The sequence below is a fragment of the Aquimarina sp. RZ0 genome (assembly GCF_008370685.1).
Lineage (GTDB): Bacteria > Bacteroidota > Bacteroidia > Flavobacteriales > Flavobacteriaceae > Aquimarina.
Window position 1 is genome coordinate 1 of sequence record NZ_VTZU01000010.1, and the last position, 57,671, is coordinate 57,671.

Annotated in this window: 48 protein-coding genes; 27 read left to right on the forward strand and 21 right to left on the reverse strand. The window is 32.6% G+C overall.

Going from position 1 to position 57,671, the window contains the following annotated elements; translation table 11 throughout:
• Positions 1 to 457 precede the first annotated feature (457 nt).
• The 4 genes from F0000_RS05845 to F0000_RS05860 are packed head-to-tail and all read left to right on the forward strand — an operon-like array spanning position 458 to position 6,934.
• Complete coding sequence (locus F0000_RS05845) at positions 458 to 1,201, forward strand: hypothetical protein (RefSeq protein ID WP_149623781.1); 744 nt, start codon at positions 458 to 460, stop codon at positions 1,199 to 1,201.
• A 7-nt stretch (positions 1,202 to 1,208) separates the two neighbouring features.
• The gene (locus F0000_RS05850) at positions 1,209 to 3,971 is read left to right on the forward strand and encodes a carboxypeptidase-like regulatory domain-containing protein (protein ID WP_149623782.1); all 2,763 of its coding nucleotides are present in this window, start codon (positions 1,209 to 1,211) and stop codon (positions 3,969 to 3,971) included.
• A 24-nt stretch (positions 3,972 to 3,995) separates the two neighbouring features.
• A complete protein-coding gene (locus F0000_RS05855) occupies positions 3,996 to 5,171 on the forward strand; it encodes a DUF4249 domain-containing protein (protein WP_149623783.1) in 1,176 nt (391 codons plus the stop codon).
• 11 nt (positions 5,172 to 5,182) lie between these two features.
• Positions 5,183 to 6,934: a hypothetical protein gene (locus tag F0000_RS05860; RefSeq protein ID WP_149623784.1), complete on the forward strand. Its 1,752-nt coding sequence runs from the start codon at positions 5,183 to 5,185 to the stop codon at positions 6,932 to 6,934.
• A 46-nt stretch (positions 6,935 to 6,980) separates the two neighbouring features.
• Here F0000_RS05860 and F0000_RS05865 read toward each other — a convergent pair whose 3' ends face one another.
• The 5 genes from F0000_RS05865 to F0000_RS05885 are packed head-to-tail and all read right to left on the reverse strand — an operon-like array spanning position 6,981 to position 10,716.
• On the reverse strand, positions 6,981 to 7,859 hold the full coding sequence (locus F0000_RS05865) for a sulfate/molybdate ABC transporter ATP-binding protein (RefSeq protein WP_149623785.1): 879 nt from the start codon (positions 7,857 to 7,859) through the stop codon (positions 6,981 to 6,983).
• Positions 7,856 to 8,530 carry a molybdate ABC transporter permease subunit gene (gene modB / locus F0000_RS05870; RefSeq protein ID WP_223148873.1) on the reverse strand — a complete coding sequence of 225 codons (675 nt, stop codon included), beginning with the start codon at positions 8,528 to 8,530 and terminating at the stop codon, positions 7,856 to 7,858. Before modB ends, F0000_RS05865 begins: the two co-directional genes overlap by 4 nt.
• Positions 8,527 to 8,931, reverse strand: coding sequence for a molybdopterin-binding protein (locus tag F0000_RS05875; protein WP_149623786.1), 405 nt, complete (start codon positions 8,929 to 8,931; stop codon positions 8,527 to 8,529). The genes modB and F0000_RS05875 overlap by 4 nt, the downstream gene beginning before the upstream one ends.
• A complete protein-coding gene (gene modA, locus F0000_RS05880; protein WP_149623787.1) occupies positions 8,931 to 9,698 on the reverse strand; it encodes a molybdate ABC transporter substrate-binding protein in 768 nt (255 codons plus the stop codon). Before modA ends, F0000_RS05875 begins: the two co-directional genes overlap by 1 nt.
• Positions 9,699 to 9,720: 22 nt before the next feature.
• The gene (locus F0000_RS05885; protein WP_149623788.1) at positions 9,721 to 10,716 is read right to left on the reverse strand and encodes a hypothetical protein; all 996 of its coding nucleotides are present in this window, start codon (positions 10,714 to 10,716) and stop codon (positions 9,721 to 9,723) included.
• Between the two features lie 319 nt (positions 10,717 to 11,035).
• Between F0000_RS05885 and F0000_RS05890 the strand changes: the two genes are divergently transcribed.
• Both F0000_RS05890 and F0000_RS05895 read left to right on the forward strand, forming a co-directional pair.
• Entirely contained in the window at positions 11,036 to 12,904 is a 1,869-nt protein-coding gene (locus F0000_RS05890) for a tetratricopeptide repeat protein (RefSeq protein ID WP_188112025.1), read from the forward strand.
• Positions 12,882 to 13,535: a response regulator transcription factor gene (locus tag F0000_RS05895; RefSeq protein ID WP_149623790.1), complete on the forward strand. Its 654-nt coding sequence runs from the start codon at positions 12,882 to 12,884 to the stop codon at positions 13,533 to 13,535. The genes F0000_RS05890 and F0000_RS05895 overlap by 23 nt, the downstream gene beginning before the upstream one ends.
• Positions 13,536 to 13,686: 151 nt before the next feature.
• Here F0000_RS05895 and F0000_RS05900 read toward each other — a convergent pair whose 3' ends face one another.
• From F0000_RS05900 to F0000_RS05940, 9 genes are all read right to left on the reverse strand, one after another.
• Positions 13,687 to 14,553, reverse strand: a complete 867-nt coding sequence (locus F0000_RS05900; RefSeq protein WP_149623791.1) for a hypothetical protein — start codon at positions 14,551 to 14,553, stop codon at positions 13,687 to 13,689.
• 5 nt (positions 14,554 to 14,558) lie between these two features.
• Positions 14,559 to 16,997, reverse strand: coding sequence for a M23 family metallopeptidase (locus tag F0000_RS05905; RefSeq protein ID WP_223148874.1), 2,439 nt, complete (start codon positions 16,995 to 16,997; stop codon positions 14,559 to 14,561).
• A 292-nt stretch (positions 16,998 to 17,289) separates the two neighbouring features.
• The gene (locus F0000_RS05910) at positions 17,290 to 18,486 is read right to left on the reverse strand and encodes a DUF6402 family protein (RefSeq protein ID WP_149623792.1); all 1,197 of its coding nucleotides are present in this window, start codon (positions 18,484 to 18,486) and stop codon (positions 17,290 to 17,292) included.
• Between the two features lie 2 nt (positions 18,487 to 18,488).
• Positions 18,489 to 18,920 (reverse strand): DUF4280 domain-containing protein, encoded by a 432-nt coding sequence (locus tag F0000_RS05915; protein ID WP_149623793.1) that lies wholly within the window; start codon positions 18,918 to 18,920, stop codon positions 18,489 to 18,491.
• 12 nt (positions 18,921 to 18,932) lie between these two features.
• The gene (locus F0000_RS05920) at positions 18,933 to 19,790 is read right to left on the reverse strand and encodes a hypothetical protein (protein WP_149623794.1); all 858 of its coding nucleotides are present in this window, start codon (positions 19,788 to 19,790) and stop codon (positions 18,933 to 18,935) included.
• Positions 19,791 to 19,794: 4 nt separating this feature from the next.
• A complete protein-coding gene (locus F0000_RS05925; protein WP_149623795.1) occupies positions 19,795 to 21,585 on the reverse strand; it encodes a type VI secretion system Vgr family protein in 1,791 nt (596 codons plus the stop codon).
• Between the two features lie 58 nt (positions 21,586 to 21,643).
• Positions 21,644 to 22,960, reverse strand: a complete 1,317-nt coding sequence (locus tag F0000_RS05930) for a leucine-rich repeat domain-containing protein (protein WP_149623796.1) — start codon at positions 22,958 to 22,960, stop codon at positions 21,644 to 21,646.
• A 785-nt stretch (positions 22,961 to 23,745) separates the two neighbouring features.
• Entirely contained in the window at positions 23,746 to 24,069 is a 324-nt protein-coding gene (locus F0000_RS05935) for a hypothetical protein (RefSeq protein WP_149623797.1), read from the reverse strand.
• 17 nt (positions 24,070 to 24,086) lie between these two features.
• A complete protein-coding gene (locus tag F0000_RS05940; RefSeq protein ID WP_149623798.1) occupies positions 24,087 to 24,542 on the reverse strand; it encodes a DUF1572 family protein in 456 nt (151 codons plus the stop codon).
• A 597-nt stretch (positions 24,543 to 25,139) separates the two neighbouring features.
• Between F0000_RS05940 and F0000_RS05945 the strand changes: the two genes are divergently transcribed.
• Positions 25,140 to 25,475 carry a single-stranded DNA-binding protein gene (locus F0000_RS05945; protein ID WP_149623799.1) on the forward strand — a complete coding sequence of 112 codons (336 nt, stop codon included), beginning with the start codon at positions 25,140 to 25,142 and terminating at the stop codon, positions 25,473 to 25,475.
• 159 nt (positions 25,476 to 25,634) lie between these two features.
• On the opposite strand, the gene F0000_RS05950 is transcribed toward F0000_RS05945, so the two are convergent.
• Positions 25,635 to 27,629: an alkaline phosphatase family protein gene (locus tag F0000_RS05950; RefSeq protein WP_149623800.1), complete on the reverse strand. Its 1,995-nt coding sequence runs from the start codon at positions 27,627 to 27,629 to the stop codon at positions 25,635 to 25,637.
• A 415-nt stretch (positions 27,630 to 28,044) separates the two neighbouring features.
• Here F0000_RS05950 and F0000_RS05955 point away from each other — a divergent pair, with 415 nt between their 5' ends.
• The 12 genes from F0000_RS05955 to F0000_RS06010 all read left to right on the forward strand — a co-directional run bounded on the left by F0000_RS05955 (position 28,045) and on the right by F0000_RS06010 (position 42,238).
• Positions 28,045 to 28,707 carry a Crp/Fnr family transcriptional regulator gene (locus tag F0000_RS05955; protein ID WP_223148875.1) on the forward strand — a complete coding sequence of 221 codons (663 nt, stop codon included), beginning with the start codon at positions 28,045 to 28,047 and terminating at the stop codon, positions 28,705 to 28,707.
• 67 nt (positions 28,708 to 28,774) lie between these two features.
• A complete protein-coding gene (locus F0000_RS05960) occupies positions 28,775 to 29,437 on the forward strand; it encodes a DUF6796 family protein (RefSeq protein ID WP_149623801.1) in 663 nt (220 codons plus the stop codon).
• Complete coding sequence (locus tag F0000_RS05965) at positions 29,430 to 31,085, forward strand: CRTAC1 family protein (RefSeq protein WP_255452635.1); 1,656 nt, start codon at positions 29,430 to 29,432, stop codon at positions 31,083 to 31,085. Before F0000_RS05960 ends, F0000_RS05965 begins: the two co-directional genes overlap by 8 nt.
• Positions 31,082 to 31,462 carry a hypothetical protein gene (locus tag F0000_RS05970; RefSeq protein WP_149623802.1) on the forward strand — a complete coding sequence of 127 codons (381 nt, stop codon included), beginning with the start codon at positions 31,082 to 31,084 and terminating at the stop codon, positions 31,460 to 31,462. The genes F0000_RS05965 and F0000_RS05970 overlap by 4 nt, the downstream gene beginning before the upstream one ends.
• 19 nt (positions 31,463 to 31,481) lie before the next feature.
• Positions 31,482 to 35,018 (forward strand): metallophosphatase, encoded by a 3,537-nt coding sequence (locus F0000_RS05975; protein ID WP_149623803.1) that lies wholly within the window; start codon positions 31,482 to 31,484, stop codon positions 35,016 to 35,018.
• A 90-nt stretch (positions 35,019 to 35,108) separates the two neighbouring features.
• Positions 35,109 to 35,867, forward strand: coding sequence for a flavodoxin family protein (locus tag F0000_RS05980; RefSeq protein ID WP_149623804.1), 759 nt, complete (start codon positions 35,109 to 35,111; stop codon positions 35,865 to 35,867).
• 241 nt (positions 35,868 to 36,108) lie between these two features.
• Positions 36,109 to 36,861 carry a hypothetical protein gene (locus F0000_RS05985; RefSeq protein ID WP_149623805.1) on the forward strand — a complete coding sequence of 251 codons (753 nt, stop codon included), beginning with the start codon at positions 36,109 to 36,111 and terminating at the stop codon, positions 36,859 to 36,861.
• A 5-nt stretch (positions 36,862 to 36,866) separates the two neighbouring features.
• The gene (locus F0000_RS05990; RefSeq protein ID WP_149623806.1) at positions 36,867 to 37,250 is read left to right on the forward strand and encodes a DUF2721 domain-containing protein; all 384 of its coding nucleotides are present in this window, start codon (positions 36,867 to 36,869) and stop codon (positions 37,248 to 37,250) included.
• Positions 37,251 to 37,269: 19 nt separating this feature from the next.
• Positions 37,270 to 39,225 carry a thiamine pyrophosphate-dependent enzyme gene (locus tag F0000_RS05995; protein ID WP_149623807.1) on the forward strand — a complete coding sequence of 652 codons (1,956 nt, stop codon included), beginning with the start codon at positions 37,270 to 37,272 and terminating at the stop codon, positions 39,223 to 39,225.
• A gap of 162 nt (positions 39,226 to 39,387) precedes the next feature.
• Positions 39,388 to 40,038 carry a potassium channel family protein gene (locus F0000_RS06000; RefSeq protein ID WP_149623808.1) on the forward strand — a complete coding sequence of 217 codons (651 nt, stop codon included), beginning with the start codon at positions 39,388 to 39,390 and terminating at the stop codon, positions 40,036 to 40,038.
• A gap of 5 nt (positions 40,039 to 40,043) precedes the next feature.
• Positions 40,044 to 41,285 (forward strand): sodium:proton antiporter, encoded by a 1,242-nt coding sequence (locus F0000_RS06005; protein WP_149623809.1) that lies wholly within the window; start codon positions 40,044 to 40,046, stop codon positions 41,283 to 41,285.
• Between the two features lie 302 nt (positions 41,286 to 41,587).
• Positions 41,588 to 42,238: a Pycsar system effector family protein gene (locus tag F0000_RS06010; RefSeq protein WP_149623810.1), complete on the forward strand. Its 651-nt coding sequence runs from the start codon at positions 41,588 to 41,590 to the stop codon at positions 42,236 to 42,238.
• A 159-nt stretch (positions 42,239 to 42,397) separates the two neighbouring features.
• On the opposite strand, the gene F0000_RS06015 is transcribed toward F0000_RS06010, so the two are convergent.
• Complete coding sequence (locus F0000_RS06015; RefSeq protein ID WP_149623811.1) at positions 42,398 to 43,408, reverse strand: YafY family protein; 1,011 nt, start codon at positions 43,406 to 43,408, stop codon at positions 42,398 to 42,400.
• 106 nt (positions 43,409 to 43,514) lie between these two features.
• On the opposite strand from F0000_RS06015, the gene F0000_RS06020 reads away from it, so the two are divergent.
• From F0000_RS06020 to F0000_RS06045, 7 genes are all read left to right on the forward strand, one after another.
• Positions 43,515 to 43,718, forward strand: a complete 204-nt coding sequence (locus F0000_RS06020; protein ID WP_149623812.1) for a hypothetical protein — start codon at positions 43,515 to 43,517, stop codon at positions 43,716 to 43,718.
• Between the two features lie 686 nt (positions 43,719 to 44,404).
• Positions 44,405 to 44,554, forward strand: coding sequence for a hypothetical protein (locus F0000_RS27625; protein WP_188112026.1), 150 nt, complete (start codon positions 44,405 to 44,407; stop codon positions 44,552 to 44,554).
• A gap of 32 nt (positions 44,555 to 44,586) precedes the next feature.
• Positions 44,587 to 46,566, forward strand: coding sequence for an ATP-binding protein (locus F0000_RS06025; RefSeq protein ID WP_149623813.1), 1,980 nt, complete (start codon positions 44,587 to 44,589; stop codon positions 46,564 to 46,566).
• 12 nt (positions 46,567 to 46,578) lie between these two features.
• Positions 46,579 to 47,247 (forward strand): response regulator transcription factor, encoded by a 669-nt coding sequence (locus tag F0000_RS06030; RefSeq protein WP_149623814.1) that lies wholly within the window; start codon positions 46,579 to 46,581, stop codon positions 47,245 to 47,247.
• A gap of 276 nt (positions 47,248 to 47,523) precedes the next feature.
• Positions 47,524 to 48,111 (forward strand): RNA polymerase sigma factor, encoded by a 588-nt coding sequence (locus tag F0000_RS06035; protein ID WP_149623815.1) that lies wholly within the window; start codon positions 47,524 to 47,526, stop codon positions 48,109 to 48,111.
• Between the two features lie 733 nt (positions 48,112 to 48,844).
• Positions 48,845 to 50,233, forward strand: coding sequence for an RtcB family protein (locus tag F0000_RS06040; RefSeq protein ID WP_149623816.1), 1,389 nt, complete (start codon positions 48,845 to 48,847; stop codon positions 50,231 to 50,233).
• A complete protein-coding gene (locus F0000_RS06045) occupies positions 50,151 to 50,924 on the forward strand; it encodes a hypothetical protein (protein ID WP_149623817.1) in 774 nt (257 codons plus the stop codon). The genes F0000_RS06040 and F0000_RS06045 overlap by 83 nt, the downstream gene beginning before the upstream one ends.
• A 164-nt stretch (positions 50,925 to 51,088) precedes the next feature.
• Here F0000_RS06045 and F0000_RS06050 read toward each other — a convergent pair whose 3' ends face one another.
• The 4 genes from F0000_RS06050 to F0000_RS06065 all read right to left on the reverse strand — a co-directional run bounded on the left by F0000_RS06050 (position 51,089) and on the right by F0000_RS06065 (position 56,181).
• Positions 51,089 to 52,162, reverse strand: a complete 1,074-nt coding sequence (locus tag F0000_RS06050; protein WP_149623818.1) for a sulfite exporter TauE/SafE family protein — start codon at positions 52,160 to 52,162, stop codon at positions 51,089 to 51,091.
• A gap of 253 nt (positions 52,163 to 52,415) precedes the next feature.
• A complete protein-coding gene (locus F0000_RS06055; protein ID WP_149623819.1) occupies positions 52,416 to 53,954 on the reverse strand; it encodes an NAD(P)/FAD-dependent oxidoreductase in 1,539 nt (512 codons plus the stop codon).
• A 120-nt stretch (positions 53,955 to 54,074) separates the two neighbouring features.
• Positions 54,075 to 55,616 (reverse strand): NAD(P)/FAD-dependent oxidoreductase, encoded by a 1,542-nt coding sequence (locus tag F0000_RS06060; RefSeq protein ID WP_149623820.1) that lies wholly within the window; start codon positions 55,614 to 55,616, stop codon positions 54,075 to 54,077.
• Positions 55,617 to 55,638: 22 nt separating this feature from the next.
• Entirely contained in the window at positions 55,639 to 56,181 is a 543-nt protein-coding gene (locus F0000_RS06065) for a hypothetical protein (protein WP_149623821.1), read from the reverse strand.
• 692 nt (positions 56,182 to 56,873) lie between these two features.
• Between F0000_RS06065 and F0000_RS06070 the strand changes: the two genes are divergently transcribed.
• Entirely contained in the window at positions 56,874 to 57,074 is a 201-nt protein-coding gene (locus F0000_RS06070) for a hypothetical protein (RefSeq protein WP_149623822.1), read from the forward strand.
• A 225-nt stretch (positions 57,075 to 57,299) separates the two neighbouring features.
• On the opposite strand, the gene F0000_RS06075 is transcribed toward F0000_RS06070, so the two are convergent.
• Positions 57,300 to 57,497, reverse strand: a complete 198-nt coding sequence (locus F0000_RS06075; RefSeq protein ID WP_149623823.1) for an oligoendopeptidase F family protein — start codon at positions 57,495 to 57,497, stop codon at positions 57,300 to 57,302.
• Positions 57,498 to 57,671: the final 174 nt, after the last annotated feature.

Genomic DNA, 57,671 nt, shown 5'->3' on the forward strand with positions numbered 1-57,671 from the left:
GTGGGTGAATCGTTAAGAAAAGGAAAATTAAAAAACCAATAATAATAAAATTTAACTATAATTGCAGTATCTCTCAAAGTGGCACCATTTGACCGAAATAGGTGGCACGGTCACTCCGAAATAGCCACAAGTCATCTTCAGAAAAAACAGTTTTATAAAAAAATATAGCATATAAATACTTAAAATACAATTTATGAAATATCCACAAAAATAGTAAAACACCTAGTTTTCAGTCAACATATTAACACCTGAATTAAAATACTGGTTAACCACTGTTAAGGTATTGTTATTAAAAAAAGTAATTATTTAAAAGTTAGTGAAAATATTTACATTTGAGATCAATTGGGGGAAGATTTTTCGTAAAAAAACTTATAACATACAATTATATTAAAACAGATCTAGTTCATATTTCTATTCTTTTATTATTATACAAGAATCTTTCAATTAAATAATATTTATGAAAACAGAACATAATATTGGTTTCACTTTACTTTTCTTTTATATTTCAATTCTTCCCTTATCATATAGCCAAACTTCTCTACAAGAAAACACATATTATAATTCTTTTGATAAAATTATTGACAAGAAGAATACAAGCTTGTTTAACGGAGTACTTTATTTAAATAGATATAGAACGATCAATGAAAACCATCAATTTTTTAAGGGCTCAAAATTTAAAAATGGAGTTGTTTACTATGATAGTCAGGTATTTTTTGATGAACAAATACAATATGATGTATACAGCGATGACGTTTTAATCAAACTAAAGAGAAATTATGCAGAAGTTGTGCTAAAACTTATCAAAGAAAAAGTAGAAGGTTTTATCATAGATGACCATAGGTTCATAAAAATTAATCCTGATAAAGAATTAGAAAAAAGTATAGATGGCTTTCATGAGGTTTTATTAGAAACAGCTACTTTTTCACTATTCAAAAAGTACTTAAAGAATAGAGAAAGGAGAGCTCGAAATAGATTTGTATACTATGATTTTTTAGATAAACACCACTATGTAATCTACTATAACAACTCGTATCAGGTTATCAAAAGCAAAAGTGATCTCTCCAAAATTTTTCCAGAATTCAAAAAAGAGGTTGCTAATTTCTACAACTCCTCCAGAACGATAAAAAAATCAAATCCAGATTTATTTTATCAGTCATTGTTAAAAAAAATAGATCTGCTACTACTAAAAAAAAATAATTAATAACAATATGAAAAAACTCTATATATTATTTTTATTTATTAGTATCTCTTCTATATTCTCACAGGAACAAGCGCTAAAAGTATCTTTGTCATTTGAAAATTCAAGTATTAAAGATGTTTTAGATCAGATAGAGAATATTACAGAGTTTAGCGCCTTTTATGCTGACAACTGGTTTGATAACAGGAAAATAACAGGAAATTATATTGATACAGAGTTAGAGACTATTCTAATCGAAATTTTTAAAGATACTCTTATCAATTTTTTTATTACTGCTGATAAAAAAATTATTTTAACACAAAATAGTATTATTTACAATGAATTGCCTGCAGGCTTTTTTGGGAATTTAGAATCTAAAAAAGAAGATGGTACAATTAATCAGATAACAGAAATTAACCCTGTTTTTTACCAACAACAAAAAGTATCTAATAACACAGAAACTGTAAGAATTGGTAAAGAAAATAAAAACAACTCTCAGAAAACATTTAGGCTAAGTGGATATGCTAAAAATATGAGGACAGGAAGGCCTATTCCAAATATGGCAATAACCATCAAAAATACGGATATAGGCACTCAGACAAATAAAAATGGATTTTACGAGATCCAACTTAAAGCTGGAGAAAATATCTTAGAAACTAGTTCTTTGGGAATCAAAGAGACCAGAAAAAGAGTTATAATTTATAATAATGGACAATTAGATTTCACGCTAGATGAAAGCTTAGAATTATTAGATGAAGTTATCCTTAAAGCTGACATTGACAAAAATGTTAAAGAAACTATTAGTGGAGTAACTAACATTGATGTAGAAGAATCTAAAAACATCCCTTTAGTTTTGGGAGAAAGAGACGCCCTAAAAGTTGCAACAGCACTTCCTGGTATTTCTACAACAGGAGAAGGGTCAGCCGGGTTTAATGTAAGAGGAGGTAAAACAGACCAAAATTTGATTTTACTAGACGATGCCGTGATATATAACCCACAACACTTCTTTGGTATTTTTTCTGCATTAAATCCATTTGCTTTACAAAATATCGATATCTATAAAGGTAATATTCCATCAGAATACGGAGGTAGATTATCGTCTGTATTTGATATACAAACTAAAAATGGAGATAAGGATAAATTTTCCGGAGAAGCTTCTGTAGGTCCAATTACAGGAAATATTGTCTTAGAAACACCAATAGTTAGAGAAAAATCATCACTCCTTATAGGTGGTAGAGGCGCCTATGCTAATTGGCTTATAAGATCATTGGATGAAGAATCATTGCAAGATAGTGAAGCCTCATTTTATGATGTTATTGGTAAATATAATCATCAAATTAATGACAATAACAAAGTAAATGCCACGGCTTATTTTAGCCGAGATGATTTCAGTATCACCTCGGACTCATTATACATATACAGTAACAGGTCTTTATCATTAAAATGGGATCATAAATTTAATGACAAAAATAGAGGTAAACTTATTTTGGCGAACAGCAACTATCAATTTAATATAAAATTTGATGGAGATACGAATGACGACTTTGATTTAGGTTTTGGTGTAGATGAAACTGAGCTTAAACTGAAAATGGATTATCTGCATAGTAAAAAATTCAAATTTGAGTATGGCCTCTCGAGTAAATTATACACCCTGCAACCAGGTAGTATTGAACCTTTGAATAGTGAATCGATTGTAGATCCATTATTTATAGATAAAGAAAGAGGGCTAGAATCTGCCGCTTTTTTTTCAGGGAGATTTGATCTCAACAAGAACATATCTATAGATGCAGGGTTGAGATATTCATTGTATAATGCACTGGGAAAAAGTTCTCAAAAAGTATTTCAGGAAGGGCAACCCAGAAATGAAAGCACGGTCGTAGAAGTATTAGAATTTGACACTAATGAAATTATAGAAACATATAGTAATCCAGAGGTAAGACTGTCTCTAAGGTATCTTTTAGGCACAGATTTTTCTATAAAAGCAAGTTATAATAATACTGCTCAATATATCCATAGATTGTCAAATAATACTACCATATCCCCAATAGACACCTGGAAATTATCTGATCTAAATATTGCTCCCCAAAAAGCAACACAATACGCTCTTGGTTTTTATAAAAACTTAAATGATGACATCTATGAATTAAGTATTGAAAGTTTTTATAAGACCTCAACTAATATATTGGATTTTAAAACAGGAGCAGAAATATTACTTAATGAAAATATAGAAACAGAAGTGTTGCAAGGAGACGGTATGGCTTATGGTGTTGAACTCCTTTTAAAGAAAAATAAGGGACGGCTTAATGGGTGGCTTGGATATACATATTCTCGTTCTTTTCTCAAGCTAGATGGTGATTTTAATGAAGAGCGCGTTAACAATGGCGATTTTTTTCCTACTAATTTTGATAAACCACACGATTTTAGTATGGTTGCTAATTATAAATTTACCAAACGTTTTAGCTTATCTGCAAATTTTGTATATCAAACAGGAAGACCCGTTACTTTTCCTGTAGGGAGATTTAATTTTGGCGGATCAGAATTTGTTGTATTTAGTGATCGTAATAAATTTAGAATTCCGGATTTTTATCGACTTGATCTTGGTTTTAATATAGAAGGAAATCATAAAATCAAGAAGTTTGCACATAGTTTCTGGACTATTTCGATCTATAATGTATTAGGGAGAAATAATCCTTTTTCTGTATTTTTTGTAACAGAAAATGGAGAAATAAAAGCATTAAAAAGCTCTATTTTTTCCATACCAATTCCTTCTGTAACATATAATTTTAAATTTTAGTAAATAATAAAAATAAAATATGCTATGAAAATAAAAAGTATGCTACTTTTTTCTGCAATGAGCTTTATTGCCATAATGACTCATAGCTGTGTTGAACCTTTTGAGATAGAAACAGAAACCTTTGAGAGTATTTTAATAGTCGAAGGGGTGATTACAGATGAATTCAAGCAACAAGAAGTCTTAGTTTCCAAAACTTTTCGTATCGAAGAATCTACAATCAATGGAGAAAGCGATGCAGAAGTAAAAGTTGTAGATGATCAGCAAAATGAATACACTTTTCAGGAGACTGATCCTGGAAAGTATGTTTCTATTTTACCTTTTAGTGCAGAATCGGGTCGCAGTTATCAATTATTCATAAAGACTCGTGATGGTAATTCATATACTTCTGAATCTGGTACACTTCCTCAAAAAGCAATTATTGATAATGTCTATGCAGAGCGCATTATAAATGACAAAGGAGTAGACGGAATCTCTATATTTACAGATAGCTCCAGCCCTGAAGATGGCATATTATATTATAGGTATGAATATGAAGAAACATATCAAATAATTCCTCCTTTCTGGTCTGGTCTTGATTTAAATATCGTATCCGAAGATCCTCCAGAGGTTTCAGTTGTACCAAGAATACGAGAAGAACGGGTTTGTTATAAGACTGATTTGTCAAATGCTATTATTTTATCAAACACAGATAATCTTAGCGAAAACAGTATAATTAGATTCCCAGTTCGATTTATTGAGAAAGACAATCCTATTTTAAGAAGTCGGTATAGTATCCTGGTTAGGCAAATGACGCAATCGCGAGATGCACAAATTTTTTATGAAACACTTCGCGAATTTTCTGACCCAGAGAGCTTATTTTCACAGACGCAGCCGGGTTTTATATCTGGAAATATTTCTTCTACTGATAATCCCGAAGAAAAAATATTAGGCTATTTTGGTATTTCTTCTGTAGCCTCAAAAAGAGTATTCTTTAATTTTAGAGATTTATTCTCTAACGAAACCAGACCTCCTTTTTTTGTTAGCTGTAATCTTGTTGAGGTAGAGTTCTCTGACATAACTGCAATAATAGGCTTTATAAAAGCAAAATTAAAATTAGTAGCAGTAGACAACATAAATAGTTTATACATTATAGTCCCTCAAATTTGTGGGGATTGTAATGTATTGGGCAGTAATATTGTTCCTGATTTCTGGGAAGATTAAACATAAAATATATGATAAGAAATATTTTAATACACATCATCATTCTTAGTGTATTTCGGCTAGGAATCAGCCAACAATATGTAGTAAACCAGGAAGCTATAGAGATGCCAAAAGAAGATGTATATATTCATCACAACACTTCTTTACTATTTGCCGGAGAGTATATGTACTATACGTTTTACTGTACCAACTCTCAAACAAAAAATCTTAGTACCCTTAGTAAAATTGGATATATAGAACTGGTAAGTGAAGATAAAAAAATAGTGCTAAAGCAAAAAGTAAAATTAGAGCAGGGAGTAGGTCAAGGAGATTTTTTCCTTCCGATAGCAATAGAATCAGGAAATTACAAATTAATAGGATATACACAATGGATGAGAAATGGTGCCATTTCTTCTCTTTTTCAAAGCGATATCAGCATTATAAACCCATATCGCGGAAATCAAAAAAGAATTTTAAGTGATTCGGGTAAAACTGCTGTTAATAACCCTATAAAAATCAGTAATCCAACACATACGAATTCAAATACAATTTCTTTTGTTACTAATAAAAAAGATTACAAGAAACGAGAAAAAGTAGCGGTGCATATTAAAGGAGATGTTGATCTCTACAAACAAGGTCATTATTCAATTTCGGTTCGTAAGATTGATACTATCAACATCCCGGCTAGGTATTCGAGTAAGACTTATAACAGACTAAAATTAAACAAAACTAGTGATAAGAAATTAAAATCATCGGTTAACCATATCTTAATCCCAGAATTAAGAGGTGAGCTAATTTGTGGTGAGATTAGATCTACAATAGCTACTACCGCAATACATGATAAAAAAGTAGGAATCTCCATACCAGGACGAGAATATGAAATAAAGATCGTTTCTACAGACACTGACGGAAGTTTTTGTTTTACCCTTGATAAACAGTATCTAGGAGATACTGTCTTTATACAACTTATAGGTAATCCAGAAAAATATGATATTAGTTTAAAGGAAAAACAACCTATTAATTATGATGATCTGATGTTTCATAAATTTAGGATTACTCCAGCCATGAAAAAAATGATCTTAGATAGAAGTTTTTATAATCAGGTACAGAATGCATACTTCAGTCTGAAACCAGACACCTTAGTTACTCTTAAAAAAATTAAACCTTTTTATGGTGACCAAGTAACAGTTTTTAAACTAGATGATTACACGAGATTCCCAACAATTAAAGAAACTCTGGTAGAGGTTATTAATAATGCCTGGATTAAAAAACTTTCTGATGAAAATTCTATTTTTCAAGTGCGCTATAAATACCCTCCGTATAATGGTCCGGATCATCTGCCATTAGTCATCGTAGATGGTATAATTATACAAGATCATACTAAAATAATAGAATATGATGCGAGGAAAGTAAAAAAAATAACCCTCTCCAGAGATAAACACTTTCTTGGAGAACAAATTTTTGAAGGAATTTTAGATTTTGAAACAATAGATGGTGATTTTTATAAAACTTTGGATATCGATTATATAAAGAAATTTCAATTATCCAAGACACTCCCAAAAAAGAAATATTACAATCAGTATCATGGTCTCAATTCTAAAACAGATAAGACTCCAGATTTCAGACTTCAATTATTATGGGAACCTGATTTTAAAATAAATACTATTGAACCATCATTTGATTTTTTTACTTCAGATAATACAGGAACGTATGAAATTGTTATGGAAGGATATTCTAATACAGGACAACCTGTTTCACTAAGAGAACTAATTACTGTAAATTAAAATGATCCGCTAAATTAATAACTCTTTTATCTCATTTTTAACTACATTATCCTTCTACTTTCAGGAGTATGGGATTAAATGCTTTGGAAGCTACAATAACGGTGTCTCCAGTTTTTAAATCTAAGATTTCAGATTCCTGTGCAATTACTTTCACCACATTCTGACCGATAAGAATGGTTACTACATACACTACATCTTCTTTTTTAATTGTGATGATTTCTCCTGTAAACTGAAACTTGCCACTCACCTGATTATTCGTAAATATCGATATTGGATCTCCTTGTTTTACTATTTTACCGCCTTCCAGGCAATAGACTTTATCAGACATTTTTATGATCTCACTAATATCATGACTTACTAAAATGGTTGTCAGTTCATATTGATGATGTACTTTTATGATATAATCTTGTAGCTTGCTGCGCATATTGACATCTAGTGCAGAAAGTGGTTCATCCAATAATAGTAGTTCAGGTTTACGGACTAATGCTCTTGCCAGGGCTACTCGTTGTTGCTGACCTCCTGATAGCATTTCTGGTTTTCTATCTTGTAGCATTTCTAATTCTACAATATTGATTAACTCTTCAATAATACTTCTGTCTTGCCCTTTTTCTAACGCAAATTCCAGATTTTTTCTTACTGTCATATTTGGAAACAAAGCATAGTCCTGAAAAACATACCCTACTTTACGCTGCTGAGGACTGCGATGAACTTTTTCGTTAGTGTTTAACCATGTTTTATCATGAACTGAAATCCGTCCTTTATCTACATGCATTAGTCCTGCCAGCATTCTTAGTATAGATGTTTTTCCTGAGCCCGATACTCCATAGAGTGTTACTAACTGGCCTTTTTCAATATCTAATTGGATACTTAGCAGCATGCTTCCGTGTGCTGTATACAGGATTTTATGAATATCAATTGCTATCATTTCCAAAACTTTTTTAGATATCCACCATTTATCACATACACTGCTAAAAGCACTACAAATGTAATTCCGAACAAAATCAATGAATAGGTATTTGCATGACTATAATTGAGTGCTTCTACCTCATCATAAATGGCAATAGAAACTACTTTTGTTTTTTCAGGTATATTACCTCCTATCATCAAAACCACACCAAATTCTCCTACGGTATGGGCAAAAGCTAGTACAATTCCGGTAAGTAATGAAGGTTTTATATTTGGGAGTAAAACATTAAAAAGAGTTTCTACTTTTGATTTACCCAGTACATAGGAAGCTTCATAAAGTGATTTTGGAACACCAGACAAGCCTGATTGAATGGGATTCACCATAAAAGGCAAACTGTAGATAATTGACCCTATCACTAATCCTGAAAATGAAAATATAAGCCGTATCCCAAAATATTCCTGTAACCAACCTCCAAAAGCATTACCCGGACTAAAAGCCATTAATAAATAAAAACCTAAAACTGTTGGAGGCAATACGAGCGGCATACTTACCAAAGTCTCTATTACAGGTTTAATTTTTGATTTTGAAGTTGCTAACCAATATGCCAATGGAATTGAGATAATCAATAGTATAATAGTTGTTACCAAAGCTAATTTTGCTGTTAATATGATCGGGTTCCAATCTATCATTCTGCTATCATAATTTCATTACTTTTAATCATCACAACTACTTTTTGATGTAATTTCAGAATAAGACTTTCTAACGCCTCTGTAGAAATTACAGAAACGACAGCACCAATACTTGTTTCAATACTTACCTTGCTCACTATTATTCCTTTTTCAATACTATAGATAGTACCGCCTAAAATATTTTGTATACTAGTTTGAAAAGAAATTTCATTTTTTGCGATCATAACCTCTGTTTCCTTAAATAATATACGGATCGCGTTTCCTTTTTTAAGATACCCGACTGTTTCTGGGGTTTCTACCACGATTGTCTTTAGCGTAACATTTTCATTGATTGCTATAGCAATCAATGATAAACTACCGCTTACTTGTATATGAGAGATATGTCCGGAGAAGATATTCATTATTCTGACACTAAATATCCGAAATCTTTAAGTATTTCTTTAGCTTCTAATGAGAAAAGAAAATCATAAAATTGTTGTATCACTTTAAGGTCATTTTGCGTTCCTTTGATCATTACGACTCCCTGATTAATAGGGGCGTGTACATTTGTATCTATCTCGATCCATATCCCTTTATCTTTCATTCCGGATGATAACACTACTGATTTAGCAGTAAAACCAATTTGGGCAGACTTAGAACTAATAAATTGATTGGTTTGGGATATACTTTCTCCATACACTAATTTATCGTGGATGGTATCATATAATTTGTAATGTTTTAAAACCTCAACTGCTGCTTCTCCATAGGGTGCTGTTTTAGGATTTGCAACTGCAATATGCCGTATTTCATGGTTTCTAAGTATTTTGACTGTTGGTTGTATGTTTTCGTACAATGTCCATAGCACCAATTGCCCATATCCATATACCTCGGGCGGATGTACAGATAAATTATTCTTATATATATCATTAGGGTATTTCATATTAGCAGCAACAAAAATATCATAAGGTGCTCCTTCTTTTATCTGTGCAGTTAATTTACCAGACGAACTAATTACTAATTTGCAGTGTATTCCAGTCTGTTCTGTAAATATTTTAGAAATTTCCTCTATGGCATATTGCATATTGGCTGCAGTGGCGATCACAACAGTTTTATGTTTTTTCTCTTTACACGCAAAACATAGTATTGCAAAACTAATTATTAACCAGTGAATAGGTCTACGACACTTCATGCATTCAAGTTTTCTTTACTAATCATTTAGTAAGGTAATGTGTTTCCAGTTTTTTAAAAATATCGGTCATCCTAAATATTTCTTTTTTTCCATTTATAGTATACGTGATTGATTCTTCATTAATCATTAATGAATCGATATCATCTTTTTCCATCATATCATAATTTACTAACTTCAATCTTCCTGCAATACCCGTTTCAATATTAATAACATATAGATTATGCGTTATATCGGGCATTAAACGTTGTTCTAGTATTATATACGTACTTATTAGTTTTATATGCTTAATAGATTCCCATCTTAATTTCTGTGGCGCTCCAGTTAAATCTACATCACTTATAAAAATCCATTTATGGCTGTCTTCTTTTTTAGCAATCACTCCATGAGAAGTTTTATAAATTTCATATAGATCATTTGTTGCAACCAACTGCAAGCTATCGTTAGCTATACTTCTATAATGATTATGCGCATAATAAATCAATACTCCCTTAGCTGTTTTCTTAAGACTATTAGTACTATTATTTAAAGCGGTAAGTGTATCTCCCGTAATCGTTATATAATAGACATCAGGCAGTGTTATTTTATTAGTATTCCATTGTATTTTTGGATGTATGATAAGATCAAAAAAAGAGTCTTTTTTTAGGGTTTTATGAGAATGCATTCCCTGTAATATCCAATCCAATGATGGATCAGGAAAAGGTTTCTCTACAGGAAGTAATTCTTTTTTCATTACTTCCAGGAAAGAAATATTTTCTTTTTTGTTTAAAGACTCCGGAAACACTATAGTACTCTTTATTGCACAATAACAGCCATATGAATCCATTTTGAAAACTTCATTACTTCTCCCATTAGTCAACGTAACAAACTTACCTCCAAACGAACTGCCACCATCATAATATGAGCGAATAGTATCCTCAATTCCATCTGTATTCACATCCCTGATAGTAACCGAAAGATCACGCTGTCCAACTACCTGAAAATAAATACAACATATTAGCACCAAAGGGATGTTCTTCATTCTTTATCGGTTTGTGTATGTTTGTAAAAATAGAAAAAAGACTTTTCTTTAGTACTCATTGATATTTAAGATTCTCAAAATTCCCTCATTGATATACATAGTTCACATTTACAAGCAAGTAGGAATGCTTCTTTATAGTGGATTCGTATAAACTGAGACAGAAACTTAAGAATATTTTAACTTCAATTTCACAAATATTATTGATTTTATATAACATACTATTCTTACCATAATCCGTACTTTAGCCTTGAACGACCAATTTAGTGTATTTACAATGTATATATCCTACCTCAAAAGAACATATATTTTATTTATCTATTTGAGTATTTCTCTTTGCATCGGGCAAGAAGTAAGTATCCGGATGAACAATGCTATTGACTCTATGACCAGCAACCCGGATTATACCTACAAAATTTTAACATCAATTGCCAACAACAACAAAAATCCTGATTCTATTATAGCAAGAGCTCGACTTAATCTGGGAAATTATTTTAATACTATTGGTGTAGTTGATTCTTCTATGTACTATACCAGAGCTGCATTAATTCATCTAAGAAGTAAAAGGCATATGGCAAAAGCATATCGTACGCTTGGATCTTGTTTTAGAAGAAGTGGTCAGATGGACAATGCGATTGAAATATTATATAAAGGGCTCAAAATTTCTGAAGAAATTGGGTATAAAGAGATGATTTCTATTATAAAATCAGATTTGGGAATCTTATATATAAACAAAAAAGAATATGACAAAGCGATACAATTTTTGCAGGAAAGCATTGAAAGCGCAGAAAACCAACAAGCAGTTTATGGCAATTATTCTAATATAGGAACTTTATATTTTTTTAAAGGAGATCTGGATAATGCAGAAAAGTATTTTATAAAGGCACTGGAACTTGTACCAGACGAAAAAGATCCTAAAACTTCTGCAACACTAACCTTGAACATAGGATCTATTTTATTCGAAAAGAAAGAATACAAAAAAGCAGGTCTATATTTTGATAAAAGCAAAGAGATTGCTGATCGTTACGGTTTTAAAGACAAGAGCCTGACAGCAATTACGAATAAGGCAGAAGTAATAGATAAATTTGGAGATACTCAAAAGGCTATCGCAATGCTTAGCGCTAGTTTAGTTCTTGCCAAAGAAATATCTAATCTTAAAATACAAAAAGATATTTATGAAAACCTGACAAATTATTATACCAAAATTAATAAGCATCAATCTGCAAATAAGGCCTTGACTCAATTTCATATATTAAAAGACTCAATGACAAATGCTCGACAAAAAAAAGAGGTTACAGAACTAGAAGTCAAGTATGAAACGGCTCAAAAAGAGAAAGAAATTTTACTATTAAAAGAAGATCAACTAGTCAAAGAAAATGAAATTAAAAGACAACATTTACTAAAAAAATCATTTGTGATTGGTTTTATTAGTATCCTCATTCCTATTATTGGATTATTATTGGTGTACTACCAAAAACTACAGGTAAAAATCAAATACAATGCTCAGAAAGAAGAAATGGATAACCAAAAATTCACTTCTTTCCTTAAAGAGCAGGAATTAAAGCTCGCCAATATGTATGTAATTGCTCAAAATGAAGAACGTAGCAGAATCGCCAGAGAATTGCACGACAGTATCGGAGGTAATCTTGCTGCCGTAAGATTACAGCTGCTTTCTCAAAAAGATAAAAAACAGGATACGATCATCGAGCAATTGAATGATACCTACGAGCAAGTACGGGAGATATCGCACGACCTCATCCCAAAAAAAATCAGCCAGACCGCATTTACCAGTTATATAAATGATTATCTCAAAACATTAGAAAAATCAACAGAACCCGATATTACATTTATTCCTCATCCCATAGAAGACATAAACACTATTAACGATCATCAGAAAGTTGAAATTTTTAAGATCATACAAGAATTAATGACTAATACCCTAAAACATGCAAAAGCCAAAGTTATTGAAATATGCCTAAATGTTTATAATGACAGTATCGAAATTCTCTTTGAAGATGATGGCATTGGTTTTGACAAAAAGAAAGAAAACAGCGGTATTGGATTACAAAACATACAAAAACGACTTGCACTACTCGAAGCCAATATGGATATTGATTCTGCTATTAACAGAGGAACAGCCATACGAATTAAAATACCTATGACACCTAATGACAAAGCAAGCCAAATATAAAATAGTTGTGGCAGATGACCATAAAATGTTTCTTGATGGTTTATTGAGTATCATATCCCACGAATCTGATTATGAGATTGAATATACCGCTAACAATGGATTAGATCTAAAAAAGTACCTAGATATAAACCAGAATGATAATATTGATCTGGCCATACTAGATATTAATATGCCCGAAATGGACGGTATAGAACTCAATTTATATATCAAAAAAAAACATCCTACTATAAAAACACTTATTGTGAGTATGTTGTCCGAACCTCAGAAAATTTTTGAACTTACCAGAGATGGCGTAAACGGATATATCCCAAAAAATGCCAGAAAAGAAGAACTTTTATTAGCAATCAAAACTATTTATAGCGGAGATAATTACTTTTCTGAAAGCATCAAAGAAGCCTACACCAAAAGTGTATTTAATCAACCTGCAAGCACTACCATATCACTCACAAAAAGAGAAAAAGAAATCTTACAGCTAATTGCCAAAGAGTATACAACACAAGAGATTGCTGACGCACTATTTTTAAGCAAATACACCATAGAAGGCTATCGCACCAGCTTGATTTCTAAACTCAATGTAAAAAATGTGGTGGGTCTGGCTAAATATGCTATTAAATTAGGGTTGGTGGAGTAGAAAAAGTGTAAAATAAAACCGTTGATTCGAGGCTGATTACATGATATTTAGGGAAGATATACAGTACCCAACTCATCTATTATGGAATTACTTGATATATGATGTTACATCCCTACTAACTCAGAACTGATCATTTTCTGATTTTGGTTATTTATCCATCAAAATCCCCACAGTCATATGATTTGAACTTATCAGGTTGTGATGTAAATACCTTTTTTAAATTGTTTCCTATATATTCTGTAGGAAGTTCACCTTCTATTTCTAATTCATATATTGGGAGATCTTTAATTTTAGTGAAAGTAAAATTTAAAGAAAGAGTTGTGGTTACAGTTATTTTTCTAGCACTACTTTCAGTGGTAACAATTTTATATTTATATGAATGCTCTAAATTATGTGGAATTTTACCAGTATCACAATAGTTAAATGCAATAATCTCCATTCGTTTTTTATCTATATAGAATGAAGGTGCATCACAATAACATGTAGTTGAAAAATCTAATCCATATTTTTGATATGGATTACTAATAGTATCACTAATAATAGATAAACCTACTAGTTTTGAACCTATTATCTCTTCAAAACTAGCTGTATTTTTCGAAATTACTTCAGAATAATTTATCTCTTTGCTTTTGATTAAATCACTATAATTTTTCTTAATTTCTAGATATATATTATCTTCTTTATTGAGAGATTCATAATTACCATCTATCTCATTTTGAATTGATTTTATTTTAGAGTTTTCTACATTTATTGTAATTTGTTGTTCTGAAGATTCATGTTGCTTATCATTCATATAGGATATAACTTCAAAGAATATATTTACCTTAGATTTACTTTTTACAATATTCTTTTCTATATATGTTACCGCACATCCCGAACCACAACTTATAACAAATGATTTTTTATCAGAAGATATATTCTCATAATGATCAGCTTCTTTTACTTGATTAATAGTATTCTTACAACCCAGAAATGCAAAGTTTAAAACGAGTAAAAAAAATAAAAACTTTTTATTCATAATTTTTAATTATTGATATTTGCTTTTGATTCAATTAATAAAGCTTTGATTTCGTCTGGACTAATATGAGCTCTGTTACCTCCAATACCAGCATAGTATGATTGTCCATTTGTAGATATACCTTCTTTTAATCGCCTTCCTACTTCTACTCCAATAGCGGCCCATTCTTGAGCGCATGCATACATTGCGTCTTCAACAGAACCATCACTTTCTAAAAAGTTAATTATTGGTTTTCTATTTGGTTTTACATCAATTAAATATTCATTAAACAATCTATCTTGCATAGCTTCATCGTATTTCTCGTTTACATTTAGCCCTAACATTCTAACACCTTCAATTAATGTTTCTGGTACAATCTGATAACGTCCAGTCGCAAATAATATCGAAGTATCACTTTGTAAAGCCATTACCTCGGCTATTGTCATATCAACAATTATAAATCCTCTAACCATTGGATAATCGTTTTTACCTCTTCTTCTATTGCAAAGGTTATAATTATTTTGAGATTCTTTTAATGCGATTCTATTACCAAAAGGACTATGCGCCCAGTCGTTAAAAGCTGTTCCTTCTTCAAAAGTATTCCTATACCCTTCTTTTAAAATTGTTAAAGGGTCTATTAAATCTGTCCTTCTTTGAAATTTCCCTCCACCTGCTAACGGTATGGTAAGGTCATAACCTTGCTCTCCTGAATATAGTTCAAAATGTAGCATAAATCTAGTAATACTTGTTAGATCTCCTGTTTTTCCTAAAACCTGACTCTGTACAACACTGTCACCTGTTTTGTAATTATTATTTACATCAGGATCTAATTCTCCATATCTAACAATAAATTTTCTGCCATCAGGTATTTCATGCAGTATGGTAATTTGCCAAGTGCCTTCATAAAAATACGCTACCCTTAAAACTTCGCCTACTGCTATAGCAACCACATTTTCAAAAGGATCGGTCTCTAAATCTCTAGCAGCGTGTTGTCGAGTATCACTTCTTCTTACATCATAGTTTGTTTGATTTTTCCTATCGGCAGCCCAATAGTGTCTTTTGTTAGGTCCTTCAATATCGTTAAGAGGTTTCACTAATAAAGGAAATATAATGTCCTTATTTTTCCCAATCCTAAAATATGCCTTATCATCTTTATTTAAAAACTTACCATGATGACATTGTTCATCACCATTTGCAGAAGCTTTTAACCATAAAAATTCTGTTTTAGGAGTAGACACCAAATCTTCTGGTCTTGCTTTTGGTCTTATACTTGTTAATGGAGCTGTCGGTCCAGGAGTATCAGGAAATGATAATGGAACTGAAGGGTTAACTAGAAGATCATTGTTTATTATATTTCGATTTTCTAAACCAAAAGTGAGTTGAGTCTCTGGAGAATCTTGGCTGTTTTGGTTTCTTGATCCAGTGTCTCCTTTTTCGATTTCTTCTACACTTTCGTATTCTGTTTCTTCATCTTCTTCCTTTGGTTTTTTACCAGCTAAAATATCTTGCCATTTTTGTAAATCTTCATCTGATTTTGGGCGTAATCGTATCTTTATTTTAGCGATTCCATCTTCGACGTTTGCTTTTAGTTCTGTACTTTCATTTCCTTTAGCCTGTCCTTCCTGTTCTTCTTCATTCTCCGTTTCCTCTGTAATTTCTAAAACTGGTAATGGAGCATCAACTCCTACTAATAATTCTTCTTTTTCCTGAATGGTTATGGTGACTTCTTTTTCGTCTAGATTGGTGGTTTTGGCTATAACAAAAACCTCACCTCCTAATGGAGCGCTTGGTATTTTGTTATAATCTTCTTCCATTTCGTATACATGAAATGTAATAGGGGACCCTTTTATATCTACATCATCGTCGTGATCTCCATCCTCATTGCCATCTGTTCCTCCAGAGTATGAATCGTACTGCAAAGCGGCTTCAATAATACTTTTTTTAGCAAAAACATGTCTTGGGTTTAGTTCTTTTGATACGATTTCTAAAATATCCTGCGCAACCTTCTCTTTTTTTTCCTTTGTACCTGTGTCTTGACTATTTTTGAAGTAATATGTATATGGACTTTCTTTAGCTATTTTATTTCCTCTAGGTTCATACTTCTTTTCAGCAAAATAGACTTCATTGATACCATCTTCTTTAGCATCGTTTGCAGGTGTCGCAGGTGAATCTAAATCAGCTTGATCAGGAACCACTTCACCAGAAGCATTTTCATCTACACCTTCTACAGGAATGAGATCTTCAGTAGTACTTTGCGTATCTGTTGGTGATTCAGTAGCATTCGTATCTAAATCATTTGGTCTTGCCTGTGGTCGAATGTCATCTGTAGACCCTTCATTTGGATGAGAAACAGGTTCCAGATCGGGTACAGAGTCCGTTGGATTAGAGACACTCGTATTAGTAAGTAATCCAATACTCACTGCTGTCACTGCGACGACTGCTACTACTATTAAAATTAATCCCATGGTTTATTGTTTTTATTTTTTACGTATAACAATCAAACGAATTATTGGTAAGATCAATAAAATTAAATTTTGTAAAATAAACTTTGTCATTCTCTAATTGCCAATCTACCTTAAAATCTGTCAGAACAAATTCGCGTACATTAAATAACCCTCATTGTAGGAGAATCTTTCTATTTTCATCTTTATCCTTATGCATTTTTGCCTTCCTATAGGCTGGTTTACTACTCAATGAAAATGGTGTCTTATAGTTTTTTGTTATTTATAACTCTTGCTTTAGACACTGTTTTAATTTTCATAATTGAAATTCTATATCAACAGATTCAGTATGTATCGTAGAATATAAGAAATAGTTATACCCCATATTATGAGCATCTCTATAGTCCCTATAGGTTTTATTAACTACTCGATAGTATTGATTTCTAACAACAGCAGTTCGCTTAGCCTCTATAGTATTAGGATCTACAATCTTCCAGAATCCTAAAGGTTGGGAAGCTTCAGTGGCATCTTTATCAATAAAATCCCATTTATCTTTTATATAAAAACCCAATTGTTTTACGTGAACAGTTATAGAATTTCCTGATGTAAAGAGTTCTCCTGTAGCCAGTACGTGGTAGTTAAAATTGGCTAATGAAGCTATAAAATCATCTAATCCATCTGTCAAATAATGAAATCCTATATCCGTAACAACTCCAACACCTTCGCCTCCAAAAGGCTTGCTAATACTATAATATTTCTCGAAATCAGGCATCAACTGATTATTATATGTTACAATATTTTTACCCATCACTCCAAAACTCACAGTAGAGTTGTTAGAAGTGGGTAATGTAACCAGACCATTGACTACCATCTTTCTAATTTCTTTTCTTACATTATCTTTGGTAGCATTATCTGTCCAGGCATTAAGCTTATTTTGTACACGAGTATTGAGGTCTGTGAACTCCTTTTGCGCTTGTTCCGATTCCTTCATAATCCAATCCCAAGATAGTATATCAATCTTAGGATCTACATCTTTCACATCTACATTATTACCTTCTGTAAACCATATTCTTTGAAGCTTTTCTCCATTGGTATGCCCAAGGATATTTAATAGTCTAGGCATATATCTTATAAAATGTACTTCTAAGATATCGGCTACTTCATTTTCTTCTCCATTAATCACCACAAAAAAGGAAAATTCTAATATCGTAGGGAGCGTTTTATATACAGACGGATCACTACCTGATTGTGCCTGACGTCCTTGACCTGATGTATCGTTTCCTTTAAAAAAGGCTCGTTTAGCCGCTTCATTATAAAAGGCATAATCGATTATAATATACCAGTTATTTACTCCTTCTACTAAGGGATATTCTCTCGAAGTGAATACGTGTTTCTTTTCTCCTCCATTTGTTTTATCAGTGGCATATACATTCATCGTATAACTTTCTGCTGTGATACCTTCTTCTGGTGTAAACTCTATAGTAGCTCTATCATTTTCGAATTCTAATATCATAATTAAATTACTAATTTTGACGAAACTAAAGATTGAGATATAGCACTATCGGGAGCAATTCCATCAATATCTGTTGCTTCTATAGTGTCTGGTTCTGATTTCTGGATATGATCTTTTATCTTAATTGTCGCGCCACCATAACTACATTTTATGGTAGAACATTCTAGCAATGCTTTATCTCCTTGTATTAAAATTTCTCCTGTATTGATCCATTTTATAGGTGCTATAACGGCTTTACACGGTATTTTTTGTTTAGGGCTTTTGATACATTTACCACTAAATTTTAAATTAACTTTTCCTTTGTCTTTAATATTTGCCCACGTTTTATCTTGCAACTTTATCGAATTAGAAGTAACCTTTAGTTTACCTATCGGTTTGGTACATAAAGGACATTCAATCTTTGCTCCATTGCAAACATATTTTTTTCCACTCATACCGTTTATTTTTTATGCTTCTTGGGTTAATCGATAATTCTGATTCTTTTTATAATCAGTACCATATGTTGTTACAACATCTAGTACAACGGCATCAAATATTCCTGTTTTTTTATCATATCTATAAGTTCCTTTATAGTTTTCCAATTTAATTCCATTAGGATCTAAAATGTTTTTCCTTTTAAATAGATTCTGAATTTTTGTGGCATATTGCTGTTCTTGATCCAAAGTTCCAAAAACATTAAGTATTGTTTTTTCTTCTCCTTCATTCTCCAGCAGCACTTTTTCTCGTATGGCTAATGGCAACTGATATACCATATTGCTTAACAAACGCTCTCTATCTTTAGTAAACTCAGCATCACTACTATGAGTTCCATACATCTCATTAAACAGTAATCCATATAATCGATATTGTAAACAATCAGAAAGTAGCTTATTATGATTTTGTATTTTCCTCTCTATACCCAATAGATATCGTTCTATTGCTTGTCCAGTATATTTTTGCTTTAATTTAGGTTTTAATACACTCCACTTATTTAGAATCTCTTGATGGTTTAGAATTTCTATCAATTCTCCCCGCCAATTCATTCTAAATTGTACCGTATCCATAATCCCATAAACTTCTTGAAGTAAGTCTTCTTGTTTTTTAAGAACCGAATCTAATTTTATGTTTATATGCTTTGTAACAATTTTTAAAGTAAAAAACATAGGATTATAAGGTAAAACCTCTACTTGTATTTCTTTCTCGAGTGTCTGTTGTTGCACTTGGCTGTAGCATAATACCTCAGAAAATATTTTTTGATGATATGTAACTTTTCCAAAAGTGGGAATTATCCCTAACGTTGTTTGATTTTCTACAAATGTAATCATTGAGCTATCCTTTACTTATTTTAACGTCAGCATTTCCTTGCAGTGTCGATATGCCTTTTGCGTGCATGGTCAAATCTCCTGCAACAGAAAGTAAACTAGTACTTCCTGCAGTCTGGGTGTAGGCCAAACTTACATTGACTGATTTTGTTTGTGAGGCGAACTCTATACTATTACTTGTGTTTACTGTATGGTTTTTACCAATTCGTTCACTTTTATCTTTTCCTACATTAATATCTAAATTTTCATCTACATTAATTTCCATATTTTTAGAATTCAAGGTCATTTTTTCTAGCGCAGTAATTGTAATATTATTATTAGCCGTATCAATATGGATAAGGTTTTCATGCTTATCTTTTATCGTTATAAATTCTTCTTTATCCGTATCATTTAACTCAATCGTATGGCCACTTCTGGTTCTTATTGCCTTTACATTATTTTTATCCGTTTTCCAGCTTTCTGGTTTTGCATTTCCGTGATACAGAGCTCCCAAAACAAAGGGTCTTTCTACATTACCTCCTTCAAAAGCTACTAATACTTCTTCTCCTATTTCTGGTATAAAATGAAATCCTTTGTCTCCTCCAGAATGTGGTGTCATTACTCGAAGCCAGGGAGTATGCTCTCCTAATTGTTTTTGCCAATGGAACTGTACTTTGATACGACTCATACCATCAGGGTCTATATTATCTGTAACGGTTGCAATTTGTGAATCACTTTTAGCGTGTCTGAGAATATTGGTTTTTGGATATATATCCTGCGCAATGGAAACTCCTTCAAAATTATTAATATAACGCCCATTTTCTGTGGCATCATGGGTAACTTTTGTAATTCTCACTTTATACGCTCCTTCACCACTTTGTATTTTGATAATACTCCCCAGATTGACTCCTGGATTATCACTCTTGCCTCGAATTATAACTTGTTTTACTTCTTCTGCCTTCTTTTGCTGTGTTACCAATATTTCCAGGCGTTGTTTTATCTGCGGGTCATTATACGTATTGAGAAATACGTTGGTCTTATGCGGATACATCTGTTCGCTTTTCTGAGATGCTAAACCATTATATCCATTAATACCGCTATTTATTTCTGAAGTGATCGTTTCGTGCTGTTCATTGGTGAGATAATCATTGGTAAAAAAACCATACCTATTGGATAATGGTTTTATATGTCTGGAAAACTCCTGTAAATCCAGACCATAGGTAAGTGTCACTTCTTCTGTTTTTGTCGGTTTCCCAAAGATCAGATTTTCTCCATCATAATAGAACCATTCTCCATATTGAGCTGCCAATCTACTTGCGTATTGAAAACTACTTTCTCCATTTTGCACACAATAATGAAGTGTATTGGTAAACTTGGCATCTATAATGGTAGCCAGTTTGGCTCTATCATAGCGTTGAAAGGTTTTAGTAATAATCGTTGAGAGATCAAGATCGCTATAAGAGGCAAAGTGTGGCCCATCATCTGTGAGGATGGAGCTACTTTTTGCCTTGATACTGATCAAATCTCCGTGCTGATGCAGAAAACCTCTGCTACTTGAAATTTCTGTAACAACACCTTTAAATTTAAGATCTTTATATACGTTCAAAACATCTATCGATGCTATTGTCAATAGGATTGTTTCTCCCAGATATTCATTGCTGGTATCACCTGCAACTGTCGTTATATCCTCTAATACATCTCTTCTGCAAACTAATTCAATAGTATGGTGGGCATCAATTTCCTGATGTAATGTTAATTTTTTGAATGCCTGTATAGAAACGCCCCTTATAAATAGTTGGATAGTTGATTGAAGTGCCATATAAATTATATTTTATAACTGATTTGTACTATTCTATTTACTCTTTCCTATATACAGCTTATAACCCGCAGGTGACATGTTCGTCTATCAATATTTCTGTACCAGTATTCGCCAGATCGCAAACGGCATTGGGGATAGTTACAAAAGTGTTTTCTTTGATATCCAATGTTTTGAGATGAATCAGATTACTTATCTTAGTGGGAATTTGCTCAATAGTATTTATATTCAGAAATAAAAATTCCAGCATAAATACATCGCTAATACTTTCGTTGATTTCTGTTAAGTTATTCCGGGATAGCTGTAGCCTTTTTAGTTTCGTAAGTTTACGAATATCTGACGGAATGACACTTATATTAGCATTGTACATATCCAATCTGGTGAGTGACTCTAAGCCTAATATCGGATCAGAGATTTCTCCAATTGGATTACCGGATAATCCTAATGATGTGAGTTGAGATAACTTTACAATTTCTGAAGGAACCTTAGTTAATTTAATATTATTAAGGAATAACGAATTTAATTGTGTGAGTTCAAATAACTCAATGGGAACTGTTCTTAATGAATTGTTAGACACATTTAATTCTCTGAGTGCTTTCAACTTATTGATATCAGAAGGTATTTCTCTTAACAAATTTGTATGCATCTTGAGATTTATTAATTTCTTAAGACTAAAAAACTCTTCGGGAATGGTTTCTATTTGATTTTCTCCAAGATTCAGTGTTCTTAAATTATTTGATAAATCCTCAATCTCAACAGGAATTTTGGTAATCATATTTTTTTCCAGAAACATGGTTCTCAAGTAAAATAAGTCACAAATTTCCGGAGGTAAAACTGTTAATCCTTTTTCGGCAAGTTCTAGTGCTACTACTTTATTGTCTACAACTATAACACCATCCCAGGTTGCAATATCTTCATTCTCTATATTCCAGCCCAAAGTATTGTCTGGATTTTGTTCAAAAAAGGTGCTTAAAACTTCTCGTGGCGAACTGGCAATTACCCTGACTTTTACGGTATAGTCTGCTATAGAACCATCTTCTGCTACAATACTGTAGATGATAGGTGCAGAAAAATCTAATGAAACCTCTATATCCTGAACAATTGATGCAGTCTGAGAAACTATAATTTCTGGTTTTAGTGTCGTGACTTTGGTTCCGTTGGGAAGTACAACAGAAATTACCTTTGTTTCTTCATCTATATTCGCAGTAATATTGCTATCCAACTGGTCATTTTCTTCTTCAAGAAATTTGAATTCCAGAATCTGTTTCTCATTATTTAATAGTGTAATGTCTGATCTGTCAATTTCTTTGGTGCAAGAAACTAAGAATATACAGCAAATAAAAAGTACTACACCTTTGTGTGATGTTAAGCCCTTCATAGGTATTGGTTTTAAGAGTTCTACTAAATCAGTTATAAAACGTGTGATAAAAAAAAATAAACTTGATTTTATAAGCTCAAGGGATAAAATTTCAGAATAACTACTACCACATTTTATGACCTGGAGGTTGTAAAAAACTAATTATATAGCTATCACTTTTTATGATTGAATCAATATTATATAATTATAAACTCATCCGGAGTACTACTTTTGCTTCTAAAATGTAAATGTTGCTCTCCGTTTTTGATTGATTTTTTTTAACTATAGTTATGCTATAAAAGCCAAACCTTTTAGCCTAAAATTATTACCCTTAATAAGTTTTCTACCATTTCAGTTTTTAGAATTGATAGTATCTACAATTTTTTCCTTACTTTTTACCAAAACTATAAAATAAGACACTTGCTTACACCCATGCTTTCTATCAAAATCAACCCCTGAAAACCACTGTTTTTATTCTTTATATATGCACTCTAACCCTACAAGAAACTTAAACCGCATCTCTAAAAAGGCATTCCAGTAGTCTTAAAAAATAAAGTATCGTTTTAGTATTAATATAATTTTATATCAGAAGAAGAAAACTTATGCAGATGAAGAAGTATGCAAACAAAAAAGCGAATTTCAGGCTAGATCATACATGTTATAACACATAAAATGTATGACTGGGTATCAGCATTCTTTCTTTGCTATAATTATGAGGTCATTTGCAGAAGCATCAGGTTGATCTGGAAAGTGTATTTTATCTATACTGATACTTTTTACGGATACTCACGTAATAGATCTTTCAATTATTTTGGATCCAGAGTCATCACATACTCATAACTTTCATCAAGATATGTAGCTAGTGCATCCAGATCTTCCCACATACGTTCCGGGATCAAAACATATCCTTTCATAACGGCTCCATAAGATCTATAGATAGAGGAGTCAAATTCTTTAATGTATTTTTCTTGTATTTCTTTAGAAAATCGAATCCCGATCTCACAATTCTTATTAAATAATGAAAACATATACCCATTTGCAGATGTATAAGGCATTGTTTTGCCCTTTCTCTGAAATCTGGGACATTTATCAATCAATGCATCATAAATCTTTAATTTTTCGTTCCACATAGTATTCTGTTTTAATTTTAGACATCCAATAACCTTCTATGATAATTTATTTGTCCAAGATGATACGTAAGATGTGTGGTCAGATGTACTAAAAAAAGTGCTGTACTAGGTTTTTTATCCAGCAACATTCTCGGATATTCTTTTTGCAAATCATCTCTTGTCAATAAATTTAATGAATTTTCTACAACCAGTATAGTCTCATCAATCATAGATAGCAGTTTTGATACTGGAACATTTTTTAACGCGAATTCCTGATCTCTTTCTCTTACATACCCTGTTTTACCAAATTCTGCACCGATATATGTATTGAGATTACCTATAAGATGTAAGCAAAGATTTCCTGCAGAATTGCTAACCTGATCAGTTACTAACCATAAATTCTTTTCTTTTGTATATGAGCTTATCTCAAGCTTTAGTTTTTGTAGATCTCTATTCAATATGGTTTTTAATATTTCTATGATGGAATCATTCATTGCTTGCTATCTTTTTTAGTTATTAATTGAACAAATTTATTTGTTAATCACTGATGCTTTTGAGTTTTTTAAGCTAAAAACTCATTTATGGTAATATTTATATACTTCAACAAATTTAGTACAGAAGAGAGAAGTATATCTAAATGAGTTTTTTGCAAACAAATGATCTTTACTACATTTTTATAATAGAACTCATCTTGAGTACTGCTTTGACCTACAAAATAGATATAGAGTCTTTATTTTTTTTAAAGCTGAAATATCAAAATCAATATAGAAAAAATTCCTGATACTATCTTTTATCATTTCTCCTCAGTGAATTTTATTCAGAATCAGCGTATAAAAAACATCATTTAAACGACTACAAACGATTACAACCGAAAATAAACACTTCCTAACCGAGTGTTATTTTAGTCGTTTGATATGTTTGCTCCGTCGAAACCTAATACCAATTCTGATCTGAATGTCCTTATAAGAAAACAACAGTTCAGTATAGTCTGAGTTACCGTTAACTTTCATTTTGAAAGATCAGGTTAATCCAAATTGGAAATGGTATAAAAACTCGATAGTATCCATTGTTTAACACGATAAATTAAAAGTATGAACACGCTAAAAAACAAAGTACAGTTGATTGGAAACCTAGGACAAGAACCTGAAATTGTAAATTTAGATTCAGGTAGAAAATTGGCTAAATTCTCTATCGCAACTAATGACTATTATTACAACAAAGCCGGTGATAAAATCACAGATACGCAATGGCATAATATTGTAGCCTGGGGGAAAACTGCAGAAATCATTGAAAAATATGTTAATAAAGGTCAGGAAGTAGCTATCGAAGGAAAGCTTACTTCTCGCAGTTATGATGATAGTGAAGGTATCAAAAGATATATTACCGAAATAGTTTGTAATGAATTCCTAATGCTGGGAAGTAAATAACAATAACCGATTTTGTTAGTTATTGTATATGAATACGCGAATCCAAACAAAAAAAGTATACAAAAATTAGGGTAGTGTTTCTACCCTAATTTTACTATTATGTATAAAAGGATTTGAAAAAACTTAAACCACTTCTTATTCAAAAAAAACGGCTTCTGTTTATCGCGTATGGATAATCTTTTTACTTTGTTTAATAATACCTCCTGTAGAATTTTCTGTAATAAACTCTACAATGTACATCCCTTCTGTAAGGTTATCTGCTTCAAAAGGAAGCAAATACCTTCCTGCTTTACATTTTTTATTAATTAACATAGTAACCAGTGTAGCTTGTGCATTGTAGATAGCAACTGTGACATGTTGTTCTTTAGGAATAGAAAAGCCGATAGTTGTACTATCTGTAAAAGGATTTGGAAAGTTACCCCACAATAAAGGTTCTACACTTTTTCCTGAAGTTATAGAGTTTATATCTTCTTTCTTGCTATTATTAGTAGAAAGATTATCCTCTTTTCCTTCTTCTTTATCAGCAATTGGCACTGTTATTTTCGGGAACTCCTCTGTGTATGATATCACAAGCCTTGGAGGCATAAATCCCTCACTGCTATAAAAATCCCAGCCATTTCCCCCATCTGGTAAAATAGCCCAACCATGATTTACCTGTCCTTCTACCCAGGCTTGCACACCAGTTGTCACATCAATCGACAGTATTCCTTTTTTTGCATCTGATATACGTTTGTCTGGCTGGGTCTTTGCCTCTTGGTCATTTGCAGAAATCCCATTCCCCAAACTATCCCATGACTCATTTTCATCCCATGATGTAAGCATACGATGAAAACTCCCACCATTACCATCATTCACAACACGTAATTGTAGCGTCGCATTTTCTATAAAAATATTCGGCGGTATCTGCCCCATTCCCATACCGATTAGATTCTCAAATCGTAAAAGCGTTTGGTTATCCCTCCCACTCCACCACGGATCTGCATCATCAACCAATAGTTCTGTTTCTGAACCATAACTATTAGAGCTTTCATGACGCCTCACATAGGTATCCACAGTACCCTGATACCCATTAAGTCCTTGCTGAAATATAACAATCTTATTGTCTTCTGGCTGGTTAACTTTTAAAGATTGATCTACATTATAAAATGATCCGGGAACCGAAGGCAATCCCAATAAACTCAGCGTAAGGTTTGCTACTTCTCCATATCTAATAGGCAATAATGACACATCATCGGTAGGCTGCTCACTTCCAGGATCGTTTCGTACATCAGTATTAAGAGCATAAAGATCTGCTCCTGCTTCAATTCCTGGTCCCCAAACATAAAAAGGTATGGTATAATTATCCGGATCAAACAAATTACCGTGATTCTTTTTCCCTTTTTCGCCACCGTGATCTGCAGTCAATATAATAGCTGTACGATTCGCCAAACCAGGAGTTGATTCAATGGTTTGAAAAAACTGACCTATCAATGCATCAATTTCTGCTACTTTTTGTGCATATTCTGAAGATATGTCTAATTCCCATCCAGTAGCATGACCTTCTCCATCAGGATAGCGAAAATGAAAAAATGCATATTCATACTGTTTGGCTTCATAATCACGAATAAAAGCAGTAGTCAATACATTCATATTTCCATTATTAACATAGGTATCAATTTTATCACGTCCATTGTCAATGCCTGTAATATCTCCAGCACCTGAATCTGAATCATAGGAATTTTCAAAAAGAACAAACTTACCTTTTCCAGCATAAAGTGCTGTAGAAAACCCGTGATCATGTACTACATCAAATACAGAAGAAATGTATTTACCGGTATGCAAAGTAAATGGTCCCGGATCGCTATTCCACCAGAATCCATGCCCATGATCACCAAATACAGGGCGACCCGTGATATGACTTGTATGACCGGGAATAGTAGATGTGTTTAAAACATCAGTTCGAGCATTATCAGTCCACGCACCTTCGGTACGAAATCGAAAGAAATTAGGAGCTTTCTCTGCCCCCAGTGAAGTAAGTACATCTGGTCTTAGCCCATCTACACTAATGTGCAGTACATGATCAACTTGCGGCACCCTTGTATTAAATTGCGCTATTACCTGGATAGTAATCAAGAGAAAGCCTGATAAAATTAGTTGTTTTGTAAAGATTTGCATTTTTTTAGGTTTTAATTAATGATATTTGAATTTGATCTAATCAAAGAAAAATAACCAAATCATGGTTTTTAAAAAATTAGCGTTATTTTTTTGTATTGATAGTGTTAAGTATCAGAGCTTATCTTGACTAGTTCGAAAAGTTTAGTTTTTGTGCTATAATAAAATAGTTTTTTTATAAAGATCGCAGCGACGTATAAGAAAATCAACAAGTGTGGTATATACACCAAGAATTTTACAGTCCAAAAGCATTCTTCAAGAAGGTATTATCGAAACCAATTTTACTTTTTATTTTACTTTTTTACACATACAAAAATATCCAGGTGTCGCCTGAAGTAACTTCTCAAAATTTACTTCACTTTAGTAGTATTAAAAATCATTACATTTAACACGATTTTACTAATAAACACTTTATCAATTGAATACATACACTAAATATTGGTTTCTGGAAGGCTTTAACCTCTTTAGTAAATTAGGGAGAATTACAATGATGCACATGTGCGAAATTCTGGAAATGGATAATATAGATAAAGGAACTTCTATAGAATTACTAAAAAATGATAAAAAGAGTATTTTCTTTTTAAAAAAAGGAACGGTCAAAATTATAGATACCTATAGCAATCATGTCAAATATATTGTAAAGAAAGGAAACATTTTTGGCGAGCTGTCCTTATACAATGAACAAGATTCATTACAAGAGCAGGCCATTGCGCTCGAAGACTGCGTAATTTGTTATATAGAAGCTGACAGAATGGATCGTATAATGCAAAAGCATACTTCTTTAAAGAATGGAGTATTAAAAATATACGGTACCAGAATCAAAAAACTAGAACGAAGATTACAAGATTTATTATACAAAGATAGCCATACCAGAATCAAAGAATTTATTATCGATTACATCAACGAATTTGGAGAAGAAAAGGATACAAAAATTGTTGCTAAAAATTTACTATCGCACAAGGACATTGCGAATCTAACTAATACATCCAGACAAACAGTTAATAATGTAATGAGTACACTAAGAAAAAATAATATCATCGATTACACATCTCAGCATATCTTAATTTCTAAAAAAAAATGAACTTAATAATGTTTGAAAGTTCTACTAAATTTTTTCGTCGAATGGTAAAACAACCAAGAACTTACTAATGAATACAACCAAAATCTTAGGATTTATAGGTCTACTGGCATCGATTCTTGTAGGCTTAGGAGAATATTTCTTACACTATTCTGCCCATATTTTAGGGAATTCAGAAAATTACGAATTCTTTAAATTTGTTCCACAAGAACATTTAACAATTGGACATTTTTTAGCCGTCGTAGGGCTACCTTGCTATTTTGCCGGTTATCTTCACATCTATCAAATGCTTAGACCAGGTAATGAAACGTTAGCTCGTATTACACTGGGGATAGGATTTATTGCTTTTGCAGTTGGAGGAATCTGGATAGGTTCAAGAGCTTCTATAGGGAATATTATACATCTAAAAGAATCCATGGATACAACTGCGTATCAAAACCTTTTGGATCATTACACCAACCATATGGAAATATTGGTTCAAGCACTAAGAATTGTTATTGCATTACTATCAGTTGTATTTGTGATTGCAATTCTAAAAGGAGGAACTTATTATAAAAAGTGGATGGCTATTTTTAATCCAATCATTATTCTTTTATTCGTTTTCTCTACACTCTTTTGGGCAAAACCTTTAAGCAAACATCTAGCTCCAATTGCCATGAATGTTACACATTTTATTCTTTTTACCCTTTCATTATATCAACTGAACAAAAATTACAAACCAACTCATGATTAAAAAAATTCTAAAAATAGCAGGAATCCTTATACTACTTTTATTAATACTAGTTTTAGGTTTTTTCTGGAGAGACGCTGTTTCTGACAAGTATGATATATCCATAGATGCAAAACTTATCCCAAAGTTCGATCAGGTAGCTCTTGATTTTATTCACCAATATAATGGAGAAAAATCATTACCAATTGCGCCTTCTGCGTTGATTGATATCAATAATGATAATATAGATGAAGTATTTTTTGGAGGAGGAATGAATCAGGAAGATGCAATCTTTGCATATCGAGATCATAAATTTGTAAATATATCATCAGAAACTAACCTCCCTAAAAAAGGCATTACTACGACAACGGTTGGCGCAGTTTCAGCAGATTTTGACAATAATGGATATACTGACCTATTAGTAAGCAGAGAAGACGGATTACATCTATATTATAACACTAATGGCAAATTTACTGCTAAAATTATCAATACCCCTGTAAATGAAAAATCAAATCCCGCGGGTATCACAGTAGGTGATATCGATAAAGATGGAGATTTAGATATTTTTCTGGCGACCTACCTGAAAAAAGAACTTATGGAAGGGCAAACAATTTTTGAAGATTACAATTACGGATCTACTAGTGAGCTATTGCTTAACAATGGTGATAGTACATTTAAAAGTATTACAAAACAGGCTGGGCTCGATTATGTACACAATACATTTCAGGGAGTCTTAGTGGATATCGATAATGATTCCTGGTTAGATCTTGTAGTGGTTCACGATACTGGTGAAGCCCGAACTTATAAAAATAATGGAGATCTTACTTTTACGATGAAAGAGAATCCTCTGACCAAAAAATTTGCCTATCCAATGGGGCTGGCTGTAGGTGACTATAATAATGATGGATTCGTAGATTTTATGTTTTCTAATACAGGAAGTACTTTGCCTAGATTTCTTGCAAAAGGCGATATCAAGGATGCTACCAGATTTAATGAAAAGTGGATACTCTTTAAAAACGAAGGGGATTTCAAATTTACGGATGCGGCCGCAGAAGCCAAAATTGCAGATTATGAGTTTTCCTGGGGCTGTACCTTTGCTGATATGAATAATGATGGTTTACAGGACTTGATGGTGGCAGAAAATTATGTGGATCTGGCTCCAAATAAATTATTCAGGCTACCTAGCAGGTTTTTAATCCAGAAAGAAGATCACACTTTTGTACCAACAGAAAAGCAAAGTGGTGTGGTCAATCCTCATTTTGGTATCACATCCTTAGTAAGTGATTTTAACCAGGATGGATATCTCGATATGATCTGGACTAATATAGATACGCCTTCATTAGCCTATATAAGTCAGGGAGGTACTAATAACTATGTTCAGGTAGACATAAAAGATAATGCAGCATCTCAGGGTGCAAAAGTGACTGTAGAAACCGCTTCCAAAAAACTTACAGATTGGTTAGTTTCAGGAGAAGGATTAGCAAGTGATCAAACTGCATTATTAAATTTTGGATTAGGCAAAGAAACTTCTATTAAGAAAATCACGGTTAATTATGCGAATGGTACTGTTTTCGAATTAGAAAATCCCGCTATCAATAGTGTAGTGCATATTACTAAAGAAAGAGAATTACAGCAGGTAATGGCTGATACATTATCAACCGTAGAAGAATGAGAAGGATACTTTCTATTCTTCTCACGGTATTATTTATAATTGGGATTTTAGGAGCTGGAAGTTTAGTAATAAAAGAAATACAAACAGCCAATGGATGTCCTAAAGTATTAGGGATTCCAGCCTGTGCTATTATTTTAGTCTGTTTTATAATTCCATTAATTACACACCTTTTGGGAAAATACAATAGATGGTATTTCTTTTTTACAGGCTTGGCAACTTTGATTGCAACAATGGCATCAATCCTGCAATTTATAGGGAATGGTGAATGCCCTAAAACTGGGAATGGAACTCCCATGTGTTATTATTCGTTATTACTTTTTACAGGGCTTATAGTATTAAAAATATATCAACTGAGGGTCAATTCATCAGAAAACTGATAATATTAAAACACACATCATGCAAATCAAATTAACCAATAGTATTTACTATCTATTAGGTGTATTTTTTTGGACTAGTATCACATTCGGGCAAGAAATAGAAACTTCTATTTTTGTGACAGGAAATACAGGAAATAGTAATGATTATACGATCTTGCAACAGCTGATTGCGGATTCCAAAAATGTAGATAATTCTACACTGCTTCTAGTAGGTAACACTGTTCCAAAAAAAGGATTTCAACTTTCTGCAGAAAAAGGAATCGCGCACCAACTTACAGTTTTATCCGATTATGATAAGCATACTGTTTTTATTCCAGGAAAAAATGAATGGGCAAAAAAAGGTCGTAAAGGAGTTCGCGAATTAGAAAAATATATTCAGAAAAATAGTAAATCAAAATTTTATCCGGATAAAGGATGCCCTATCAAAAAGAAGGATATAAGTGATAATGTAGTATTAATTACACTAGATTCACAATGGTATCTAGAGAATTGGGATCATCAGATTTACCTCAATGAAGAGTGTGATATCAAAAACAGGAGTCTTTTCTTTCTTGAATTTACAAGCCTTCTCAAAAAGGCTCAGGACAAAATTAAGGTAATAGCAATACACCATCCTGTTTTTACCAACACTAAACAAGGTTTTTTTGCAAATGTATCAGGAACCTCATCTCAAGATTTTCAAAACAAACAATACCGAATCTTAAGAAATAAAATTATAACCATTGCAAGACAACAAGAAAATGTAATTTTCCTTTCCGGGAAAGATGAAAACCTTCAATACATTAATAAATATGGTATCCCACAGATTATTAGTGGAGCTAGTAATACTACTAAAAAATCTAAAAAAGCTTCAGAAGGAGATTTTGTAAGTACCAAAAATGGATATGCCAGACTGGATATCCACAAAGATGGCAAGGCTATCGTACATTTTTATAGTATTGATAATAAAACCAAAACAACTATTTTTTCTGCCACTGCATTACAAGGGATTCCTGAAAAAATTGAATATACTTTTAAACCGGCAGATAGTTTTTCTACCCTACAAAGTGCATCTGTATACGCTGATGAAGAAACCAGGAAAAGTAAATTATATAAAGGATTGTGGGGAGATCACTACCGAAAATATTATAGCAAAAAAGTAAATGCTCCTGTTGCTTTTCTGGATACACTTAAGGGTGGTTTAACACCTATTAGAAGAGGAGGTGGACAACAGTCTAAATCCTTGAGAATGGTTGATAAAGACGGAAAACAGTATGTAATGCGTGCCTTAAGAAAAAGTGCCCTGAAATTTTTGCAAGCATCCGCATTTCAGGATAAATATATAAAAGAAGATCTGGAAGATAGTTATGCAGATCGGTTTTTGTTAGATTTTTATACTACTGCGCATCCTTATACACCTTTTTCTATAGGCACATTATCTGATGCAGTTGCTATTTATCATACCAATCCTAAGCTATACTATATTCCAAAACAGGAGAGATTAGGTCAGTACAATGATGAATTTGGAGATGAATTATATCTGGTAGAAGAACGTGTGGAATCTGGTCATAAGAATCTTGCTTCTTTTGGAAAACCAAAGAAAATACTAAGTACAGATGATGTGATCAAAGAAGTTCATAAAACAGGTACAGCTAGCGTTGATGAACCTTCATACATCCGCGCTCGTATATTTGATATGCTTATTGGTGATTGGGACAGACATCCCGATCAATGGCGATGGGCACTCTTTGAAAAAGAGGATGGAACAGAAATTTGTAAACCCATCCCAAGAGATCGGGATCAGGCATTTTCTGTATTTGATGGTAGTATTATTTCTTTTCTTACCTGTGCCATTCCGGGATTGAGAAAAATGCAATCATATGATGAAAAACTTCCGAGCCCAAAATGGTTTAATCAGACTCCATACCCGCTTGATATGACTTTTATTAATACCTCTGATTGGTCAAAATGGAAAGAACAAGCAGTTTATATACAAAATAATCTTACTGACGATGTCATAAAAACTGCTTTCAAAAAAATTCCGGAAGAGATGAAGGGAGAGACCATCAATGATATCACAGAAAAACTAAAAGGAAGAAGAACCAACATTGTTGATATAGCTCATAAGTATTATAAACATCTCAATAGTTTTGAAGTAATTACCGGAACTCAGAAAGGTGATGTATTTAATATCAAAAGATCTCCTGATGGAGAAACTACAATTGAGATTCGTCGCAAAGATATTGGTGTCTTACATAGAACTTTTAACAAAAAAGAAACCAAAGAGATTTGGTTATATGGCTTGGATGGAAAAGATATTTTTAATGTGGATGGAAAAGGGGATAATTTGATCGATATCAAAATTATTGGAGGTAAAAAAAATGATACCTATAACTTTAAGAATGCAAAAAAAGTAAAGTTATACGATTATCAACATAAAGAGAATACTATTGTGAACAAGCGTTCCAAAAAATGGTTAGTTGACGATTACAACACCAATACCTATGATTATAAGAAAAGAAGATACTATGTCAATCAAATTTTACCGCTAATAGCGTTTAACCCTGATGACGGATTGCGAATCGGAGTACTGAATCACTACACCTATTATGGTTTACAACGAAATCCATTTACCCAGAAACACACAATTAGTGCATCTTTCTATGCAGCTAGCAGAGGTGTTGATGTATCATATCAAGGAGAATTTTCTCATTTCTTTCATAATTGGAATTTTGGGATAGAAGGCATTTATAAAACACCCAGTTTTGCACAAAATTTCTTTGGATTCGGCAATGATACTGCCTATGATAAAGACTTAGTTGATTTAGATTTTAACAGAACCAGAATTCAGCAATGGAAAACTGCAGTTTCCTTAATCTGGAGAGGAAGAGATGGAGGTTATTTTCAGTTTAAGCCATTGATTGAAGCTTTTGAGGTAGAAAATACTTCTGACCGATTTATTAACAATATCTCTGCCGATAATGATGTATTTGATTCACAAACATATGTAGGCGTAGAAGCAAAATATCATTTTAATAATACAAATGATTTAGCATTTCCTACACTTGGTTTTGATGCAAGTATTACAATTGGGTATAAATCAAATATTGACGGAGGTACTAATAAAAACAGATTTGGGTATATAGAACCATCCATATCAATAGATCACAAACTAAATAAAAGAGGCAACCTCGTTTTTGCTACAACCTTTGGTGGAGAAGCAATTCTGGGAGATGATTTTGAATTTTATCACGGAGCGCAAATTGGTGGAATACAAAAAGGGTTGCGAGGTTTTAGAAACGAACGGTTTACCGGTAAATTTTCAGTCTATCAAAATACAGATCTTCGATGGAAAATTGGTAAATTCAAGACAAGTTTCATTCCTCTTAAATATGGTCTTACCGGAGGTTTTGATCATGGTAGAGTGTGGGTAGAAAATGATACGTCAGACACCTGGCATACCAGTACAGGAGGATCATTCTGGATCAGCGGATTAGATTCTTTTACTGCTAATCTTGGTTATTATGTGAGTACAGACAGTGGAAGAATCACTTTTGCACTTGGATTTGCATTCTAAAAAGTAAACTAGCTCGTGGCAAGTTTCTGAGTTTTTAAATCTCGATTATCGAATAAATAAAATAGTATTTCAATATAAAAATCATTAAAAATGTCAAAACAATTAAAACAAATCACTGAAAAACATTGTGAAAATGCACCTGCAAAATACGATGACCTAAAAGTTCTATTCCTTAATTGCACATTAAACAGAACACCTGTATTATCTCATACAGAAGCTCTTATTGAAGTTGCCCAAAAAGTTTTTGAAGCAAATGGAGCAACTACAAAAGTAATCCGCCCTGTGGATTATACAATACCAGCAGGGTTAGGGATGGATATGTCTCAAACTCCAGAATGGGAAAAAGATGATTGGCCAATGTTACAAAAAGAAGTTGATGCCTGTGATATATTGATTTTATGTACTTCTGTTTGGTTAGGAGAAAAGTCATCTGTATGTAACAGAGTACTAGAACGTATGTACGGATATACGCATCAATTTAATCAAAAAGGACAATATAGAGATTATGGAAAAGTAGGAGCTACCTTGATTACAGGAAATGAAGACGGAGTAAAACACTGTGCTATGAACATCCTTTTCTCTCTTTCTCATATCGGGTATACGGTACCTCCACAGGCTGATGCAGGCTGGATGGGAGAAGCAGGTCCCGGACCATCGTATAGAGATGAAGGTTCTGGAGGACCAGAGAATGATTTCACTAATAGAAATACAACGTTCCTGGCTTGGAATTGTATGCATATGGCGCGTTTACTAAAAGATAATGGAGGAATTCCAGCACACGGAAACCAACCTGAAGAATGGGAAGCTGGATGTAAAGCTGGATTTGATAGTCCCGAGCACAAAAGGTAATTGGATATTATATCTATTGGTAAATCCAGTATACTACCATTTCTGGTTTTAAAATACTCAAATAAAAAGTTGCCATTTTTTGCATAGATAAAAAAGAACAAAATTGAATGGGTAATTTTAAATCAGAAATGGTATAAACAAACTTCATCTTCCTTTTTGTTCTTTATTTTTTACATAAATTTAAGTAGATGCTAACATAGGATGGCATGATGTATCATAACAAACTAATAAATCTAAAGTAATGAGTACGCAAATACATATAGCAGCACAATATCTGGCTACTGCCGGAATAAGCTTTCTGGATAAAAAAGATGATGATAGCCATACCAATCTGGGTTTTAATATAGAAAAAGGATATATAGAAACCTGGCCATTAAACGATCAAGGGGATAAAATAGCTTTTGATTATTTAAATTTTGCATTGCATTGGATTGCTAATAGCACCATTAGACTCAGTATTTCTTTAGATGGAAAAACTCATAAAGAAATTGTTTCCTGGATGGAATCATTAACCACTGCACTAGGAATTACCCGACCGTATGTATATGACCTTCATTACGATCTTCCTTATGATAAGATTACAGATGCATATGTTTTTGAAAAACCATCAGATAATATCCTTCAGAAATTAGTACAGAATAGGATATTAACACAAAAAATCTTGGTTAAAACGATTGAGGCTTCATCTCTAGATTCGGATATAAGGATTTGGCCACATCATTTTGATACCGGGGCTTTTTCAAAACTCGAAAACAAAGATGGCGTTTCGGTTGGTTTGGGGATGGCAATTCCAGATTCGATGCATCCTGATTATTACTTTTATATAAGCGGATACAAAGGACACGATAGTATTCCTACCACAAATTTTACACCTTTAAAAAAGGGATCCTGGAGCAACGAAGGTTTCAAAGGTGCTACCTTATCTATTTCTGGCATTAGCGAAGAGGAAGGAATTACATTTTTTGAAGAGGCTATACGCGCATACAAAAACTAAGATCTATGGAACATTGGTATATCCCAGCAACTATAATTCCGGGTATTGGATTGCTTATATTATCTACTTCTAATCTGTTGATTAACCTGAGTACAGAGATAAAGACAATGACTGCAGAAGTAGCCATAGAAGAAAGTATGATCGAACGAAAACTAAAACAACTCAAACTATTAAACAATGCTATGGTATTCTTGTACATAGCTGTGGCTTGTTTTGTGATTTCGGCTTTAATTTCTGGAGTTTACAAAACTGTAGCAACTAATTTTGATGCTGCAATTTATATCACTATTACAGGTATCATAAGTGCATTATTGGGGCTGATTGCCCTAATTCTATACTCCTTTAGAGCAGTGCAAATAAGACAAGATCAATTTCGCAATAAATGCTAACATCTAAAAAAAAACAATTATGGCTTCAAAAAAAGAAACTGTTTGGTATAAGGTATTAGACAACAAAAATAGACTTCCCGAGGGGAGAGTACAAACGGTAACGGCTGGTCATCAGGGTATTTGTTTAACTCATTATAAAGGCACATTTTCTGCCTTGGATAACAAGTGTCCTCATCAGGGTGGCCCCTTAGGAGAAGGATCTATTGAAAATGGTTTGTTGCGTTGTCCCTGGCATGGGTGGGATTTTGATCCTTGCTCAGGATTACCTCCTGGAGGGTATGATGATGGGGTGACCACTTTTGAGGTAAAAGAAGAAGAAGATGCTATTTTTGTAGGCATTCCTGAAGAAACCCCTCATCAGGATACCATCTCTGATGTCATGATACAAACAATGGTTAACTGGGGAGTAACTACAGCTTTTGGCATGGTTGGTCATTCTAATTTAGGAGTTGCGGATGCTATGATGCGATTAGAAGAACAAGGAAAATTACAGTTTTTTGGTATCCGTCATGAAGGTGCTGCAGCCTTTGCGGCATCCGCTTATGGAAAGCTAACAGGTACGCCTGCCGTCTGTTTTGGTATTGCCGGACCGGGATCGACCAATATGTTTACAGGTATGTGGGATGCCAAAGTAGACAGAGCTCCCCTACTCGCTTTTTCGGGACAAGTAAATACGCAGGTGATGGGAACTGGTGCTTTTCAGGAGGTAGATTTGGTTCGTGCTTTTCAGACCGTTGCAGATTTTAATCATGCTGTACAACAAAATTCTAAACATAGCGAACTCATGAGCCTGGCAATTAAGAGTGCATTACTAAACAGAAATGTATCTCATATTACTTTTCCGGATGAAGTAGCCTTTATGCCAAAACCTGACGGAGAAGAAGCCCAGACCCCAGAAGGTAGAATCACTCCAATGAATATCTCTCCTCCTGGACAAATGGTCGCCAAAGCGGTCGTCATGATTTCTGAATCCAAAAAACCAGCTATTATTGTAGGGCACGGAGCTAGATTCCATATGAAGGCTATCATTGCTTTTGCAGATAGATTACAATGCCCTGTTATTACAACTTTTAAAGGAAAAGGACTTATTGCTGATGCCCATGAATTAGGCTGTGGTGTATTAGGTCGAAGTGGTACGCCTATTGCTTCCTGGTTTATGAATGAAAGTGACCTTCTGATTGTTTTTGGAGCTTCTTTCTCTAACCATACCGGAATTACCCCTAAAAAACCAATCATTCAGGTGGATTATGACCCTACGGCACTCAGCAAATTTCACAAAATTGATGCTGCTCTATGGGGAGAAATTTCTGAAACTTTATCGATCATCCAGGAGCAGACAGAAGGTAAGATCAATACCATAGATCAAAGACCCGAAATTGCAGAAAGATGGAATATCTGGAAAGAAGAAAAAGCAAATAGATTAAAAGATGAAAGTGATAATGGAATCAGTTCGATTGCTGTATTCGAGGCTATGAATAAGATTACTCCCGAAAATGCTGTGATCGCTGTAGATGTAGGAAATAACACCTATTCTTTTGGGAGATATTTTGAGCCAAAAAACCAATCCGTTTTAATGTCAGGATACTTGGGATCCATAGGTTTTTCAATCCCTGCAGCGATGGGAGCCTGGGCTGCACAAGGTAAAGAAAGACCGATATGGTCTGTATCAGGTGATGGTGGTTTTGGACAATATCTGGGAGAAATGATGACATTAGTCAAATACAATATGAATATCAAACACGTATTGCTAAACAACTCAGAATTAGGGAAAATTTCTAAAGAGCAAAAAGCTGCCGAATTAGATGTCTGGCAGACCTCATTACATAATGTAAGTTTTGCTAAATATGCTGAAAACTGTGGAGCTTTAGGAATTAAAGTCACAAAAAAAGAAGATCTAATCCCGGCGCTGAAAAAACTAAGAGACCATCAAGGTCCGGCATTATTAGAGATTATTACGGATGTAACACTAATATGATTGGAATACTAAATTTCAATCATCTGATGCACTATAAATATCCTAAGCTTAAGATTATAATACTGTCTTACTCGTAAAACCTCAGAGATTTTAGCTGTTGAGAGGTATGATTGTTACTTTTTATGTATCAGTATTCTATAGAAATGAGTTATTAAAATCAGAATGAAAAGAGTTATCAAAATATTAAATACCTATAAATATCTAATTGCATTAATTAGTGTATTTAATTTTCTGTTAACTCCAATCCATGCCAGTATTTCAGACTTGTATCCCGCCCATGTAGTGGTTATCAATTATACCCTGGTAATTCTGGCAAGTTCGTTAATTGCTTCGAATACTAACACCAGGATAAGAACATACATATTGGGACTTATAGCATTACTTTTTATTTGGTTAGAGTTTTCGAATCCTTTTATTGATATCATAAAGGTTTTACGTCTTTCTTCTTCCTTTTTATTGTTTTCATATTTCTGCTTTTTATTATTACAGCAATTAAAAGCTATAAAAAATATAAACCTACAGTTTATCTTAGGGCCTATATTAGGCTTTATCTATTTAGGAATTATCGGTGGGATTCTTTTTGAGTCCATTCATTTTATTGATCCTGTATCATTCCATCTCAGAGGAGATTATTCTGGTTATATCTTTTACTATTTTAGTTTTATCAGTATTACTACTGTAGGTTATGGTGATGTTACACCACTTACTCCACAAGCACAAGCAATAACTTTAGTGATGAATATTATAGGACAATTTTATCTGGCAATTGTAATAGCTGTGTTTGTGGGCAAATATATTAATGTAAAATCATAGAAACTATGTTACAATCTTTCAGTATTATTTTTTCGATTGCTGCTTTTTTCAGCTTTGTCAATTATAAGTGGTTAAAAATGCCTGCTACTATTGCTTTGATGTTGATGAGTCTGGCCACGATTGCTATCATTACAATAAGCAAAGGTATCCTACCAGAATTTTATCAATTCTTTTGTGATATTGTAACAAATTCAGACTTCAGAAGTTTATTGTTGGATGGTATTTTGAGTTTTTTATTATTTGCAGGTGCATTGCATGTTGATACAGGTGAGCTGGTCAAAGAAAAGTGGCCGATTCTGTTATTTGCCACTTTAGGAGTTCTTATTTCTACTTTTATTGTTGGTGGATTGACCTTTGGAGCTGCTCAATTTATTGGTATTGAGCTTTCTTTTTTACACGCCCTATTATTTGGAGCATTGATTTCACCCACAGATCCAATTGCAGTTATGGCAATACTCAAAAAAGCAACTATTGCTAAAAGCCTTGGAATTAAAATTGAAGGAGAATCTCTTTTTAATGACGGAATCGGTGTAGTTGTTTTTTCGGGAATACTTATCCTTACCGGAATGGGTGAACATCATGGGGAAGGATCTATTGGTTCTGAAATTGGCAAACTATTTCTGGAAGAAGCTGTTGGCGGTATTGTATATGGCGCACTTCTTGGTTTTATTGGGTATCAAGGCATCAAATCTGTAAAAGAAAACCCGCAACTGGCAGTTATGATCAGTCTTGCTATCGTAATGGGTGGATATGCGGTTGCTTCTCTCATCCATGTTTCAGGACCTTTGGCTATGGTGATTGCCGGAATGATCATCGGTACCAAATTAAATATTGCTACCAACAAAGGGCCTACAAGAAAACTACTTAATGAAATATGGGAAGTCCTGGATGATGTATTTAATGGTATTCTATTTGTATTAATTGGATTAGCAATCCACCTGCTCAAATTCGATGCGAATCATTTGACATTAGGCCTTATCGCAATTGTGATTGTACTCATTGCTAGATTTATTTCTGTATTCTTACCCTACTCTTTATTAAAACACTCAGAAGGTAGCCCTATCAAAACAGTTACCATACTTACCTGGGGAGGACTTCGGGGAGGAATTTCCCTGGCATTAGCATTAAGTCTTGCCGATAGCCCATCTGCCGATGTCATTTTGTATACTACCTATGTTGTAGTAGTATTCTCTATTATCATACAAGGATTGAGTATCGGAAAACTTGTTAAAAAACTATACGCATAACGAACTCATCTTGAGTAGTGGTTTTCAACCGAAAAGTTTGGCTTTTGTACTATAATGAAATAGGTCAAAGTATTACCCAAGATGAGTTCAAGATATACCCTATTATAAGTTTTAAAATTAGAGTATGTTTAAAAAGAATACAAATTGAAAATCAATAGTTTGAGGTTCTGAGTACACTTCAAATAATGAGAATATCGAGATATTTTAATTATTTGAAGTAAGCTCACGGTTCTTAAAGTATTTGTTTTCAGGAAGTAAGATTTTTAAACAAGCTCTAAACTGGTATTGCTAATTTGTACATTATGGAAAAACCTGAAAAAGAAATTGAAGTAAAGAAAATAGAAAAAGTAAAGGACAAATTGTTGATGCAAGAATTACACCTGGATAAAGATAAATTAAAAGCATTAAAGAAAAAGCTCTCTAAAATAGAACCAAGACCCGAAAAAGGAGTAGAAACCTTATTCAGGTTATTATCAAAAAATCAGTATACTCTTAATGCTATGATTGATAGAAAATCAAATATCCTTATTTCTATCAATGCATTGATTCTTTCTATAATTTTAGGCACTGTACTGAATCAATTAGATAAAGATCCGCATTTAATATATCCAGCCATTCTGATTCTAATCACCAATCTTATCTCGATTGCCTATGCCGTTGTTGCGACCAGACCAGAGCTCAAACATGGCGACCGACAGACTAACAACCTTATGTTTTATGGTAATTTTCATGAGATGGAAGAAACCGCATATATAGAACAGATTACTAGTCTTATGAATCAAGGTGATGAATTGTATAAAACGATTGCAAGAGATACTTTTTATCTGGGTAAAACCATGGATAGAAAATTTAAACTTTTACGTACATCATTTAATATTTTCTTGATTGGCATCATTCTTTCTGTACTGGCTTTTTTAGTTTGCCACATACTATTTGGCGGGTATTTTGGATAATATCATCTATAGTGATTCGAAGTATTCATAAGACATACAGGTGTAGTGCATTCAAACACAATTCATCAGAATTTGCTACTATTACTGTTTCAAAAAATCAGATAAAAAAATGCAGTTTTACTAGGCAAAAGATATAAAATCAACACTCTTTTCGCTGGCTTATTGATAGGCCTCTATAGCTCTTTTTAGTTTCTCATGAATTCGCTTTCTCAATCTTTTTGGCTTTAGAACTTCTATACTATCACCAAACCCCAAAATAAGCCGTTCCAACTCAAAATTTGGCTGAACTGTAATACTAAATACAGTCCCGTGCGCATCTTGTGAGATAATTTCCTGTGAAGCGTGAAAGGGTTTGGTCACCACATATGGTGAATTTCGTTTATCTACTTTAAATTTTATAAGCTCTGGTCGCACACTCTCAGAAACAGTAACGCCCACCACATTTTTATAATATACATCTCCATCAATCTGCTGATCTATATATTCAATACCTTCTTTAGTATTCGTAATGCTCATAATTCTATCCAGAGCAAAAGTGGTTAATTGTTTTCTTTTATGACCAACAGCTAATAAAAACCAGCGATTATTAAATTCTTTTAACAACTGTGGATGAATATGCAATTCATTTGGTTCTATCGCTTTAAACGATTTATAAATAATTTTTAGTACTTTTTTGTTAAGAATTGCGTGATATACTGTATCAATATGCTCTAATCCTTTAAGCTGCTCATTCTTTTCCAGATGAATAATAGGAGTATTGTCTTTCTGAGTTGCATATACAGAATCTTCTAACCGCTCTAATACACCGCCCATCTCCTTAAAAAGAGAAAAATCCTTAAACTGTCTTAAAATCTGTATCGATTCATTCATAATCTTAATATCACGATCCGTTACCGGAATATTCATAATACTATAGTCCTTTTCTGCATATCGATAATATTTGCGTTGATATACCTCTATAGGAGCATTATAGCCTAATTTATCACTCCGCATTATTTGTATATCCAGTTGTACCGTACGTTTACTTACATATACATCTTTTCCTTCGTACTCATATAAAGCATCAGAACATGCATCAATCAAATCATCAAGCATCCATTTCCTAAAAGTGTTACGCAAACACTGATCAATGGTTTTATACCGTATTAATGCATTTTTATTAGAAGCCATTTTTTATACTTTTTTGTAAAAAACAACAATTATTTTTTACTACGCAAAAAGATTACGTACTACTACCTGACATTTGTATAACAATTAACAACTAAAAGATACTACAATGAAGTTTAACCAAATATCAAAAAAGGAGCAGGAGATCAGAAATTATCTGCTAGTCGAGGCATTCGGCAGCTTTTGTGAGATAGGATTATACACTTCGGTTGTTAAGACTACTCCAGAAAAAGCAATAGATTTTATGAGTATGAACCCTCGTGAGGTGTTATTGACAGACAAATTCACTTCGCATATTTATTGGATTTCGTAAGCAATAGAAAATGAGATCATAAAAAGTCTTTATAAGACGAAAAAAAACAAATAGAAGAGCAATACGTCATTCAGGAGCGTATAACGAATCCTTATACAGTAGCGGTATAACAAGCTTGCAAATAGCAAACTACACATATACAATACTGTTTAATAAAAGAATTTGTATCTCCTTTTTTTCAAAAATTTTATGATCCGTATGTACGCTTAGAGTATGTTTAAAAAGAATACAAATTGAAAATCAATAGTTTGAGGTTCTGAGGACACTTCAAATGATGAGAATATCGAGATATTTTAATTATTTGAAGTAAGCTCACGGTTCTTAAAACATTTGTTTTCAAGAAGTAAGGTTTTTAAACAAGCTCTTAGATCTTGAGGAGAGGTGTCAAAAAAAAAGATTTTTTTAAAACTCCCTTTCCATATAATTAATTATAAAAGAGATCAATGAAAATTGCTTCGATCCTTCGATATAGTCGAGGATAAAAATAATAAATACCGATCCATTATACCATCCAAACTACAGTTTGCTGCTACCCAAAAAAGGGAAAGTAGGGTATCGCAACTGTAGCAAGATTCACTTTCCCAAGCTTACTGATCATTTCTCATAGGTAGATATGTAACTGCATATCCATCTAGGGTTGACACCTATGAGTATACCCTACGGAACACAACAAAAAAACTAACAATATGAAAACTTTAAAATATATACTGGTAGCCCTACTACTATCTATAAACTTTGTGTCTTGTACTCCAGATCCCATAGAAGACTATGATATCAATACTGAAGTAATAAGTAGTAAAGGTGGCAATATAGAAACAAACGAAGATTTGGATTAATTTCAAATTATAAAATTTAGTACTTTTGAGGGATGAAACTATCTAAAGTTACATCCCTCTTTTTTTTGAGCATTTTAATGGGTATCCTCAATAGTTCCTGTAATATCAATTATAATAAAAATGACTCAGCATCCTCCTTAGTTACTAAAAAAATAGATTCTATAAAAGCTTATTATGATATTGCTTCCCAACGTTCTTATTCAGAAACTAGAAGATTGGAAGCCATATCCAATTTCATAAATGGTGCATTACAACTTCAAATTGATTCTCTATATTATGAGGGACTCAGATTAAAATCGAATATGCTTTATCGATACGGTGATATAGAAAAAGCTATTCAGCATTCCAAAATCATGTTACAATATGCTCAGCAAAATGAAGACAGTCTCTATATAGGAAAATCATACTATAAATTAGGTGTATTTAATAAAAAACAAGAAAAATATCTAAAAGCCTTTGATCAACTTAATAAATCTTTTAAAATTCGTAGAAATCTAAAAGACAGTATTAATGCTGGTAAATGTTTACAGGTGTTAGCAAATATTCAACGAATGTTAGGAGATCATAATGCTAGTAAAATTATGGCTACTGATGGTTTATCTTATCTAAAAAACTCATCTGAGTATAACTCTATTTTGTCATTGTATCATGGCATATCTATATCTTTCTATGAATTAGGGAATTATGAAGATGCTCTAATTTGGAATAATAAAATACTTCATTTGGTTAAAGACTCTATTATTTTGAAAAAAATTGGAGTTAATGATATGATTATCTTTAGAAATACTCGTGCTAATATCCTTGCTGGTCAAAAAAAATTTACTGAAAGTATCAAAATACTTGAGGAGCTATTAAAAAATAAAAATGTAAAAAATGATTTACTTATATACCCAACAATTTTAAGTAATCTTGGGTACATTAAATTTCAAAAGAATCCAGAGAATTCTGATAGCGAAAAATTATTATTACAAGCATTACAAATAAGAAAACAAAAAGAAACTGTAGAGGGTTTATTTTCTAGCAATCTATATCTTACCAAATATTATAAAGATAAAAAAACCACAAAATCCCTATATCACGCTAAAAAAGCTTATCAAAGTTTAAACGGTCTAAATGATTATGAAGCATTACTGGAAATCCTTACCTTAATTACCGAGTTAGATCCAAACTCTATAGAGGATCATAGACTCTTTAAAGATGTGAGTCTTAAATTAATGGAAGTTCGCAAAAAAACAAGGGAAATTTACGCTCCAACCAGGTTCGAAAATGAAAACCTGCAAAAAGAAAATGAGCAGAAAAATAAAAAAATATCAGAAGTCCAAAACCAAAATACCATCTACTTGCTTGGTATGTTATTACTCATTACATTGATCGGTTTTGTCATCTACTTCTCTCGTCAACGCACCCGATATCTGGCACAGCAAAATAAAATGGTACAATTCCAGACAGCCTATGAAACCGAAACCCGGATCTCTAAACGACTCCACGACGAACTGGGAAATGATATTTTTCAGGTGATGCTACAATACCAGCACGATCCTCACGATCCACAGATAGTAGAAAAACTCAATAAAAGCTACAACAAAGCAAGGGATATCTCCAGAGAAAACAGCGAGTTCGAAACCGATGAAACCTACCCATTAGAGCTCAAAGATATGCTACAAAACTATACCCAAAACAACATCCAGTTAATTCTCAGAGGTTTTGAAAAAATAGAGTGGCAGGCAATAGATAAAAATATCAAAATCACGGTCTACAGAGTATTGCAGGAGCTGATGACCAATATGCAAAAACACAGCAAAGCAGACCTGGTTGCTATTATATTTTCTGTAGACACTACACATATCACGATCAAGTATTCGGATAACGGTATTGGTATGACAAAAGAAGATCTAAATCAAAAAAATGGACTCCGCAATACGGAAAAGCGTATCCAGGCAATTGATGGAACACTTATCTTTGACTCTCAAAAAGAAAAAGGCTTTAAAGCCTCCATACAGATCCCTAATTAAAAAAGAGTCAATATGTTTGATAAAGTATTGGTAGCAGAAGATTATGAAATTGCCAATCAAGGTATTGTAAAAGTGCTGAATGATGGTATAGGAATCCATAATATCCACGAAGCACAATATTGTGATGATGCCTACCTGAAATTCAGAAAAGCAAATCTGGATGGTGATCTCTTTGACCTTTTGATCACAGACCTCTCTTTTAAAGAGAATCATAAAAAACAGATCAGAACTTCTGGTATCGAATTAATTGAGGATATCAGGACTATACAACCTGATATCAAAGTAATTGTATACTCTCAGGAAAGCAGACCGGACAGGATCAATATGTTGTTCGAAAAACTTGCTATAAACGGCTATGTCTGCAAAGGTCAGCATTCGGTAAAAGAATTAATCGAATGTGTTAACGGCGTATATCAGGGGAAAAAAGTAGTGCCCCCGCTACTAAGAGATCATTTGGATACAAACACCATTATCAATCTGGATGATTTTGATATGCTGCTGCTGGAAGAACTCTCTTGCGGATTTACCAAAAAAGAAATCGCAGCAACCCTAAAATCAAAAAATATTACACCAAATAGTGAAAGTACAATTGATAAAAGAATCAGTAGGCTTTTTGATAATTTTAAAGCAAAAAATACTACACATTTAGTCGCAATCGTTAAAGATCTGGGATTATTATAAAAATTCTATGTCATTTTTTTGATAAAGAACACATTCTTCGCCAATGACTGTAATTGTAGTTCTAATAAAAGATTTTTTTCTCCTCTTTACACAACTTTTCTTTAACAGAAAGTCTAACATATATCAATTAATCAAGGATATCATCTGGTGTAACGGAAGATAAGTTAAATGGAGGGATCAATAAAATCGGAAAAATCACCCTCCATTACGGAAATCTGTAAGGACATATCCCAAAGCTATCTTATGTTTGTACAGGGAATAATAAAATTCTAAAGAATGGATAAGGATCGTATAATCATTGCTGGAATCATTAAGGGAGACGAAGTAATATTAAAAAAATTTTACAGAGATAATTTCAGATATATTCAGGGGTATATTACACAAAACTATGGAAATCCAGAAGATGTAGAAGATATTTTTCAGGACGCGTTAGTATTTCTTTACCAAAAACTATCTTCTGGATCTGTAGAGATTACCTCCTCTATCAGAACCTATTTTTATGGTGTCTGTAAAAACATGTGGCGCAATAGGTTACGCAAAAAAAAGAAACTCATTATAAATGATGTTGAGAGTTTACAGGAATTACAAATGGATTACACCACAGTAGACGAATCAAAAAACGAAGATCAGGAACATCTATACAGAAAATACTTCTTAAAACTTAGCATAACAAATAAGAAGATACTACAACTCTTTTTTGAAGGAAAGAGTATGAAAGAAATTGCTACAATCACAGGATACTCTGAAGGGTATACACGAAAAAAGAAATTTGAAGCCAAAAGACAATTAGCAGCAATGATTGAAGAAGATCCTTTGTATAGAAAACTACAGTCATCTCATAAACGTGAATATGCCTGTGAATAATACCATTGTTGTTTGAATTGGTATTAATCTAGTTTTATGAACTCGTCTTGACTTTCTATAATACGATTTATAACTAAAAATTTCGCATATTCATCGTTTCTTTTTCCTTTCTACTTCGTTTAAAAAATAAACCGTAGCTATAGCTATGCTTGATTTTTTTGCCTTGCATAAAGAAAAAATAATTCAATCAATTTATACGAATTTTTTAATCACAAATCGTATAAGTAACATTTTAGGATCAAAAATATAGTCATTTCAGTACTTAGACTAAATAAGTTTTTGTTTTCTAATGATCATAGAGCACAGTCTCGGGTAGAGCTTTTCTTTGATAACAAACTAATAATAAGATCACTAAACTATCTATTAAAAAAAATATTTCGATTCTGGAGCAAGTCTTGGAGCATTTAAATCTCGATTATCGAGTACATTGTAGCATTGCCGTATTCTGATATTTTTTATTCTAAAACTTCCATATAATACCTGTTGTCGTTTTTAGATCTTCTGATTAGTATCTGGTCAGAAATAGACGATTTTCATAATTTGAAAGATTTTTGATGAAATTTTGATTTTGCTGTATTTCCGAACACACACTAAGTATTTGATTAAAAAATAATGTACAAAAAACACAAATATTTTTAATTTCCCCGATTGTGACATAATAAGCAGATATCTTTTTACTACGCATAAAGACTGCGTAATACTATTTCAACTTTGCTTTATTAATTATAAGAAGATGGAAAACAAAGTAAACATTACAGGAAAAACATTAATAGATTTAGGGTTTAGATCCGCAAAATGGTTTCCAGAAGCCATTAACTACATAAACACTCATCAGTTACAAGGCAATGCGCTAGACACCTATTTAGAACAATATAAATTGCCTCCCCTCCAGAAATTACATAAAACACCAATAGATTTTAGCATTAATATCAAGGCAGAAAATGAACTCGAAGAAAGGAATGTAACGTCTGTAATTACTTCTATGAAAGAATTAATGAAAACACCAACAGTTGTAAATGGAGCCGTAATGCCAGATGCATGTCCATCAGGATCTATTGGAACGATTCCAGTAGGCGGTGTGGTGGTTACTAAAAATGCACTCCATCCAGGAATGCATAGTGCCGATATTTGCTGTTCTGTAATGCTTACTGATTTTGGAAAAACTGACCCAAAAAAATTAATGAATGCTGCATACTCCAGTACACATTTTGGTCCCGGAGGAAGACCAAAAGGTCAGCAATATAGATTAACAGCTGAATTAATTGCTGAGTTTAAAACAAATCCATTTCTGTATACAGATAAAAATATTAGTATTGCACGAGAACATATGGGAACACAAGGAGATGGAAATCATTTCTTATTCATCGGCACTTCTGCAAAAACAGGAAACACTATGATGATAACGCATCATGGCTCCAGAGGTGTTGGTGCCAGATTGTATAAAAAAGGAATGTATATTGCAGATAGGTTCAGAAGAGATTTATCTCCGGATACGCTAAAGCAGAATGCCTGGATTCCGTTTGATACAGAAGAAGGACAAAACTATTGGTCAGCCCTGCAAACTATTAGAAAATGGACAAAATTAAATCACGAATGTATTCATAATACTACAGTAGAAAAATTACAGATACAAGCAAAAAATAGATATTGGAATGAACATAATTTTGTATTCAAGGATGGAGATTTGTTTTATCATGCCAAAGGTGCAACTCCTCTTGATAGCAAATTCATGCCAGATATTACGGGACCCAGATTAATACCACTCAATATGGCAGAACCTGTATTGATTGTAGAAGGAAAGACAAGCGGGAACAACCTGGGTTTTGCGCCTCACGGAGCTGGAAGAAATTTGAGTAGAACGCAGCATAAAAGAAACAAAGAAGGACAGCGTAGAGACCAAATCTTTGAGATCGAAACTAAAGGACTTGATATTAGGTTCTACTCTGAAGAAATTGATATTTCAGAATTACCCAGTGCATATAAAAATGCTGCGACTGTGAGAGCACAAATGCAGGAATTTGGATTAGGCAATGTAATTGATGAAGTTATACCTTATGGATGCATTATGGCAGGAGATTTTCAGATTAATGCTCCCTGGAGAAAGAAAAGAAGAAATAAATAACAATACCTGGGTGTCAATCAAAACAAAAATGAACCTACACCAAACCATACAAAACAGCGTACAATTCCTTTCAGATTCATGGAAGGAACAGTATGCCGCTTTTTTAGTAGAAGAACATCTAATTACTTTTTCTAAAAATATAGAGCGGTATATCCAGAATGGTATCCCTTCAAAAAAACCACCTCCTCATTTTGATGAAGAAATAACAGCTTCACTATCTGAAGCATTCAAAAATTTTGAATGCTTATTAAAAAATAAAAATCCAACACCAAAAGATTGGGCAAATAATTTAGAAACCACACCTTTTGAATATTTATTGATACTCATGGGACAACGATGGACCTCTACCTCCTTAAAAAACGAAAAAGCTATTCCGCCGTCAACAAAAACGTTACTTAGTAGTTGTTTTGCTCCGTTTAATAATCAAATCTGTATGGCTACCAGAGCCTGGGAAAAACATATCGGCAGATCTACTGATAATTTCTGGGGAGTAATGAAAGGTAATTCTGCTGAGAAAGAAGAAAAAGTAAACCTCCTAATCATTAATATGATCCAAAACAAAAGCTGGTGGAATATGTATTATCATTACAATCATAAACTCGTCTACGAAATCAGAATTCCCAGTGGTCACGGAATCCGTTGGAATGCAACAGGAACAAAACTGATTGGTTTTTTAGAACCTTTTTTATGATTATCATACTGTAGAAATTTTATACAATTGGTATACAATTTTCAAGCGAATTGATTACACGTGTCTACCTAAAGCTCAGTTTGGCATCGCGAGAAGAGAAAATTAAAACGTTCAGATTCTAGTAGTCTTATAAAACAATTAGATCAGGCTACTATTAACCAGAATCACAACACCTTATTGTTTAGTTTATTATTCACAACATAAGTTGTTATAAAAATTATAATTAACATACTCATAAATACAGGAATAACCCAACTTGGCATAGGCACTAACCAAATGGTACTAATCACTTCGATTATAATAAGACTTATTAAAAATTTAATGATAAGCGAATTACTTATTAGTGATGCAAAATAAGCCCCTATAGGAGCTCCAAATATGACTACAGGAATAGCGGTTTTCCAAGCGTTTACAGACCAACTAGACCAGTTTCCAAAAGCTGATATTAGCATTACTCCAATTATAGAATTTAAGGCCATAATTATTACTGTAGTTGGTGTTGCCTTTTTTTCTTTTGAATTCAAGATGAGGGTAAGTATTATAAAAGCAATTAAGTCTGCTCCTGAACCAATGTTGATAGTTAAAACCCCTCCTAATATCCCTGTAAAAAAAAGTATCTTATTCTTATTTTTTGATTTTATAATATCTACACTTTTTACAAATAAAAGTTGTTTTATAATCAGCGCAATGGCTAATGCTGTAATATGAATGGTAAATATCCATTTTAAATGATTACTCTCTATAGACAATCCTGAGGCAAATGAAATAAGCTGACCTAAGATTCCTCCTAAAACTGCCGGAAATATTGCAAAAGAATGAAAATGAATTTTTTTATATAAAATAAAGATAGATGCCATTGTCATTCCTACCGATTGTATCAGCAAAGAAAATTGTTTAGCATCTAGAGGAACTATGTGAAGTACCTTAGTGAAAATCGGAAATGCAATAGCACCACCTCCTTCTGCTGAAAAGCCAGCAACAAAACTACCTAAAGTCATTGTTAAAGGCACTTCCCAAAATTCTTTTAACAAATACCATTCATCTAAAAGAGTAATAGAAACTGCCCAAATTAGCAATAAAATTATTGCAAGTTTTAAATAAGTAAACTTAAGCATTAGGCTTAGGTTAAAGTTTGATTTTAATAAAGTTACAATGATATCTAAATTCTCTTTTTGTTTAAAACTAACAACTAGTCTTTTCTTTTTGAGTAACCTTAAAAAATGGTTGTTATAAATCACGTTTCAACTATTTTAGATTAAACATTTACTTTAGAAAGTACTACAAAAAATAAATTCCATAGTAAACTTTACTATAGTGGTTTACGATTAGAATATGTTTAAAAAGAATACAAATTGAAAATCAATAGTTTGAGGTTCTGAGTACACTTCTAATTATGAGTATATCGAGATATTTACATTAATTTGAAGTAAGCTCACGGTTCTTAAAATATTTGTTTTCAAGAAGTAAGGTTTTTAAACAAGCTCTTAATAACTATATTGATATTATTACTTTTTTCAAAGCATATTTAATTCTTCCCAGAATCCCTTGCTTTACAATAAAATTAAAAGAACTTACAGGGATTTTTCTAAGAATTTCGTAAGCTAATTCTGTTTTTTTTCCAGGTCCTTTTAATCGAAATTGTGTAGCCTGTGTCGGCCCATAAACCATTTTAAACCAAACCTTTGGTTTAGTGAAAAAATATTTTATCAAAGGTGGATCGCAACCAATTAAATGAGCGAGATCATCCATATATCGATGATATTCTACTAAGCTTCTTATGCGATATGCATTTCCTTTAAAAATTTTCAAATAATATAATCTATCTAAAGAAGATATTTTTTCCATTTCGTGAAGTTTTGGAAGCTGGTGTTTCCCGGAAATTATCAAAGCTAGTAATCTAGCCTGCATTTCCATAATAGGGAATTGACTTCCAAAACTTGGTCTTGCCCATCCCATCCATATAATTCTATCAAGAATTTTAGGGTTAAACATGTGCTTATACATATGACGTGGGTCACATTCCTGAAATTCTTCAGGTAAGAATGAGACAAGGTTTTTGTAACCTGTACAAAAAACTATGATGTCTATATTTTCTAGAATTTTTCCATCAGAGGTATATATTTTTTTTCCTCCTTGTTCAACAGTGATAATTTCCCTAACAATTTCACAACCATGATTTGCCATGGCTTTTGGTAATGCCAGCGTTTTTGTACCATACACACCTCTTATTCCATATTCAGGGTCTATAAAATCATTTAACTCGGCGACCGCATCAAAAATTGGACTGTTTCTTGATCTTTCTTTTTTTTGTATTTTTTTGCTCAATTCCTTACCAAATTCTGCTGGTAAAGTCCAGATACCTCTATGTGTAGAAATATCAGCAGCGTGCCCATTGCGTTTTCTTGGCACTATCCATCCAGTAGAATTTCTTAAACTAACCCAGCATTTTTCAGCCACTTTGGAGACTTCTAATGCAATATCAGAACCAGATTCTCCCCCTCCAACAACAAGGACACGTTTATCAACAAAGCAACTATTGTTTTTATAGTTTTTAGAATGTAAAAAAGACACATTCGTCAGTTTATTTTTCCAGGCAGGGTATTTTGAAATTCTATTGTTTCCAATAGCTAATATCAGTCGTTTACAGGTAAATATTTCTCCAGATTCTATTCTTACTTCCCAATATTCTTTTTTTGAATTAAACACTATTTTACTTTCAACTTTTATTACTTTACTTTTAAATCTAATTCGTTCTGTTACATTAAATTTTTTTGCATAATCTGACCAGTAATCTACTACTTCATTTTTTGTCCAGAAAGTATGTTTTTTATTATTACCTATCCAAAAATCAGAAAACATACTAAAAATTGCAGATGAAGTAAGTGTTAAATTATCATAAGTATTAGAGAACGTGCCTCCTAATTTTTCAAATTGATCTAAGCACAAAATATTTTTTATATTATTCTCTAGTAGTTCCTTTACTGCTACTATACCGCTTGGGCCTGCTCCTATAATAATACAGTCAAACATTATTTAAATTTTAATTAGTTAATTGTTAATTGATTTTGTGTACTTCATCAAGTACTATTTTTGTTGTTTTAAATGCCAATTTATATCTATAAGCTATTTAGATAAATTGATACACAGCTATTAAGACGTTTTAATAAAACTTTTAAAACTATACCGTATTCTCCCCTTTATCCCCTCTTTAATAACTTTATTTAAGCGCACCTCGGGTAATTTATTTATAATCTGGATAGCTTGTTTATTTTTTTGACCAGGTCCTTTTAATCTAAATTGAGTTGATTGAGTTGGCCCAAAGACTAATTTTATCCATAATTTGATATTTCTAAAGAAGTATTTAGTTAGGGGTGGAGTACATCCAATAACTTCAGCCATATCATCCATAAAATTATGATAGTCAACCAGACTTCTTATTCGGTAGGCATTTTCTTGAAACCGTTCAAGATTTTCTGCTTTATCTTTAGATATAATACACTCCATTTCTATAAGTGGGGGTAGTTTATGTTTTTTAGATATTATTAGCGAAGCTAGCCGTGCTTGCATTTCTATAATAGGAAACTGACTTCCAAAGCCTGCTCTAACCCAACCTAGCCAAATAAATCTGTCCTCAATTAGAGGGTTTATCATATGTTTATATAAATTTCTAGGGTCAGTTTTCTGAAGTTCTTTAGGTAACATTTCGATTTTACTGTTTTCATAGCCTGTAGAAAAAATAATAAAATCTATATCCTCTAAAATTTTCCCATCAGAAGTATGTATTTTTTTCCCTCCTTGTTCAATAGTAATAACCTCTCGAACAATTTCACAGCCATAATTTGCCATAGCTTTTGGTAATGCCAGCGTTTTTGTGCCATAAATACCTCTTATTCCATATTTTGAAGTAACTAATGAATTTAATTTGACTACAGCATTGAAGATTGGTTTATTCTGACTTCTTTCTCTTTTGATCAGTCGTCTACTAAGTATAGTTCCATGTGATAATGGAAGATTCCAAATAGCTCTATGTGTAGAATTATCTGATGCTACATCTCCTCTTTTACGAGGAACAACCCAACCTGTTGAATTTCTAAGACTTACCCAACATTTTTGAGCTACCTTAGAGACTTCTAAGGCAATATCAGAGCCAGATTCACCTCCTCCAACGATAAGTACTCTTTTGCCTCTATAAGGAATTGCATTTTTATATGATTTAGAATGAACGAAGTTTATATTTTGCAGCTCTGATTTCCAATTAGGATATTTAGGGATTCTGTTATTTCCAATAGCAAGTATAACTCTTTTACACAAAAAAGAATTCTCTGATTCTAGAGAAACTTTCCATCCATTTTCCCCTAAATCATTGTCTCCTATGCTCTCAATTTTTGTCACATTACTCTTATATCTTATATGCTGATCAGCTTCAAAATTTTTAGAGTAATCTGACCAATACTCTACAGCCTCATCTTTTGTCCAAAATTTATTGATACCATTATCTCCTACCCAAAAATCCGAAAACATACTAAAAGTAGTTGAAGATGTTAATTTTAAATTATCATAAGCCTGAGAAAATGTACCCCCTAATTTTAAAGATTTTTCTAAGCATAAGATGTTTGTGATTCCTTGTTCTATTAGTTCTTTAATAGCTACAATACCTGATGGACCAGCTCCAATTATAATGCAATCGTACATCTTACTTTTTTTAATTGTTAAATTATTCAATATTAGCTCTTAATAGGAACATCTCTTCTACCAATATTTCTCGAACGTAACAGATTTTTTTATTAGTATTTTTATCTGTCATAATGTAATTTCTGCCTAAACGAAATGCTTCTGTATTTATATTTTGATGAAGTGAAATATGTAGATCATTTACTTCAATTTGAATGTTATTTTGTTTTAATAGACTCCCAAAAGGGGTATCCATAGTTTGAAGACTATTGATCAACTTAATTGGAAGGCTTTTTTTAAAAATCCTAAGACTTGCATCAAGTAACTTATAATTAGTTTTCTTTTGCCTTATTTCAGATATTCTCAGATATGTTTTATCGCTTTCTAATCGATCTAAACTACTTTTTTCTAAAACATATATTTCACCAAAGTTCTCGATCAAAGAAGGTGTTAATAATGATTGTTTTTCAAGTAAAGAATAACTGAGATTTAAGTTTATTTCTTCACATATTCCTTTAAAAGAAAATGACTTCAATTTTTTTTCTTTAAAAGAACGCAACCCAGAAGTCGTATAATTCTCTTCCATATAAATAAGTTTATTTAGGGTTTATATCCCCTATTAAAATTATTAGGCATTTCCAGCTTTAATTTTCACATTTTCTCAGGGCATTTATTAACACAGAGTTCTCTAGATTTTCTTTCTGATTTAGTAAACCATAATGTTTCTATAAATGGGCTTGCTTTTATATATGCCTTATGAAGAAATTTAAGGTTTATAACACCTCCCTATATTAACTTTTTGGGATTTTTCAGGTTTTAAAAAAACCAAAATACTATGGAGAAGTACGCTAAGTCTAATTAATATATAAAAATAAATTTCTTTTTCATAGTGAATAAATCTTATGAGTTATGGTTAAAGTTATCTATTTATATAACAGCCATAATTATCAAAACCCTACATTTTCAGGTGTAAATTTTCACTTATTTTTGATTTTTGTTTGTAGTAGTAGAATTGGGGAAACAATATACTATAGATTAAACATGTAATCTACAATAAATTAAATACCTCCAAAATATTTTATCTATTATTGTACTATGCAAAATATCTTTACTATGAACTCATCTTGAATAATAACCCAAAGATAATTGTAATCAAAAATTACTTTTTTAGTTATCTCAGAGATTTTTATCTTTTAAATATGATTGCCCTGAATAGTGCTTGCTTTCTTGCTTTCTTGCTTCTGGATAAAAACATTCAGATAGATCTAATGATTGTTTTTGGGGAGAAATGAAGAACAATTCAAAGAAGAAAAGGTGAATACTCTTCTCTCTAATATGATCCACAACAAAAGCTGGTGGAACCTCTTTTATCATTACAAGCATAAATATGTTTATGAAATTCGAATTCCCAGTGGTCACGGAATTCGCTGGAATGCATCAGGGACAAAACTGATTAGTTTTTTAGAACCCTTTTTATAAGTTTATATTATTCCACAAAGTTCACACCTAACTAAAAAAAATACCGAGGGTCCCCACCCTCGATATTTTTGCGAACATAGTTCGCCTGATATCCTTGGCATATATGTAAATATGTTACTGCCCAGAAATCACCCTTTTGTCTAAAAACACTCACAATAAAACAAACTCAAATAAATTAAAACTTGTCTGGTAATATTATTTTTCAAATAAAATTACCTACTAAAATTATTTCTTTTTCCCCTCAAAAGAAACTCCCAACACTTTACCATCTATTTCTAAATCGTTAAAACTCATATCAATTTCTATAGCAGATGAGTATTCACCATGAATAACTACAGAGATATATTCTTCAAAATCATTGACACTTGCAAACTGCACTCCATATATAGAAGGAATTCCGTTACTAAAATCAAGTCTATACATTTTACAGCCAGTTTCTACTACAGTACATATCCCCTTTTTAGTATCTACCCCATTAGTTTCACATTTCTGTTTCTGTTGTATAAACTATAACTGTTCGCTTATCTGTTGATCATTATAAAAATATAGGATTAAACAAAAATTATTATGTTCTAGTGGAGTTTTTACATAAGTATG

Excerpts from the sequence above, each read along its gene's own strand:
- F0000_RS05845 (WP_149623781.1), top strand. The coding sequence starts at position 458 with ATGAAAACAGAACATAATATTGGTTTCACTTTACTTTTCTTTTATATT.
- F0000_RS05850 (WP_149623782.1), top strand. The coding sequence starts at position 1,209 with ATGAAAAAACTCTATATATTATTTTTATTTATTAGTATCTCTTCTATA.
- F0000_RS05855 (WP_149623783.1), top strand. The coding sequence starts at position 3,996 with ATGAAAATAAAAAGTATGCTACTTTTTTCTGCAATGAGCTTTATTGCC.
- F0000_RS05860 (WP_149623784.1), top strand. The coding sequence starts at position 5,183 with ATGATAAGAAATATTTTAATACACATCATCATTCTTAGTGTATTTCGG.
- F0000_RS05865 (WP_149623785.1), bottom strand. The coding sequence starts at position 7,859 with ATGATAGCAATTGATATTCATAAAATCCTGTATACAGCACACGGAAGC.
- modB (WP_223148873.1), bottom strand. The coding sequence starts at position 8,530 with ATGATAGATTGGAACCCGATCATATTAACAGCAAAATTAGCTTTGGTA.
- F0000_RS05875 (WP_149623786.1), bottom strand. The coding sequence starts at position 8,931 with ATGAATATCTTCTCCGGACATATCTCTCATATACAAGTAAGCGGTAGT.
- modA (WP_149623787.1), bottom strand. The coding sequence starts at position 9,698 with ATGAAGTGTCGTAGACCTATTCACTGGTTAATAATTAGTTTTGCAATA.
- F0000_RS05885 (WP_149623788.1), bottom strand. The coding sequence starts at position 10,716 with ATGAAGAACATCCCTTTGGTGCTAATATGTTGTATTTATTTTCAGGTA.
- F0000_RS05895 (WP_149623790.1), top strand. The coding sequence starts at position 12,882 with ATGACAAAGCAAGCCAAATATAAAATAGTTGTGGCAGATGACCATAAA.
- F0000_RS05900 (WP_149623791.1), bottom strand. The coding sequence starts at position 14,553 with ATGAATAAAAAGTTTTTATTTTTTTTACTCGTTTTAAACTTTGCATTT.
- F0000_RS05905 (WP_223148874.1), bottom strand. The coding sequence starts at position 16,997 with ATGGGATTAATTTTAATAGTAGTAGCAGTCGTCGCAGTGACAGCAGTG.
- F0000_RS05910 (WP_149623792.1), bottom strand. The coding sequence starts at position 18,486 with ATGATATTAGAATTCGAAAATGATAGAGCTACTATAGAGTTTACACCA.
- F0000_RS05915 (WP_149623793.1), bottom strand. The coding sequence starts at position 18,920 with ATGAGTGGAAAAAAATATGTTTGCAATGGAGCAAAGATTGAATGTCCT.
- F0000_RS05920 (WP_149623794.1), bottom strand. The coding sequence starts at position 19,790 with ATGATTACATTTGTAGAAAATCAAACAACGTTAGGGATAATTCCCACT.
- F0000_RS05925 (WP_149623795.1), bottom strand. The coding sequence starts at position 21,585 with ATGGCACTTCAATCAACTATCCAACTATTTATAAGGGGCGTTTCTATA.
- F0000_RS05930 (WP_149623796.1), bottom strand. The coding sequence starts at position 22,960 with ATGAAGGGCTTAACATCACACAAAGGTGTAGTACTTTTTATTTGCTGT.
- F0000_RS05935 (WP_149623797.1), bottom strand. The coding sequence starts at position 24,069 with ATGTGGAACGAAAAATTAAAGATTTATGATGCATTGATTGATAAATGT.
- F0000_RS05940 (WP_149623798.1), bottom strand. The coding sequence starts at position 24,542 with ATGAATGATTCCATCATAGAAATATTAAAAACCATATTGAATAGAGAT.
- F0000_RS05945 (WP_149623799.1), top strand. The coding sequence starts at position 25,140 with ATGAACACGCTAAAAAACAAAGTACAGTTGATTGGAAACCTAGGACAA.
- F0000_RS05950 (WP_149623800.1), bottom strand. The coding sequence starts at position 27,629 with ATGCAAATCTTTACAAAACAACTAATTTTATCAGGCTTTCTCTTGATT.
- F0000_RS05960 (WP_149623801.1), top strand. The coding sequence starts at position 28,775 with ATGAATACAACCAAAATCTTAGGATTTATAGGTCTACTGGCATCGATT.
- F0000_RS05965 (WP_255452635.1), top strand. The coding sequence starts at position 29,430 with ATGATTAAAAAAATTCTAAAAATAGCAGGAATCCTTATACTACTTTTA.
- F0000_RS05970 (WP_149623802.1), top strand. The coding sequence starts at position 31,082 with ATGAGAAGGATACTTTCTATTCTTCTCACGGTATTATTTATAATTGGG.
- F0000_RS05975 (WP_149623803.1), top strand. The coding sequence starts at position 31,482 with ATGCAAATCAAATTAACCAATAGTATTTACTATCTATTAGGTGTATTT.
- F0000_RS05980 (WP_149623804.1), top strand. The coding sequence starts at position 35,109 with ATGTCAAAACAATTAAAACAAATCACTGAAAAACATTGTGAAAATGCA.
- F0000_RS05985 (WP_149623805.1), top strand. The coding sequence starts at position 36,109 with ATGAGTACGCAAATACATATAGCAGCACAATATCTGGCTACTGCCGGA.
- F0000_RS05990 (WP_149623806.1), top strand. The coding sequence starts at position 36,867 with ATGGAACATTGGTATATCCCAGCAACTATAATTCCGGGTATTGGATTG.
- F0000_RS05995 (WP_149623807.1), top strand. The coding sequence starts at position 37,270 with ATGGCTTCAAAAAAAGAAACTGTTTGGTATAAGGTATTAGACAACAAA.
- F0000_RS06000 (WP_149623808.1), top strand. The coding sequence starts at position 39,388 with ATGAAAAGAGTTATCAAAATATTAAATACCTATAAATATCTAATTGCA.
- F0000_RS06005 (WP_149623809.1), top strand. The coding sequence starts at position 40,044 with ATGTTACAATCTTTCAGTATTATTTTTTCGATTGCTGCTTTTTTCAGC.
- F0000_RS06010 (WP_149623810.1), top strand. The coding sequence starts at position 41,588 with ATGGAAAAACCTGAAAAAGAAATTGAAGTAAAGAAAATAGAAAAAGTA.
- F0000_RS06015 (WP_149623811.1), bottom strand. The coding sequence starts at position 43,408 with ATGGCTTCTAATAAAAATGCATTAATACGGTATAAAACCATTGATCAG.
- F0000_RS06020 (WP_149623812.1), top strand. The coding sequence starts at position 43,515 with ATGAAGTTTAACCAAATATCAAAAAAGGAGCAGGAGATCAGAAATTAT.
- F0000_RS27625 (WP_188112026.1), top strand. The coding sequence starts at position 44,405 with ATGAAAACTTTAAAATATATACTGGTAGCCCTACTACTATCTATAAAC.
- F0000_RS06025 (WP_149623813.1), top strand. The coding sequence starts at position 44,587 with ATGAAACTATCTAAAGTTACATCCCTCTTTTTTTTGAGCATTTTAATG.
- F0000_RS06030 (WP_149623814.1), top strand. The coding sequence starts at position 46,579 with ATGTTTGATAAAGTATTGGTAGCAGAAGATTATGAAATTGCCAATCAA.
- F0000_RS06035 (WP_149623815.1), top strand. The coding sequence starts at position 47,524 with ATGGATAAGGATCGTATAATCATTGCTGGAATCATTAAGGGAGACGAA.
- F0000_RS06040 (WP_149623816.1), top strand. The coding sequence starts at position 48,845 with ATGGAAAACAAAGTAAACATTACAGGAAAAACATTAATAGATTTAGGG.
- F0000_RS06045 (WP_149623817.1), top strand. The coding sequence starts at position 50,151 with ATGAAGTTATACCTTATGGATGCATTATGGCAGGAGATTTTCAGATTA.
- F0000_RS06055 (WP_149623819.1), bottom strand. The coding sequence starts at position 53,954 with ATGTTTGACTGTATTATTATAGGAGCAGGCCCAAGCGGTATAGTAGCA.
- F0000_RS06060 (WP_149623820.1), bottom strand. The coding sequence starts at position 55,616 with ATGTACGATTGCATTATAATTGGAGCTGGTCCATCAGGTATTGTAGCT.
- F0000_RS06065 (WP_149623821.1), bottom strand. The coding sequence starts at position 56,181 with ATGGAAGAGAATTATACGACTTCTGGGTTGCGTTCTTTTAAAGAAAAA.
- F0000_RS06075 (WP_149623823.1), bottom strand. The coding sequence starts at position 57,497 with ATGTATAGACTTGATTTTAGTAACGGAATTCCTTCTATATATGGAGTG.